The organism is Streptomyces sp. NBC_00726 (genome assembly GCF_045161735.1).
GTDB lineage: Bacteria > Actinomycetota > Actinomycetes > Streptomycetales > Streptomycetaceae > Streptomyces.
Map to the genome: position 1 here is coordinate 4,444,034 of NZ_CP108983.1, position 57,671 is coordinate 4,501,704.

Below are 57,671 nucleotides of genomic sequence, written 5' to 3' on the forward strand. Positions count from 1 at the left end.
GCCGGGCCGCCGTGCCCGGTGCGCCCCGGCGCCTGGCCGCCGACGCCGCCTCCGCCAGCCGGTCCGCGACCGCCGGGTCGGGGCCCGCCGTCAGCCGGGCGAGGTGGTGGGCCCGTTCCACCGGGTCGTCGGCCGCATCGGCCAGCGCGCGGTGCGCGTCCATCCGCAGTGCGTACGGGGCCCGCGCCTCCAGCACCATCGGCGTGAGCGGATCGGCGAACCGCAGCGCGCCCCGGTCCGGCGGCGCCAGCAGCCCGTGCCGTACGCAGGTGTCGACGTCCGCCGCGGCCTGCCGGCAGCCCGCCCGGCGCAGCAGCTCCACCGTCGGCCGGGCCGCCGCGCTCGCCGTCAGCAGCAGCTGCCGGGCCCGCGCCGGCAGCGCCTCCACCCGGTCAAGCACGGGCCGGCTCAGCGATCCGGGGACCGGCAGCGGCTCCCAGGAGTCGGGGAGCGGCGCCCCGGCGGCGGCCGATTCGTGCAGCCCGGCGGCGAGTTCCAGGGCGGTACGGGGATTGCCGGACGCGGCCTCGTGGAGGCGGGCGACCAGCTGCCGGGGCCAGGCCGGTCCGCCGTGCAGTCCGTGCGCGTCGAGCACGTCCGCGATCTCGCGCACCGTCAGGGCCGGCAGCGGCAGCGTCCGTACCGGCTGCGGGCACAGCTCGCGCGCGGCCGAGGCGTCCGGGCCGGTGTGCGGCGCGGTGCGCAGGGTGGCGAGCACGGCGTGGTGCGGACCGGTGCGGCGGGCCAGGAACAGCAGCACCCGGGCCGTCGGCTCGTCCAGCCACTGCACGTCGTCCACGACCAGCAGCAGCGGGCCCGCGGTGGCGAGCGCGGCGAGCACCTTGCGTACCGCGACCCGCAGGACCAGCGCGTCCCGGCCGCCCGTGGGGTCGGCGCCGGCGGGCGGCGTCCCGCGCAGCAGGGCGCCTTCGAGCACGGACCGCTCATGGGCGGCCAACGGGGCCAGGGCCTCGTCGCCGGCCGGGCCCAGCAGGTCGATCAGCCCGAGGAACGGGCTGTCCCGGTCGGCCGGGGACGGGGAGCAGCGCAGGACCCGGTGGCCGCGCGCCGCGAAGCCGTCCGCGATCCGTACCGCCGCCGTGCTCCTGCCGATGCCCGCCGGGCCGGTGAGCAGGACGGAGCCGCCGCCCTCCAGCTGGGCGCGGGCCGCCTCGCGCAGCGCGGCGCGGGTGCCGCCGGGGGAGGCGGAACGGTCGTGTCCGGTGCGGGTCATCGGGGCCCCTTCGCGCGCAGCCTTGTACCCTCGCCGCCCGTGCGACGGGGCCCGCCCATGACCAGGCCCGAATGTAGATCCGGCCGGGGGAGAGGTCAACGGGGCCTCGGTGCACATGTGTTGACCGGCCACGGCGCGTGCGGCGCGCGCCGTGGCCGGTGTCCTACGTCAGAGGCTCAGCAGGCGCCCCCGTCGGTCCACACCGCCCAGGAGCCCGGGGCCCCCGGCTCCGCACCGGTGGAGTACCACTGCGAGGTGTAGGTGTGGCCGTTGTACGAGACCTGGTCGCCCGGGGTGTACGGGGTGGTGGCGCTCCAGGCCGGCAGGTTGCCGCAGCCCTCGGGCGGGGTGCCGTCGCCGTTGACGGTCCAGGTGAAGGCGGCGGTGCCGGTGGCACCCGCGGTGTTCTTCGCGGTGACGGTCACCGACGAGGTGCCCGCGGTGGTCGGGGTGCCGGAGATGCGGCCGGTCGAGGAGTTGACCGACAGGCCGGCGGGCAGGCCGCTCGCGCTGTAGGTGAGCGTCGAGCCGTCCGGGTTGCTCGCCTGGATCTGGAGCGAGACGGCGGTGCCCACGGCGGTCGTCTGGTTGCCGGGGTTGGTCACCGAGGGCGAGCCGGGCTGGCTGCCGCAGTTGCCGGGGACCGGGTCGGCGCCGGTGACGCTGACCGCCGCCCAGGCGGCGTCGATGGTGTTGTACTCGGTGCAGTGGGCGCCGTAGAGGTCGGCCGCCGCCTTCAGCGAGTCGATGCGCGCCTGGTGGTAGTTCTCACGGCTGTTGGCGTACGTGGCCAGCGCCTTGAACCAGATCTTGCCGGCCTTGTCGTTGCCGATGCCGGTGACCGTGGAGTTGTTGCAGGTCGGGCTGTTGCCGTAGCCGTGGTTGCCGCTGCCGACGGCGGCCAGGAAGAACCAGTGGTTGAGCGGGCCCATCGAGTAGTGCGGGTCCAGGCTGCCGTTGTTGCTGTTCCAGCAGTCGGGCGAGGCGCCGTCCAGCGAGGGCTGGTTCATCCAGCGCAGCGGCTGGTTGTTGCCGCTGATGTTGATCAGCTCGCCCATGGTGTAGTCGGGCTGGTCGACGGGGTTGTTGGCGTAGAACTCCACCAGCGTGCCGAAGATGTCGCTGGTGCCCTCGTTCATCCCGCCGGTCTCACCGGTCTCGTCCCAGCCGGTGAGCGCGCCGCTCACGCCGTGCGACATCTCGTGCCCGGCGACGTCGAGCTCGACCAGCGGGCGCTGGTTGCCCTGGCCGTCGCCGTACGTCATCTGGCTGCCGTCCCAGAAGGCGTTCACGTACGCGTTGCCGTAGTGGGTCCGCGAGGGCACGCCCCGGCCGTCGCCGAAGATGCCGCTGCGGCCGTGGGCCGTCTTGAAGTAGTCGTACGTCATGGCCGCCCCGTAGTGCGCGTCCGCGCCGGCCGACGCCGGGTCGCTGGGGGAGCCGTTGCCGAAGGTGCCGGTGGAGCTGGTGAACAGCGAACCGGTGCCGCTGGTGGCGTGGTTGAGGTTGGTCGTGTAGCCGTTGCCGTGCGAGGGGTCCTGGAGGCTGTACCCGCTGCCGGACTGGGTGGCGTCCAGCGACACCTGACCGCTGTAGATCGAACGGCCGGTGACCGCGGTGGCGGCGGCGGAGGGCGCGGGCGCGGTGGCGCCGGTGGCCTCGGTGGTACGGGACCGGGCGGCCGCGCCCTCGGGCGCGAAGGTGCTCACCTCGTCCCGGGTGCGCAGGACCTTGCCGGAGTGCGCGTCGACCAGGACGTGCAGCCGGCTGGGCGTCTGGTCGGGGCGGACCCCGCTGACCACGGTCTCCCAGACCAGGGCGGACGCGGTGCCGTCCAGCTGCACGGCGAGGTGCGGCTTCGAGACCGTGTCGGCCGAGCCCCGGAACGCCTTCTCCGACAGCTTCGCGGCGCGCGACGCGGTGAGCCCGGGGTCGGTGGACAGCGTGGGCGCGGTCTCGGCGGCGCTGGTCAGCGACTCATAGCTGCCGTCGCTCTTGAGGTGGACGACGACGTCGCCGCCGTACGCCGGCAGGCCCTTGTACGTGCGGTCGAAGCGCACGGACGCGGAGCCGTCGCGGTCGACGACCAGATTCCGGACCGTGAAGGCGTCCGAACCGCCGCGGTGCGCGGCGCGGCCGTGCGCCGACAGGGCCTTCTTCGCGTCGGCCTCGACATCGCGCCGGACCGCGGCCGTCGGATTCGTCGTGTACGGGGCCGGGGCGAAGGCATGGGGCCCGGCGGTGGGAGCGGGGGCGGGCGGCGCCGGGGAGGCCGACGCGGCGGGGAGGGCGATGGCGGAGGCACACGCACAGGCCAGAGTGGCCGTCAGAAGCCTCGTGGCTCTTCGTATGTACATAGGAACGGGGGTGTCCTTTCACCTCGTACAGGCGGAATCCGGCCACCGTCCCGTGGGGTGGTGAGGGCGGTGCCGACGCACGAGTGTGGGGAGCCGCCCGACGGGGCTGCCAGGCACCCGGCGAATGCCGAGGGGTTTCCCTATGCGGGGTTCCGGACCCTGGTTCGGCCGGATTGGTCTGGACCGAACTGGGCGACGCTCTTGTCAATGTCGTCACATATGTGCAGGATCCTTCACGCGATCTCCAGAAGCCTCGGGAACTCCGCAGGTTTCGGGAGTCGGGCGGATCGTGGCAGGACCCACTCACTGGACCGAGGAGTCACATGTTCCGGAAGCGTAGTGTGATAGGCGCAACGGCCCTGGCGATGGCCGCAGTAGGCGCGATGCTGACCGCGGCACCCACCGCCCAGGCAGCGCCGACGAACTGCACGGTCAGCCCCGGCGGCAGCCAGATATCCAGCTTGTGCACCTCGGGTACCGGGCACCATCGCGTCCACGCGGTGCTCAGGGCGCTCGACCCGCGCCTTCCGCAGCGGATCGTTCTGGGCAACTGGGCACCGGTCGGCCAGAAGTCCGTCGCCGCCAACCCGTGGGGCTCGGGCTACATTCAGTCGATCTGGACGGACACTGTCGACTGGTGACCGTACGTACGCCCGGGGGGCGGTCGCCGGTGCGCCCGGCGACCGCCCCCCGGGCGTTCAACGCTGCTAGCGGCGGGAGGAGAGACCCCGGTCGACGGCGGTGATCAGCTCGCCGTCCTCGGTGTCCCCGTCCAGCGACCAGAACATCGCGCCGCCGAGCCGGTGGTCGCGGATGTACGCGGCCTTGGTGCGCAGCACCCGGGGGTCGTCGTACGTCCACAGAGTGCTGCCGTCGAACAGCCAGGCGCTGCCGTCGCGCGCGTTCCGGTGCACCTTGTACGTACCGGATTCGGCCAGTTCCTTGAGGGCCTTGTAGTCCTCGTAACCGGCCGCCCAGGTCGCCGGGGCGGGGCCCGCCGCCGGCTGGCCGAGGCCGTCGCCGCCGCCGGTCACGCCCGTCCAGCCCTGGCCGTAGAAGGGCATGCCCATCACCAGCTTGTGCGCCGGCGCGCCCCGCTTCAGCCAGTCCCGCACGGTCCGGTCGACGCTGTAGTCGTTCTTCGCGTACAGCGCGGACTGCTGGGCGGTACTCGCCTCGCCGGAGACGTGGAAGTCGTAGCCCTGGAGGTTCACGAAGTCGAAGTCCCGCATGATGCGCGGCACGTCGAAGCCGGCGTCGATCTTCTCGGGGGACGCCGGGACGAACGCCGAGAGGTCGTAGTGCTTGGGCTTCGCGCCGTGGTGCCGGCCCTTCTCGGCCCGGGCGGTCTTCTTCGCGTACGCGTCGAGCTGGGTGCGGAACTCGTGGACCAGGGCGGTGAAGTTCCGCTTGTCCTCCGGGCGGTACACGGTGTCGGTGTCACCGGCGGATCCCGGCCATTCCCAGTCGATGTCGATGCCGTCGAACAGCCCGGCCGCCGCGCCCTCGCCGCCGCGCGTCCCGTCCACCGGCAGATTGCCCTTGATGTACAGGTCGATGCAGGAGGAGACGAGCGCCTTGCGCGACTTGGCGGTGCGGGCCGCGTCGGAGAAGTGCGTGGACCAGCTCCAGCCGCCGAGCGAGATCATCACCTTGAGGCCGGGGTGCTCGGCCTTGAGCTCCCGCAGCTGGTTGAAGTTGCCCGCCAGCTTCTGGTCGTCGGTGTCGGCGACCCCGTCCACCGAGCCGGCCGCGTCGAGCGGACGGACGTAGTCCGCCCAGGCGTCGGCCTCGCCGGGCACATTGCCGGTGAAGCATTTGCCGTCCGCGCTGACGTTGCCGAACGAGTAGTTGATGTGGGTGAGTTTGGCGGCGGTGCCGCTCGTCTCCAGGTCCTTGACCTGGAAGTCGCGCCCGTAGACGCCCCATTGGGTGAAGTAGCCGACGCGCTTGTAGTCGGGCGCGGAGCCGTGGTGGCCGTGGCCGCCGCCGTGACCACCGTGCCCGGACGAGGCGTTGGCGGCGGGGGAGAAGGAGGCCGCGAGCGTGACAGCGCAGGCGGCGATGGCGAGTGAAGACAGGGTTCTTCGACGCATGAGGCCAGAAGTTATTGGTCTGGACCAAACGGGGTCAAGGGTTTGGCAAAGGCGGCTTAAAGGGGTTCGGGTCCATGTCTGGCGGGCCGTGCGCGATCCATGCGCGGGCCTGCCCAATGTCATCACTTCGAGTGAAACTCTGGCCTGCGCTTGCGGTCCGGAACCCACGGTTGCGACGCTGTCGCAGTCCGTCAACCTCTTGGGGAGTGGCCTGTGGCTTTCGGCGAGCAGCCCGCCTATCTGCGCGTGGCGAGCGATCTGAGAGAGAAGATCGTCAACGGTGTGCTGCCGCCGCACACGCGGCTGCCGTCGCAGGCGCGCATCCGCGAGGAGTACGGGGTCTCGGACACCGTCGCGCTGGAGGCGCGCAAGGTCCTGATGGCGGAGGGCCTGGTCGAGGGCCGGTCCGGCTCGGGGACGTATGTGCGCGAGCGGCCGGTGCCCCGCATGATCGAGCGCTCCGGCTTCCGGCCCGAGGCGGGCGCGGGCCCGTTCCGCCAGGAGCAGGCGGCGGACGGGGTGCGCGGGACCTGGGAGTCGCGCAGCGAGCAGGAGGGCGCGAGCCCCGAGATCGCCGCCCGGCTCGGGATCGAACCGGACGACCGCGTCATGCGCACGCATTACGTGTTCCGGGCGGCGGGTGAGCCCGTGATGCTCTCCACCTCCTGGGAGCCCCTGGCCATCACGGGGCGTACGCCGGTGATGCTGCCGGAGGAGGGCCCGCTGGGCGGCTGCGGGGTGGTCGAGCGGATGGCCGCCATCGACGTGGTCGTGGACAACGTGGCCGAGCAGGTGGGCGCGCGCCCGGGGCTTGCGGAGGAGCTCCTGGCGCTGGGCGGGGTCCCCGGCCATGTGGTGATGGTCGTCGAGCGGACCTTCTACGCCTCGGGGCGGCCCGTCGAGACCGCCGACGTGGTGGTGCCGGCCGACCGCTACCGGGTGGGGTACCGGCTTCCGGTGCGGTGAGCCCCGGGCGGTGGCCCCCGGTGTGCCGCCGGGTGGGCCGCCGCCCCCGTGATGGTCATGTCCCGTTCCCGCTGCACGCCCTGGGGGCGCACTCACGTGAGTGCGCCCCCAGGGCGTTGGTCCGTTCCTGGCCGGATCGGTACCTCTTTGTGTAAAGACGTATCCGTTGAGTGAAGGTCAGGCGTAGGGTCAGGCATATGCGTACCGGGGTTTCCTGGAGTTCCTTAGAAGCGTGCACATCGTTCAGGGGAGGGGCGCGATGCTCGGGAGAAACACGATGGGTGACAGCGGTGCCGTGCTTCCCTGGCTGGTGATACGGCAGGACGACAACGGCAACCGCTACCGCGTGGGCAGATACGCCACGCAGGGCGAGGCCCAGCGAGCGGCGGACAAGTTGCAGGACCGGGGGCACAAGCAGCTGTACTGGGTGGAACGGGTCGGGCAGGCCGCGCAGTCGTAGGGGATGGGTGCGGCGTACGGCGCGCTAGCGCGCCGTACGCCGGTACAAGGGGGTGAGGGCGGCGCACTGTGCCGCCGTCGCGAGGCCCATGGCCAGGCAGATGCCCGGCAGCCCCCACCCCGACATGCCGTACGCCAGCGCGAGCTGGACGGCGACCCCGCAGGCGGTGACGCGGGCGAGGGCCGGACTCGCGCCGCTGCCCTCGAAGACGCCGCCGAGCGCGATGAAGCAGGCCAGCAACAGCAGATACGGCCCCGCGCAGCGCAGATAGAGCGCCCCGGCCCCGGCCACCGCCCCCTCGCTGCCGAAGGCCCGCATGATCCAGGGCGCGCCCGCGAGCAGCGCGGCCGCGGCCGTGACGCCGAGCACCGCGGCCACCAGCAGCGCCTGCCGCCCGATGGCCCGCCGCGCGTCGCGCCCGGCGCCGAGCAGATGGGCGGTGCGGATGGCGGCAGCCTGGCGCACCGCGTAGAAGGCCATCGTCGCCACGTACATCGCCTTCGTCGCGATCCCGTACGCGGCGACCTCGGCCACGCCGATCCGGGCGACGACGGCGACGAGCGCGAGCGCCCCCGCCATCCGCGCGGTGAAGTCGGCCGACATGGGCAGCCCCGTGGCGGCGGTCCCACGCACGTCGGCCACCAGACCCCCGCGCACCCGCCCCGCGCCGGCCGCACCGGCGCGCCGCAGCACGCCGTTGCGGCGCAGCGCCACCAGGCCGCAGCCGAGCGCGGCGGTCCGGCCCAGCACCGTGGCGACCGCCGCGCCGCGCACCCCCAGCCCGAACCCCAGGATGAGCAGCGGGTCCAGACCGAGGATCAGGCCGTTCGCGAGGATCGCGAGCCGCATCGGGGTGCGGGTGTCGCCCGCGCCCTTCAGGATGCCGTCGACCACATTGGTCGCGAAGAACACCGCGATGCCCGGCAGCGCGATCGCGAAGTAGCCGGTGGCCAGGGCCGCCGCCGCGTCACCGTCGCCGTTCCCGAGGACGAGCCGGGCCAGCGGCGCGCGGCAGAGATGGCCGCCCACCGCGACCACCGGGGTGACCAGGGCCCACAGCGCCCAGCCGCCGCGCACCGCCGAGCGCAGCGCCGCCGGATCGCCCGCGCCCCTGGCCCGTGCGACGAGCACCGTCGTACCCGAGCCGGCCACCAGGATGACGCCGAGCAGCAGGTTCTCGACATTGGTGGCGGCGGCCACCGCGGCGACCGCCGCCCCGCCCAGCCGGGCCACCCAGACCATGTTGATGATCCCGGCCGTGACCCCCGCCAGGAGCTCGAAGTAGACCGGATACGCGAGTACCACCAGCGTGCGCCGGTGCTCCGCCGCTTCCATGGCCGCCCCCTCTTTCCGCTGTACATCGATTCGAGGTACAGCGGAAAGAGCTACCATGAGGACGCCGGACGGGCAAGCGCCTGACGGGCAGGCGGATGACGGACGCGGTAAGGAGCTCGGCGCGTGCTGGAGCTGTCGATTCTGGGATTCCTCGCCGAGGAGTCCTTGCACGGATACGAGCTGAAGGCCCGCATCCAGGCCCTGGGCGGCCACATCCGCACGGTGAGCGACGGGGCGCTCTATCCGGCCATTTCCCGGCTGGTGAAGGCGGGCCTGGTCGACCAGCGCACCGAGCCCGGCACGGGAGCCGCGCCCCGCCGCGTCCTGTCCCTCACCGGGGCCGGGCGCGAGGAGCTGCACATCCGGCTCGGCCGCCCCGCGGACGCCGAAATCGCCGACGGCCAGCGCTTCTTCACGCTGCTCGCGTTTCTGCACCACCTCCCGGACCGTGCCGGACAGGCGGCCGTCCTGCGCCGGAGGCAGGCGTTCCTCGACGTCCCGGCGAGCTTCTTCTACCGGGACGGCGAGCCGGTGCGGGCCGAGGAGGCGGCCACGCTTTTCCGGCGGGGCATGCTGCGCATCGCCCGCGCCACGGGCACCGAGGAGAAGAAGTGGCTGGCCGAGGCGATCGGCGAACTGGCGGGCGGCGAGGCGGCGGTGCTGATCGACACGGTGGCGTGGGTGCTGATCGAGGAGGGCCGCATCCTGTGCGCCCGCCCGCGCGGCAAGGACGTCTTCTACATCCCGGGCGGCAAGCGGGAGGGCGCCGAGAGCGACCTGGACACGCTGGTGCGCGAGATCGAGGAGGAGCTGACGGTCCGTATCGACACGGAGTCCGTCGCGCACGTGGGAACGTACGAGGCCGGCGGACCCGGCCTGCCGGAGGGTGCGGTGGTCCGGATGGCCTGCTACACCGCCGGGTTCAGCGGTGAGCTGACGGCCAGCAGCGAGATCGAGGACGTGGCGTGGTTCTCGTACGCCGACCGCGACCGCGTACCCCCCGTCGACCAGCTGCTCTTCGACGACCTCAGGGCGTCGGGCGACCTGGCCTGAGCCGGCGCGCGGATCAGGACGCGGCGCGCGGATCATGGTGCGGCGCGTGGCGCCGCAGGGCGTGCGCCCCCGCTTCCCGGGCACTTGTACGTGCGCGCCGCCGTACACCCGTACGCCCCGCATGCCGATCCCGGCGGTATTTGGTCATGATTATCGGGTATGTGCTGTTTGCCCCGTGCGGACAGGGCGTCACCGTTGCCGGCTCTGGGAGTGATCGGCGTGACCGATACCGAAGGCGATCGAGCCGAGTGGAGCTTTCCGGCTGTCCCCGGCGCCGTGCGCACCGCCCGGCACGCCGTCCACGACACCCTGCGCGGCTGGGGGCTCGACGCCGCCGTCGGTGACGAGGCGATGCTGCTGGTCAGCGAGCTGGTCACCAACTCCTTGCGCTACACACCCGGCCCCATCGGGGTGCGGCTGCTGCGCCCCCGCCCGGACGGGGACCACTCCGCCGCCCGGCCCGGTCTCCTCGTGGAAGTCTCCGATCCGCTCCCCGACCCACCCACCGAACGTACGGCGGGACCCGACGACGAGAACGGCCGGGGACTCCTGCTCGTGGCCTGTTCGGCCCGGCGCTGGGGGACCCGGCGGGGAAAGAGCGGCAAGACGGTGTGGTTCGAGCTGGCTCTGCCTGGTTAGGAGTGAGGTGGGACGCACAGCGATCACCGGAGGTCGGGGCCGAACCTGGCTGAAAGGGACTGAGACCGTGCTGTGATCGTGAACGCCGTGCCGGACGGGGCCGTAGTGCTGAATACTGCGGGCATGACCGGTCCGGTGTGTGAGCTGGAGGGGACGGTCGCGTGAGCGAAATACCTGGGACAGCGGGCGACGTCGTGTGGCAGAGCAGTCCGCCCGGCTCGATCTACGACTACATCAGAGTCGCCTCCTTCTCGATCGGGCCCGACGGGCTGATCGAGCAGTGGAGCCGCCGGGCCGCCGGTCTCTTCGGCGTGGCCGCCCACGAGGCCGTGGGCAGGGACCCGGTCGAGGCGTTCCTGCCGGGCGAGGTCCGCCGCGAGGGCCACCGCCGGGTCGGCGAGGTGCTCGACGGCAAGGAGTGGACGGGGCTCGTCCCCTTCCGGATGCCCGGCGAGGGCGGGGCGCACGGCCTCGCCGAGATCTATGTGATGCCCAGCGAGACGGCCACCGGCGAACGGGCGGCGGTCTGCATCGTCGTGGACGTCCGCGCCCTGCGCCGCATCGAGACGGACCTCGCCGCCTCGCAGGCGATTTTCGGCCAATCTCCCTTCGGCTTCGTCCTGTTCGGCACCGACCTCACCGTCGTCCGGGCCAACGAGCGCTTCGCCACCGTCTTCGGCGGCCGCGCCGACGACCACCGGGGCCGCACCGTCGGCGACTACCTCACCGGCGCCGATGCCGACCGCCTGACCGCAACGCTCGAACGGGTCCTGGAGACGGGCAACTCCGTCACCGACCTCCAGCTCGTCGGCACGGCCCCCGGCGACACCGAGCGCCGCCACTGGTCGATCAACCTCTACCGGGTGCACAGCGGATCGGGCCGCCCCATCGGCATCGCCGGACTCGCCACCGATGTGACCCGGCGTCACACCGCCGCCCGCGAGGCCGCCAGCGCCCGCCGCAACCTCGCCCTGCTCAACGAGGCCAGTGCCCGCATCGGCAACTCCCTGGACCTGGAGACCACCGCCCGCGAACTCCTCGACGTCGCCGTCCCGGTCTTCTGCGACCTGGCCTCCGTCGACCTCTACCAGGCCCTGCTCACCGGCGACGAGGCGGCGCCCGGCGGCTGGAGCCCGCTCGGCCGGGAAGCGGTCGGCGGCTCCGCCGAACTGCGCCGCGTCGCCTTCGCCAGCGCCGTGTCCGACGCCCTGCCGCACCCGGCCCCCGGCGCCTCCGACTCCGGCCCGCCGGGCGCCGCCGCCGCACCCCCCGCCCTCGGCTCCGTCCACCGCTACCCCTTCGGCTCGCCCGGCGCCGTCGCACTGCGCACCGGCCGCGTCGAGGACGTGCCGGGCGACGACCGGGGCTTCGTGCAGTCCACGCTGGCCGTGCCGATGGTCGCCCACGACACCGTGGTGGGCCTCGTCCGCTTCTCCCGTACGAAGGGCAGCGAGCCGTTCGACGCCCGGGACCGGACCCTCGCGACCGAGCTGGCCGCCCGCGCCGCCGTCTGCATCGACAACGCCCGCCTCTACCGCCGCGAACACGAACGCGCCCTGATCCTCCAGCGCAGCCTGCTGCCCCCCGGCGACCCGGAGGCCGCCGGGCTCGACATCGCCTGTCGCTACCTCCCGGGCAATACCGCCAACGAGGTCGGCGGCGACTGGTTCGACGTGATCGAGCTGCCCGGACACCGCACCGCGCTCGTCGTCGGCGATGTGATGGGGCGCGGTCTGCGCGCCGCCGTGGCCATGGGCGAACTGCGCACCGCCGTGCGCACCCTGGCCCTCCTGGACCTGGAACCCGCCGAGGTGCTGTCCGCGCTGGACGAGGTCGCCCGGGGCCTCGGCGCCCCCGGCGCCGCCTCCGCCTCCGGTGGCGGGGGCGCCCAGTGGCCCGCCCGCGCCGCGCACAAGTCCCGTGAGGCGGACCTCTCCGAGGTGTATCTGGCGACCTGCGTCTACGCGGTCTACGACCCGGTCACCCGGCGCTGCACCTTCGCCAACGCGGGCCATCTGCCGCCCGTCGTGGTCGAGCCCGGCGAGGCCGCGCAGCTCCTCGACGTACCGCCGGGGATGCCGCTGGGCGTCGGCGGCGAACCGTTCGAGGAGGTCGAGGTCGAGCTGAAGGAGGGCGCGCTCCTCGCCCTCTACACCGACGGCCTGGTCGAATCGCGCGACCATCCGCTGGACGAGGGCCTGGCCGCCCTCCGCAAGGCCCTGGCCGAACCGGCCCAGCCGCTGGAGGACGTCTGCGACCGGGTCCTCGGCTCGCTGCACACCCGGCACGGCGAGGACGACATCGCGCTCCTGATGGCCCGCATCCAGGGCCTGCCCACCGAGGCCGTCGGCGACTGGCGGCTGCCCCGCGAGCCCCGCTCGGTCGGCCGCGCCCGCGAGCTGGCCCGGGGCCAGCTGACCAGCTGGGGCCTCGACGACCTGGTCGACACCACGGAGCTGCTGGTCAGCGAGCTGGTCACCAACGCCCTGCGCTACGGCGAGGGCGAGATCCGGCTCCGCCTGCTGCGCGACCGCACCCTGGTCTGCGAGGTGTGGGACGCCGGTCTCGTCCAGCCGAGGCGCCGGCGCGCCCGGGACACGGACGAGGGCGGCCGGGGCCTCCAGCTGGTGGGGCTGCTCAGCGCGGCCTGGGGGGCGCGGCGGACGCCGCGCGGCAAGACCGTCTGGTTCGAACTGCCGCTGCCCGACGGGCGGCCGCCCGCCGAGCGCTCGGTGGAGGAGCTGCTCAGCATGTTCTGAGCGGCGGCCGGGGCGCGGCTCACTTCGTGGTCTTCAGCGCGGCCAGCCGGGCCTCCACCTCCGCGCTGTCGCCCAGCGCGTCCAGGTCCTCGAACTGCGCGTCCAGCGAGGAGGCCGCCAGCTCCTGCTTGCCCAGGGCCCGCGCCTCCTCGCGCCGCACCTTGTCCTCGAACCGGCCCAGCTCGCTGGTCGGGTCCAGGACGTCGATGTTCTTCACCGCGTCCATCATCCGGTTCTGCGCCTGGGCCGACTTGGCGCGCGCCACCAGCTCGTCCCGCTTGGCCTTCAGCTCCGAGAGCTTCGCCTTCATCTGGTCCAGGCCCGTCTTGAGCTTGCCGACCACCTCGGTCTGCGCCGCGATGACCGGCTCGGCGGTCCTGGCCTCCTTCTCCGACTGGAGCTGCCGGCCCAGCGCGACCTTGGCCAGATTGTCGAACTTGTCCGCCTCGGGGCCCGAACCGCCCGCCCGCAGCTCATCCGCCTCGCGGCTCGCGGCGAGCGCCTTGCCGCCCCACTCCCGCGCCGCCGCCACGTCCTCCACATGGTCCTGCTCCATGAGGCGCAGATTGCCGATGGTGGCGGCCACCGCCTGCTCGGCCTCGGCGATGTTGGCGGTGTAGTCGCGGATCAGCTGATCCAGCATCTTCTGCGGATCCTCGGCCTGATCGAGCAGCGCGTTGATGTTGGCCTTCGCCAGCTGGGTGACACGCCCGAGAATGGTCTGCTTGCTCATGGGGGCCTCTCTTGTGGGGTTGTGCGGTTGGTGGGGTTACGCGTACGGGGTACGGGGAAGCTCCCCGACTCAGAAGCGGCCGCCGCCGCCCCGGCGGCCCCGCGTCCCGCCGCCGCCGAAGCTGCCGGGCCCGCCGCCTCCGAAGCCCCCGCCGCCTCCGCCTCTGCCGAATCCGCCCCGGCCGCCGCCCCCGCCCATCAGGCCGCCGAGGATGATTCCGCCCAGCACCGCGCCGCCCATGCCCCCGCCGCCTCCGCCCGCCATGGAGCCGGGGCCGCCGCGCCCGCCGTAGCCGCGTACGTCCTGCTCGGCCAGGCCCCGCGCCTCGTCGGCCAGCGCGTCCGCGTGGTTCGCCTCGGTCAGGGCGGCCTGCGGGTCGCCGCTGTCCGCCAGCGCGGCGGCCTGCTCCAGGCGGCGCTGCGCCTCCGCGAGCCGGGTCCGGGCGGTGCTGCCGACCGCGCCCCGGTGCGTCGTGACGAAATCCGCGGCGGCGGCGACCGAGGAGCGCGCGGTGAGCAGCGCCCCGTCGAGGAGCGAGCGCGCCCGGGTGTCGCCCTGCTCCCGTTCCCGGGCGCCGGCCAGTGCCTCGTCCAGCGCCCGGTCCGCCTCCTCCACCCGGCGGAGCGCGTCGATCGGGTCGTACCGGCCGCCCTGTTCCCCGCGTACGTCGGCGGCCACCGCCCGGGCGCGGGCGATCCGGCCGCTCAGGTCGGCGGTGGACGCCCCCCGCGCCGTGCCGTCGAGCAGCCCGCCCGCGTCCGCGAGGTCGGTGTCCAGCTCGGTGAGCGCGGCGGTCAGCCGGTCCGCCGCCGCGTCCAGCTCGCGGGCCCGCCGCTCCACGCCGTCGACCAGGGTGCCCGCCTGGTCGAGCGCGCCTTCGGCGGCCCGGACGTAGACGGCCGCCGCCGCGTGGTCGCCGCCGTCCACCGCCTGCCGGGCGCTGTCGAGGGAGGAGGCCGCGAAGGCGAGCCGGTCCTTCGCCTGGCCGGCGTCACCGGCCACGGGGGCCGACGCCTGGTCCGCGTATCGTTCGCGCATCGAGGCGAGCGCGGAATCGGCGGCCGGGACGCGCCCGGTCAGCTCGTCGAGCGCGGTCCCGGCGGCGGCCACGGCTTGCGGCGCCCCGCGCTCCAGCTCGCGCAGCCGGTCGAAGTCCTCGGAGACGGCGTCGAGGCAGCCGTCGGCGTCGGCGCAGCGGCTGATGATCTCGTCCAGCATCCGCCGGCGCGTCCCGTCGTCCTCCGGGAACGCGTCGTCCAGCTGCTGGCGCAGCCGGAACGCGGTGGTCAGCTCGCCCTTGGCGTACGCCACCGCCTCGGCGAACGGCGCGGCGGCCTCTTCCCCGAACTGGGCGGTGGCGAAACCCAGTTCCTCCTCGCTCGTGCGGACCGCGTCGTCGGTGGCGACGAGCGTCTCCTTGGCCTTCGCGTCGAGCTCCGGCAGCGGGGTGGGCACCGGGACGCCGCCGCCCCAGCCGGTTGTGCCGGGCGTCGTCCGGGTGGTGGCGCGCCGCTTGCGCCGCAGGAACGCGTACGCGGCGACGGCCGCGACCGCGCAGAGCAGGACGACCGGGAGCAGCAGGTCGCCGGTGCTGGTGCCGCCCGATCCCGAGCCCGGGTCGGAGGGGCCGGGGGTGATCGCCGGGGAGGGCACGGGCTCGCCGGACAGGACGGCGGTGCAGCCGTCGGCGGCGCCGATCGCGGCGCCCGCCCAGTCGTTCTCCTTCAGCGCCGGCTCGATCGCGGTGTTCGCCACATCCCGGAGCTGGGTGTCGGTGAGGGGGGCGTCCTGGTCGACGGAGTAGGCGTACTGCCGGGCGTGGGTGGCGACGGCCAGCAGGACGTCGTCGCGGCCGAGGCCGTTGCGGTCGGCGGTCGCGTCGGCCCAGTCCTGCGCGGAGCGCCCGGAGAAGTCGCGTACGTACACCACGAAGAGCTGGAGGCGGTGTTCGGCGTAGAGCCGGTCGAGGGCCGTGACCACCTGGGGGCGGCGTTCGCCGAGGGCGCCCACCTTGTCGGTGATCTGCCCGTCGCGGGACAGCGTGACCGGGTCGTCGGCGCGGGCGGCCGGTGCGGGGGCCAGGGCCAGCCAGCACACCGTCAGGAGCACGGCGAGCAGGGCCCGGCCCGGTATGAGAATCCGGGTTCGGCTCACAGGCGGCGTCACGTTTGTGAGGCTATGTCCCTCTCCGGGCGGCCGCGACACGAGGTGCCCGCGCGGAGCGGGACCCGGTGGCCGCCGGAGAACAGCAGGCTGTCTTGCAAGGTTGCCTGTCATTCTCGTACGGTGAACGCATGACGCACGTACCCGGCGCGGGCGCCGGTCCCACGGCCGAAGAGGTGGCCGATCAGCTGGCCTCCGTGGTCGGCCGGCTGCTGCGGCGGCTGCGGTCCTCCTCGTCGGAGTCGCTGCTGACGCCGACCCAGCGCTCGGTGCTGGCCCGGCTGGACGACGCCGGCGCCGCGACCACCGCGGACCTGGCCCGCGCCGAATGCGTACGCCCGCAGTCCATGCGGCTGACCCTGGGCGCGCTGGAGGCGCAGGGGCTGGTCGGGCGCGCGCCGGACCCGGCCGACGGGCGGAAGTCCGTCATGACGGTCACGGACGCCGGGCGCGCGACGCTCGCCCGGGTCCGGGCCGCCAAGCGGAACTGGCTGGCCGAGGCCGTCGCCGCCGAGCTGGACGGGCACGAGCGGCGGACGGTCGCCGAGGCCGTGGCCCTCATCGAACGCCTGGTCGGCTCGTAACGGCTCGTCGCTCACCCCGCTGAACCGCCGCCCCGCGCCGCGCGCATCCCGCGGGCGCTCATCCGCACCACCCCCAAGGAGCACCCCCATGACCGCCACCGTCCTCGACCCCCACACCGCCCTGATCGTGGTCGACCTCCAGAAGGGCATCACCGGACTGCCCACCGCCCACCCCTCCGCCGGTGTCGTCGAGAACGCCGCGACCCTCGCCGACGCCTTCCGGGCCAAGGGTCTGCCCGTGGTCCTCGTCCGCGTCACCGGCGGCGCCCCCGGCCGCAACGAGGGCCCGGCCCGGTCCGGGACCCCGGCCGCCGACTGGGCCGAGATCGTGCCCGAGATGGGCCCGCGCGAGGGCGACATCATCGTCACCAAGCAGCAGTGGGGCGCCTTCTACGGCACCGATCTCGACCTTCAGCTGCGCCGCCGGGGCGTCACCCAGGTCGTGCTGGCCGGCATCGCGACCAGCATCGGCGTCGAGTCCACCGCCCGCTCCGCGCACGAGCACGGCTACCACGTCACCCTCGCCACGGACGCGATGACCGACATGAGCGGCGAGGCCCACGACAACAGCGTGCGGCGGATCTTCCCGCGCCTCGGCGAGACCGGCACCACCGACGAGATCGTCAAGCTCCTCGGCTGACCGGACCCGCACCGGACGGAGCGCCGCGGCCCACCCGGGCCGCGGCGCTCCGCCGTACGGGTGGGCTTCGGGGCGTACCCGCCGTGTCGGCACGGCGTTCCCGCGCGAGGGCGTTTTCAGTGGAGGGGCGGAACCAGTGTGATCAACTGCAAATGCCACCAAAAACGCTCAATCAGGCCCTTCCCGGTGCGGCCGGGCCGTCCCCGGAGGTATCAGCCATGTCCCACGTCAGCGAACCGCGCGGCACGGCCCGGAAGAGGCGCATCCCCGCCCTTCTCACCGCAGGCGTCCTCACCCTCCCCGCGCTGGCCGGATGCAGCTCGGGCGGCGAGGACACCGCGGCCGTGGCCGCCGTACCGCAGGACGTGGCCCGCGCCGCCCGCGCCCAGGTCGCCGACGGAGGCAAGGCCACCTGGGCGATCGACGCGCTCCCCACCACCTTCAACGCCTTCCAGGCGGACGCCGACAGCGCTACCACCCGGATCACCGGCGCCCTGCTGCCGACCCTCTTCCCGCTCGACGCCCAGGGCCGGCCGCAGCTCAACCCGGACTACCTCGAATCCGCGAAGGTGACCGAGACCGAGCCCCGCCAGGTCGTCGTCTACCGCCTCAACCAGCAGGCCGTCTGGAGCGACGGCCGGGAGATCGGCGCCCCGGACTTCGTCGCCCAGTGGCGCGCGCTCAGCGGCAAGGACTCCGCGTTCTGGACCGCCCGCAACGCCGGCTACGAACGCATCGAGAAGATCGAGCGCGGCCACGACGACCTGGAGGTCAAGGTCACCTTCGCCAAGCCGTACGCGGACTGGCGCTCGCTGTTCTCGCCGCTCTACCCGAAGCAGATGACCGGCTCCCCGGACGCCTTCAACGACGGCGCCCGCACCACCCTCAAGGCGACGGCCGGGCCGTTCCGGCTGCGCGAGGTGGACAAGAAGACCGGCTCCGTCACACTGACCCGCGACCCGCGCTGGTGGGGCGGCCGCGCCAAGCTGGACTCCCTGGTCTTCAAGGCCGTCAAGCCCGAGGACCGCACCGACGCGCTGGCCGAGGGCGCCGTCGACATCGCCGACATCGACTCCACCACCGCCCACCGCATCGCCCAGGCGGCCCGCGAGGGCGCGGCCGGCGCACCGCCCGCCCACGGCCCCGGCGCCGCGCAGCGCCCGGCGGACGCCCTGCGCTCCTGGGCCGTGGCGCACGGCACCGACGCGAAGGCGGCCGCGAAGGAGCAGAAGGCGCGGGACGACAAGGCCGAGGCCGCCGACGCGTACGCCGCCGAGCAGAGCGGGCTGCGCGCCTACACGGTCCGCAAGTCCCTGGAGCCCGCCTACACCCAGCTCGCGCTGAACGGCGAGACCGGGCCGCTCGCCGACGACCGGGTGCGCCGGGCCGTGGCCCGCGCCCTGGACCGCCAGGAGCTGGCCGACACCGTGCTCAAGCCGCTCGGGCTGCCCGCCCGGCCGCTCGGCAGCCACCTCGCCGTCGCCGGGCAGCCCGTCTACCGGGACGGCAGCGCCGCGCTCGGCAAGCAGGACACCGAGCGGGCGCAGGCGCTGCTCGCCGACGCCGGCTGGACGCGCGAGGGCGCGCTGAGCCGGAGCGACGGCACCAAGGCCGGCAGCGAGGGCGAGAAGAAGGACGCCGGCAAGGAGGAGAAGGCGGAGAAGGGCACCGAGAAGGAGGACGCCGAGAAGAAGGGGAGCGCCGGCAAGGACGCGGACGACGGCAAGGGAAACCGGGCCGCGGGCGCAACCACGGCCGACGACAAGCCGGGCGGCACCGCCGTCCACGCCGCCGACGACAAGCCGGGCGGCACCGCCGTCCACGCCGCCGACGACAAGCCCGGCGGCACCGCCGTCCACGTCCTCGCCCCCGCCCAGGACCGCCGGCCCGGCGGCGCCGCCGGGGCCTACGCGCCCGCGGGGACCGCCGCGCCCGCCGCGGCGGCCGACACCGCGCGCGGCCCGCTCGGCAAGAACGGCAAGCCGCTGAGCCTGCGCTTCGTCCTGCCGTCCGGGCCCGGCTCGGCCGGTCTGCGCAGCGTCGGCGAGAAGATCGCCGCGATGCTCGACACGATCGGCATCCGCACCGTGATCACCAAGGTCTCCGACGACAGCTACTTCCGCGACCACGTGGCCTCCGGCGACTACGACATGGCCCTGTACTCCTGGCCCGCCACCGCCTACCCGGCCACCGACGACCGCCCGATCTACGCCAAGCCGCTGCCCGCGTCGGACGGTTCGCTGCTGGTGGAGCAGAACTACACCCGGGTCGGCACGGACCACATCGACCAGCTCTTCGACCAGGCGGCGTCGGAGCTGGACGAGAAGGCGGCCCGGGACCTGATGCGCCAGGCGGACGCCCGGATCTGGGCCGCCGCAGGATCGATTCCGCTCTTCCAGCGCCCCCAGCTCGTCGCCACCGGCAAGCAGCTCGTGAACGTCGGTGCCTTCGGCCTCGGCGTACCGCACTACCAGGACATCGGCTACAAGGCCCCGCAGGCGGGAGCCCCGGCCGGGCGGCAGAAGTAGGGCGGAACTTGCCGGGGAAGCCGCATCAGCGGCCGCCCCGTACCATGGGAGTAGCCGTGGCGCGTCCGCCCGGCGGGCGTACGAGGACTCAAGACCGACCCAGGCGCCTGAATCCCCGATCCGAGAGAAGCGCAAGCCACACCATGCCCACGCGCCACGACATCCGTAACGTAGCCATCGTCGCCCACGTCGACCACGGCAAGACGACCATCGTCGATGCCATGCTCAAGCAGGCCGGCTCCTTCGCCGCGCACGCCGCCGAGTCGCTCGACGACCGCATGATGGACTCGAACGACCTGGAGCGTGAGAAGGGCATCACGATCCTGGCCAAGAACACGGCCGTGAAGTACCACCCCAAGGATGGCGGCGACGTCATCACCATCAACATCATCGACACCCCCGGCCACGCCGACTTCGGCGGCGAGGTCGAGCGCGGCCTGTCGATGGTGGACGCGGTCGTGCTTCTGGTCGACGCCTCCGAGGGCCCGCTCCCGCAGACCCGCTTCGTGCTGCGCAAGGCGCTCCAGCAGCGCCTGCCCGTCATCCTGTGCATCAACAAGACGGACCGCCCCGACTCCCGGATCGACGAGGTCGTCAACGAGACCTACGACCTCTTCCTCGACCTGGACGCGGACGAGGAGCAGATCGAGTTCCCGATCGTCTACGCGTGCGGCCGTGACGGCATCGCCTCGCTGACCAAGCCGGAGGACGGCACCGTCCCGGCCGACTCCACCAGCCTGGAGCCGTTCTTCTCCGCGATCCTGGAGCACGTCCCGGCCCCGACGTACGAGGAGGGCGCGCCGCTCCAGGCCCACGTCACCAACCTCGACGCCGACAACTTCCTCGGCCGCATCGCGCTCCTCCGCGTCGAGGAGGGCGAGCTGCGCAAGGGCCAGACCGTCGCCTGGATCAAGCGCGACGGCTCGATCCAGAACGTGCGCATCACCGAGCTGATGATGACCGAGGCGCTCACCCGCAAGCCCGCCGAGGTGGCCGGCCCCGGTGACATCTGCGCCGTCGCCGGTATCCCGGAGATCATGATCGGTGAGACGCTCGCCGACCCGGAGAACCCGGTCGCGCTGCCCCTGATCACGGTGGACGAGCCCGCGATCTCCATGACCATCGGCACCAACACCTCGCCGCTGGTCGGCCGGGGCGGCACCGGCAAGGGCGCGGACGCCAAGGCCGCGGTCAAGGACCGCAAGGTCACCGCCCGCCAGGTCAAGGACCGCCTGGACCGCGAGCTGATCGGTAACGTCTCGCTGCGCGTCCTGGACACCGAGCGCCCCGACGCCTGGGAGGTGCAGGGCCGCGGTGAGCTGGCGCTGGCCATCCTGGTCGAGCAGATGCGCCGCGAGGGCTTCGAGATGACCATCGGCAAGCCCCAGGTGGTCACCAAGGACGTCGACGGCAAGACCCACGAGCCGGTCGAGCGCATGACGATCGACGTGCCCGAGGAGCACATGGGCGCCGTCACACAGCTCATGGGCATCCGCAAGGGCCGCATGGACAACATGTCGAACCACGGCTCCGGCTGGGTCCGCATGGAGTTCGTCGTCCCGTCCCGCGGCCTCATCGGCTTCCGTACGGAGTTCCTGACGAACACCCGCGGTACGGGTATCGCGCACTCCATCCACGAGGGCCACGAGCCGTGGTTCGGCACCCTGACGACCCGTAACAACGGCTCGCTGGTCGCCGACCGCGCCGGTGCCGTCACCGCCTTCGCGATGACCAACCTCCAGGAGCGCGGCGTGCTGTTCACCGACCCCGGCACCGAGGTGTACGAGGGCATGATCGTCGGCGAGAACTCGCGCGCCGACGACATGGACGTGAACATCACCAAGGAGAAGAAGCTCACGAACATGCGGTCCTCGTCGGCCGACTCCTTCGAGGCGATCGTCCCGCCGCGCAAGCTCTCGCTGGAGCAGTCCCTGGAGTTCTGCCGCGACGACGAGTGCGTCGAGGTGACCCCGGAGGCCGTCCGCATCCGCAAGGTCGTCCTCGACCAGAAGGAGCGCAACCGCAGCGCGTCGCGCGCCAAGCACGGCTGAGCCGGCGCCGGTAGGCGATTTCCGGCCGACGATCCGTCAGCTCCAGGCATTGCCGTAGCCCAGGGCCCTCACAGACACTGTGGGGGCCCTCGGTCGTGGTCAACCGGATTTCGGCTTGCCTGACCAGCATGTGAGACAAAAACGTCCGATTATCGGAGGTTGCTCTCCGAAACATGTGTTAACAGTCCGTTTCGGGGGTGTCTGTCTGGGATCGCTTTGTCCGGATTTTGGTCCGCGCAAGGGTCGGATGTTGTCAAACCGAGACCCTTTAAGTGTGGTTTACGGCCCTGTCGTACTTAATAGTTGGCTCCATTGAGCTCGGGTCAATGGGTCACGCACCGTGGGGAGTGCGCCGACTCACGAGCACACTAAGGGCACTGAAACGATCACCGTCAGGGGTGTCGGTGTATCAACCCAGTGCCCTTCTTGTAGTCAAAAGTGGACTCATGAGGAGGAAACCCATGCGTGGTGCCAAGAGCGCCAAGTGGGTCGCGGGAGCGGCCATCATCGCCCTGGCTGCGACTGCCTGCGGTGGCGGCGACGACGATGCCGACAAGGGCAGCAAGACCGCCAAGGGCGCGGTGAACCCGGACGGCATCTTCTCCGTCGAGGTCGGTGAGCCGCAGAACCCGCTGCAGCCGGCCAACACGATGGAGTCGAACGGCAGCATCGTCACCGACGCGATCTTCTCGCAGCTGGTGGACTACGACGCCTCCGGCAAGCTTGAGATGATCAACGCCGAGTCCGTCGACACCAAGGACTCCAAGCTCTGGACGGTCAAGCTCAAGAAGGACTGGAAGTTCCACGACGGCACCCCCGTCACGGCCGAGTCCTACATCAAGGCCTGGAACTGGGCCGCCAACATCAAGAACAACCAGACCAACGCGTCCTGGTTCGGCGACATCAAGGGCTACGCGGACGTTCACCCGTCCGACGCGAAGGCCAAGCCGAAGTCGGACACCATGTCCGGTCTGAAGAAGGTGGACGACTACACGTTCACCATCGAGCTCAACGCCCCGCTGCCGTACTTCTCGTACAAGCTCGGCTACACGGTCTTCTCGCCGCTGCCCGAGTCCTTCTACGCGGACCCGAAGGCCGCCGGTGAGAAGCCGGTCGGCAACGGCGCGTACAAGTTCGTCAGCTGGGACCACAAGAAGCAGATCAAGGTCGTCCGCAACGACGACTACAAGGGTCTCGACAAGGCGAAGAACGGCGGTGTGATCTTCAAGAACTACACCACCCTCGAAACCGCCTACGAGGACCTGAAGTCCGGCAACGTCGACGTGCTGCGCCAGATCGGCCCGAAGGACCTCCCGGTCTACCGGTCCGACCTCGGTGACCGCGCCGTGGACAAGGCGTACTCCGCCATCCAGACGATCGCCGTCGCCTTCTACACCGACCAGTGGAAGAACATCGACCCGAAGGTCCTCCAGGGCCTGTCGATGGGCATCGACCGCGACACGATCACCAAGACCGTGCTCCAGGGCACCCGCGAGCCCGCCACCGGCTGGGTCGCCAAGGGTGTGCTCGGCTACCAGCCGAACGCCACCGGCGACGTCACCAAGTACGACCCCGCCCAGGCCAAGAAGCTCATCAAGGAAGGCGGCGGCGTTCCGGGCAACAAGATCTCGATCCAGTTCAACGCCGACGGCGGCCACAAGGAATGGGTCGAGGCGGTCTGCAACAGCATCACGCAGTCGACCGGTGTGAAGTGCACCACCGACTCGAAGGCCGACTTCCAGGCCGACACCAACGCGCGTGACGCCAAGCAGGTCAAGTCCCTGTACCGGTCCGGCTGGGTGCTCGACTACCCGGTGAACGCCAACTTCATCTCGGACCTGTTCCGTACCGGCGCCGCGGGCAACCAGGGCGACTTCTCGAACAAGGGCCTGGACGAGGAGATCAAGAAGGCCGACTCCGCCGCCTCGCTCGAGGACTCCGTCGCCGCGTACCAGAAGATCGAGAAGGAGCTGGTGAACTACATGCCCTCCATCCCGCTCTGGTACTACAAGGTCAACGCCGGCTACTCGGAGAAGGTCCAGAACGTCGACTACGCCCAGGACGGCGACCCGATCCTGACGCAGATCGAAGTCAAGAAGTAACCACACCGACGTAGTCCGCGCGCACGCGCGGGACCAATACAGAAGGACGGTCCCGCGCCTGCCGCACGCAGTGGCCGGGGGGCCCTTCCACGCATCCGACCCACCCTCAGGGGAAGTCGGTGCGGGGGAGGGCCCGTCGGCTGCCGCCGCCTATTACATGGAGGCATGATGGGGCGCTATGTCGCACGACGACTGCTCCAGATGATCCCGGTCTTTCTCGGGACAACGCTGCTGATCTTCCTGATGGTCTACACGCTGCCCGGCGACCCCGTGCGCGGGCTCTTCGGGGACAAGGGGGCCGACCCGGCCACTCTGGAAGCGATGCGGCACAAGCTCGGACTGGACCAGCCGATTCTGGTGCAGTACTGGGATTACATGAAGGGCATGGTCTTTCATGGGGACTTCGGCACCCAGATAGCCAGCGGGCGCCCCGTCACCGACGTGCTCGGCGACGCCTTCCCGGTCACCCTGCGACTTGCGGGCATGGCGTTCGTCATCGAGATCATCCTCGGCATCGGCCTGGGCATGGTCGCGGGTCTGCGCGCCGGCCGGCTGGCCGACAACGTGGTCCTCATCCTGACGCTGCTGATCATCTCGATCCCCGTCTTCGTGCTGGCGCACATCGTGAAGTCCGTCTTCGCCGACCAGCTGGGGGTCATCTCCCCCAACGTCTCGAACGAGGCGACCTGGAGCGAGCTACTGGCCCCGGCCATCGTGCTCGGCTCGCTCTCCCTCGCGTACGTGGCCCGGCTGACCCGTACGACGATGGCCGAGAACCTGCGGTCCGACTACTTGCGTACGGCCGTCGCCAAGGGACTTCCCAGGCGCCGCATCATCGGTGTGCACCTCATGCGCAACTCGATGATCCCCGTCATCACCTTCCTGGGCACCGACCTGGGCGCCCTGATGGGCGGTGCGGTCGTCACCGAGTCCGTCTTCAACGTCAAGGGCATCGGCGGCACCATCGTCGAGTCGATCACCCGGCGTGAAGGCACCACCCTGGTGGGCCTCGTCACCATCCTGGTGCTCGTCTACCTGTTCATGACCCTGATCGTCGACCTGCTGTACGCGGTCCTGGACCCGAGGATCCGTTATGCCTGACGTGACCAAGACCGCACCCGCGCCCGAGGACGTCCACGGCCCCGTCACGGACCCGACCTCCGTCGTCAAGGCCGCCAAGGCGCGCAGCCTGTGGGGCGACGCCTGGGCCGACCTGCGTCGCAACCCGTACTTCCTGGTGTCGTCCGTCCTCATCGTCATCCTCCTGGTGATAGCCGTCTTCCCCGGCCTGTTCACCGGGGCCTCGGCGACCCACGCGGACCTCGGGAAGCACTTCCTGAAGAAGCCGGAGCTGAGCAAGATCGGCTCGGAGGGCTGGCTCGGATACGACGGGCAGGGCCGCAGCGTCTACGCCCGCGTCATCTACGGCACCCGCGCCTCGATCACCGTCGGCGTCTGCGTCACCGTGCTGGTGACCCTGTTCGGCGGCCTCATCGGCATGCTGTCCGGGTTCTTCGGCGGCTGGGTCGACGCGATCCTCTCCGGCTTCACCAACATCTTCCTGGGCCTGCCCTTCCTGCTCGGCGCGATGGTCGTGCTCCAGTCCTTCAGCGAGCGCAAGGTGTGGGTCGTCGTGCTCGCCCTGGCGTTCCTCGGCTGGACGCAGATCGCCCGTGTCATGCGTGGCGCGGTGATCACCGCCAAGGCGGCCGACTACGTACAGGCGGCGCGGGCGCTCGGTGCGAGCACCACCCGGATCATGTTCCGGCACATCCTGCCGAACGTGATGGCGCCGGTGATCGTCGTCGCCACCATCTCGCTGGGTGTGTACATCTCGGCCGAGGCGACCCTGTCGTACCTGGGCCTCGGTCTCGCCGACCCGACCATCTCGTGGGGCATCGACATCTCGACGGGTTCGAACCAGATCCGGGTGGCCCAGCACATCCTGATCTACCCGTCGATCATGCTCAGCATCACCGTTCTGGCGTTCATCATGCTCGGCGAAGCCGTCCGCAACGCCCTCGATCCGAAGTCGCGATAGGAGGGCGAACGTGACCACCATCGACAAGACCGCCGAAGTCCCGTCCGCACGCCGGGGTGACGACCACGTCGGCCCCCTGCTCGAAGTCCGTGACCTGCACGTGGAGTTCCACACCCGCGACGGTGTGGCCAAGGCGGTCAACGGGGTCAACTACAGCGTGGACGCCGGCGAGACCCTCGCCGTCCTCGGCGAGTCCGGTTCCGGCAAGTCCGTGACGGCCCAGGCCATCATGGGCATCCTCGACATGCCGCCCGGGAAGATCCCCCAGGGCGAGATCCTCTTCCGCGGCCAGGACATGCTCAAGATGTCCAACGAGGAGCGCCGGAAGATCCGCGGCCAGAAGATCGCCATGATCTTCCAGGACGCGCTGTCCTCGCTGAACCCGGTCCTCACCGTCGGCTACCAGCTCGGCGAGATGTTCCGGGTCCACCAGGGCCTGTCCAAGAAGGAAGCCCGCGCCAAGGCCATCGATCTGATGGACCAGGTGAAGATCCCGGCCGCCGCGGCCCGGGTCTCGGACTACCCGCACCAGTTCTCCGGCGGTATGCGCCAGCGCATCATGATCGCGATGGCGCTCGCCCTGGAGCCGGACCTGATCATCGCGGACGAGCCGACCACCGCGCTCGACGTGACCGTCCAGGCCCAGGTGATGGACCTCCTCGCGGAGCTCCAGCGCGAGTACAACATGGGCCTGATCCTGATCACCCACGACCTGGGTGTCGTCGCGGACGTCGCCGACAAGATCGCCGTGATGTACGCGGGCCGGATCGTCGAGACCGCCCCGGTGCACGAGATCTACAAGCGCCCCGCCCACCCGTACACCAAGGGTCTGCTGGCCTCGATCCCGCGCCTGGACCAGAAGGGCCAGGAGCTCTTCGCGATCAAGGGCCTGCCGCCCAACCTGCTGCACGTGCCGTCGGGCTGCGCCTTCAACCCGCGCTGCACCATGGCCCAGGACATCTGCCGTTCGGACATCCCGGCCCTCCGGCCGGTGACCGAGCAGGACGGCACCGAGCTGGCCGGCCGCCGCAGCGCCTGTCACTTCTGGAAGGAGACGATCCATGGCTGACATCTCGAAGGAGTCCGTGGACGCCACCCCCAACGTCTCCGACGTGGAGACCGTCGACGCGGCGACCGAGGCGGAGGCCGTAGCCGCCATCGACGCGCCCGTGTCGCAGGGGGAGCCGATCCTCCAGGTGCGCAACCTCGTCAAGCACTTCCCGCTGACGCAGGGCATCCTGTTCCAGAAGCAGGTCGGCGCGGTCAAGGCCGTCGACGGCATCTCGTTCGACCTGTACGCGGGCGAGACGCTGGGCATCGTCGGCGAGTCCGGCTGCGGCAAGTCCACCGTCGCCAAGCTGCTGATGTCGCTGGAGCGGGCCACCGCCGGCGAGGTCTTCTACAAGGGCCAGGACATCACCAAGCTGTCCGGCCGCGCGCTGAAGGCCGTCCGCCGCAACATCCAGATGGTGTTCCAGGACCCGTACACCTCGCTCAACCCCCGTATGACGGTGGGCGACATCATCGGCGAGACGTACGAGATCCACCCCGAGGTGGCCCCCAAGGGCGACCGGCGGCGCAGGGTCCAGGAACTGCTGGACGTCGTCGGCCTCAACCCGGAGTACATCAACCGGTACCCGCACCAGTTCTCCGGCGGTCAGCGCCAGCGCATCGGCATCGCCCGCGGCCTCGCGCTCAACCCGGAGATCATCATCTGCGACGAGCCGGTCTCCGCGCTCGACGTGTCGGTGCAGGCGCAGGTCGTCAACCTGATGGAGAAGCTCCAGGACGAGTTCAACCTGTCCTACCTCTTCATCGCGCACGACCTGTCGATCGTCCGGCACATCTCGGACCGGGTCGGCGTCATGTACCTCGGCAAGATGGCCGAGATCGGTACGGACGTCCAGATCTACGACCACCCGACGCACCCCTACACCCAGGCGCTGCTGTCGGCCGTCCCGGTCCCCGACCCGGAGGCCCGCGAGGGCCGCGAGCGGATCATCCTCTCCGGTGACGTCCCCTCGCCGGCCAACCCGCCCTCGGGCTGCCGCTTCCGTACCCGTTGCTGGAAGGCCCAGGACAAGTGCGCCACCGAGGTGCCGCTCCTCGCGGTCCCCGAGCGCTTCAAGACCTCGAAGACGCCGGCCGCCCACGAGTCGGCCTGCCACTTCGCGGAGGAGAAGGACGTGGTGCACGCGGGCTCCTGACACCGCGCGCGCAGCAAAAGGCGCCCCGGAACCGATCGGTTCCGGGGCGCCTTCCCGTGTTCCGGGAACCGGGCTCGCAGGGTGCTCGGGTCAATGGACCGATGCGGGCTCGGTTCCCCCGGCCGGAGCCGTACGGCGGGCGGGGACCGGTCGGGTCCCGCGCCGGGCGTACGGCCCCGGGGCCGAGGCGAGGGGTGTCAGCCTCGCGCCTCGCGGTCTTCGGACCCGCCGGCCTTGTCGAGGCTCTTGGCGGGCTTCGCGTCCCCCGTGCCGAGGCTCTTGGCGGGCTTGGCGCCCTCCGTGCGGGCCTTCGGGACGGCGGCCACCGACTGGGAGTCCTCCGGGTAGTGGCAGGCCGTCAGGTGGCCCTCACGGCTGCCGGAGATCTGCACCAGCGGGGGCGCCTCGCTCGCGCACTTGTCCGTCGCCTTCCAGCAGCGGGTACGGAAGCGGCAGCCCGAGGGCGGGTTGACGGGGGACGGGACGTCACCGGTGAGCCGGATGCGCTCACGGGCCGGCGTGTCGTCCGCGGTCGCCTCGGGCACGGCGGAGAGCAGCGCCCGGGTGTAGGGGTGGCGCGGATTCCCGTACAGGTCGTCGCGGTCCGCGATCTCCACGATCCGGCCGAGGTACATCACGGCCACGCGCTGCGAGAAGTGCCGTACGACCGCCAGGTCGTGGGCGATGAACAGGAAGGCGATCCCCAGCTCCTTCTGGAGCTTCTGCAACAGGTTGACCACCTGCGCCTGGATCGACACGTCGAGCGCCGACACCGGCTCGTCCGCCACGATCAGCTTCGGCTCCAGGGCCAGCGCGCGGGCCACCCCGATGCGCTGGCGCTGACCGCCGGAGAACTCATGCGGGAAGCGGTTGTAGTGCTCCGGGTTGAGCCCGACCGTCTCCAGCAGCTCCCGGACCCGGGCCTCGCGGCCGCCGGGCGGCTCGATGCCGTTGACCTCCATCGGCGCCGACACGATCTTGCCGACCGTCTGGCGCGGGTTCAGCGAGGCGTACGGGTCCTGGAAGATCATCTGGATCTCGGAGCGGACCGGCGCCAGCTGCTTGCGGCCGGCGTGCGTGATGTCCTGCCCGCGATAGGTGATCCGGCCCGCGGTCGGCTCCAGCAGCCGGGTGACCAGCCGGCCCGTGGTCGACTTGCCGCAGCCGGACTCACCGACCAGGCCCAGGCTCTCGCCCTCGGCGACGGTGAAGTCCAGTCCGTCCACGGCCTGGACGGCCCCCACGGTCCGCCGGATCGGGAAGCCGCCCTTGATCGGGAAGTGCTTGGTGAGTCCGGAGACGTCCAGGAGGGGATCGGTGCTGCTCATGGTGGGAAAGTCCCGTCTCTTGTACGTCAGTTGGCCCGGGTGCCGGCGAAGTCGGTGAAGAACTCCGCGCGCTGCTCCGGGGTCAGGTGGCAGGCCGCCCCGCGCCCGGACACCAGGTCCAGCGGAGGCTGCTGGGATGAGCAGCGGTCGCCGTCGACCCGCTCGGTGAACGAGCACCGCGGGTGGAAGCGGCAGCCGGTCGGCGGGTTGAGGAGGCTCGGCGGGGTGCCCGGGATCGGTGAGAGCGGCACGTCCACCGGGCCTTCGAGGGTGGGCATCGAGCCCAGCAGGCCCCAGGTGTACGGGTGCTGGGGCGTGCGCAGCACCTCCTTCTTCGTACCCCGCTCCACACAGCGCCCGCCGTACATCACGAGGACGTCGTCCGCGATGTCGGCGATGACGCCGAGGTCGTGGGTGATGAAGATGATCGAGGTGCCGAACTCCTGCTGGAGGTCCTTGAGCAGGTCCATGATCTGGGCCTGCACGGTGACGTCGAGCGCGGTCGTCGGCTCGTCCGCGATCAGCAGCGCGGGGTCGCAGACCAGCGACATGGCGATCATCGCGCGCTGGCGCATACCGCCGGAGAACTGGTGCGGGTAGTCGTCCACGCGCAGGTTCGGCTGCGGGATGCCCACCTTGGTGAGCATGTCGATCGCCCGCGCCCGGGCCTCCTTCTTGGAGGCGCCGGTGTGCTTGCGGAACGTCTCGCCGATCTGCCGGCCGATGGTGTGGTAAGGCGACAGCGAGGCCAGGGCGTCCTGGAAGACCATGGCCATCTTGTTGCCACGCAGCCGCTCCAGCTCCCGCTCGGAGGCGGCCAGCAGGTCCTGCCCGTCGAGCAGGATCTCGCCCTCGATCTCGGTGTGCTCCGGGTGGTGCAGTCCGAGGATGGCCAGGTTGGTGACGGACTTGCCGGAGCCGGACTCGCCGACGATGCCGAGGGTTTTGCCGCGCTCCAGGTCGAAGGAGAGCCCGTCGACGGCCTTGACCATGCCGTCTTCGCTGGAGAAGTGCACGCGCAGATCGCGTACGGAGAGGAAGGGGGTGCTCATGGGGTTCTCTCCCTAGGCGAGGCGGACGCGTGGATCGATGAGGGCGTAGACGGCGTCCACGATGATGTTGAAGAGGACGATCGCCGCCGCCGCGACCAGGACGACGCCGAGGATCATCGGCAGGTCGTTGTCGTAGACCGCCTTGATCGACAGGGCCCCGATGCCGTGCAGACCGAAGGTCTTCTCGGTGATGATCGCGCCGCCGAGCAGCAGGCCGAGGTCGAGTCCGAAGATGGTGACGATCGGGCCCATCGCGCCGCGCCAGGCGAACCGGAAGAACACGGTGCGCCGGGACAGGCCCTTGGCGCGGGCGGTGCGGACGTAGTCCTCGCTCATCGTCTCCACGAGCTGGGAGCGGGTCATACGCGTGTAGTTGGCGGTGAAGATCAGCGCCAGCACCATCCAGGGCAGCAGCAGTCCGGAGAACCAGCCGGCCGGGTCCTGGGTGAACTCGACGTCCTTGGGACGGCTGAGGATGTGCCACTGGTCGCTGAGGTAGTACATGGCGACCACGCCGACGATGTAGATCTGCATCGAGGAGCCGATCAGGGACGCCGAGGAGGCGACCTTGTCCAGCGACTTGCCCTGCTTCACCGCGGCCAGCATGCCGGTGCCCACACCGAAGAGCACGAAGACGACCGCGCTGCCGACGGAGAGGGAGAACGTCGTGGGGAGGCGGTCCATGATGGTGGCGAGGACCGGTTCGCGGTTGCGGAACGAGTAGCCCAGGCACGGTGCCGGGCAGTGCCCGAACGAGCTGTAGTCGCGCCCGACGAACACACCCTCCAGCCAGTGCCAGTACTGCACGGGCAGCGGGTCGGCGATGCCGAGGTTCTGCTTGACCAGCGCCAGCGTCTCCGGCGTGCAGATCTTGCCGCAGGCCGCGCGCGCGGGGTCGCGGGGCGCGACGTAGAAGAGGACGAAGGTGATGGCACTGATGATCAGCAGGATGACCAGTGCGCCGATTGCCCGGCGGATGAGGAAGCGGAACATGGCGATGGATTTCCCTGACAGACGCCGACGAGGGGGAGTGGAGCGGGCGGGGCGCCGCAGGGGCGCCCCGCCTCAGGGGGTGTCGGCTCAGGACTTCACGAAGAGCTTGTAGAAGATGGCCGAGGAGTACTGCGGGTGGAACATGGCGCCGCCGACCTTGGAGCCGTACAGGTAGAAGCGGCGCTGGAACGTCTCGGGGATGATCGGCGCCTCCTCCGTCATGATCCGCTTGTCGAGCGCGGCCCATGCCTTGCCGGCCTCGGCCGGGTCGGCGATGGTGACGTTCTTCTTGATGGCCTCGTTGACCCAGTCGACGTTCAGCTGCGAGATGTTGTTCGCGCCGTCCGCGATGGTGCCGCCGTCGAACAGCGGCTGCATCAGGGTGTAGCCGGTCGGCCAGTCCGGGGCCCAGCCGAACCACATCACGTCGAACTTGTTGTCGATCTTCTGGATGCCGTCGTAGTAGCTGGTGGACTCCAGCGGCTTGAGGACGACCTCGAAGCCGGCCGCCTTGAGGGCGTTCTCGATGACGACCTTGGTCTTGTCGTAGGTGTTGCTCTGCGGGAAGGCGTAGACGATCTTCTGACCCTCCTTGCCCGCCTCCTTCAGCAGCGCCTTGGCCTTCTCCGGGTCGCCCTGCGGCTTCTTCAGCTTGCCGTAGACGTCGTCCTTGGCGTAGCCCATGATGTCGGGGCTCAGGATGGACGTGGCGTAGTCACCGGCCGACGGACCACCGTAGATCTTGCGGATCTGCTCCAGCGGCCACGCGTGGATCAGGGCCTGGCGCACCTTCAGGTCGGTGATGCGCTTGGTGTTGATCGCGTAGTAGTAGACGCCGGTGAGCAGACCGTTGAAGGTGCGCTTCTTCAGCTCCGGGTCGGTGAGGACCTTCTGGATGCGCTCGGCCGGGACGCCGCTGTACGCCATGACGGCGTACTGGTCGTCGCCGGAGTCGGCGATCATGCGGTCGGTGGCCTGGAGCGACTCGGGGCCGAACTCGTAGACGATGCTGTCCGGGTACGCGTTGCGGATCGCGTCGGTGTTCGGGTCCCAGTGCTCGTTGCGGACCAGGGTCATCGACTTGTCGACGGAGTGCGCCTTGATCCGGTACGGGCCGCAGGAGACCGGGTCCTTGTCGTACTTCTCCTTGCTGTCGCCCTTGACCGGGACGGCGCCGTAGGAGCTCATCGCCAGGGTGAAGTTGAAGTCCGGGCGGGCCTCGGCGAGCTTGAAGGTGATGCTCTTCGCGGCCTTGTCGATCACGACCGAGTCCAGGTGCTTGCCGCTGAACGGGCCCTTGTACTTGCCGCGGAAGTCGGTGGTGCCGGTGAGCGCCTGCTGGGCGTAGCCGGCGCCCTCGGTGGTGAAGCTGGCGAAGCCGCGCTCGATGCCGTGGCGCACGTCCTCGACGGTGAGGTCCTTGCCGTCCTCCCACTTGAGGCCGTCCTTGAGCGTGAACGCCCAGGTCTTGCCGCCGTCCGTGGTGGTGCCGGCGTCGGTGGCGAGGTCGCCGACGAGCTTCATCGAGCCGTCGGAGGCGATCTTGTAGCCGGTCAGGCAGCGGATGAAGAGGTCACCGACCGCGGAGTTCCACGAGAAGTAGATGCGCTGCGGGTCCAGGTGCGAGAAGTCGTCGGGCGCGATGCCGCGGATCGTCCCGCCCTTCTTGGCACCGGGGATCTCCGGAGCGGCGCCCGTGGAGTCCTCCTTGGTGCCGACGACCACCGAGCCGGTGTACTTGTCGGTGCCGCCGTGGCCCTTGCTCTTGCTGCCGTCCTTGCCGGTGTTGGAGCTGCCGCTGCTGCATGCGGTGAGCACCATCGAGCCGCCGGCCGCGACCGACGTGGCGATGACGAAGTTTCTGCGGGAGAGAGACATGGCTTCCTGCTCTGGTCGAGTGGAGAAACGATGGATCCGGGTGGGCCCCGTCGCCCGTCCGGAGTACGGCGGGTTCAGCGCTTGGTCTTGGGGTCCAGCGCGTCGCGCACGGAGTCGCCGAGGAGGTTGAAGGCGATCACGAAGATCACCATCGACGCGCCGGGGAAGAGCATGAACGTGATGTCGCTCTGGTAGACGTCCGAGCCGCGCTGGATCATCACGCCCCAGTCCGGGGTCGGTGACGTCAGCCCGACGCCGAGGAAGGCGAGGCCCGCCTCCGCCGTCACATAGGCGGGCAGCGCGAGCGTGGCCTGGATCAGGATCGGCGTCCAGAGGTTGGGCAGCAGTTCCTTGAAGATGATCCGCGCCGGGGACGCGCCGGTGACCTTGGCGGCCTCCACGAACTCGCGTTCGCGCAGGGCCAGCACCTCACCGCGCAGCAGACGGGCGATGGAGGCCCAGCCGAAGGCGGTCATGACCGAGATGAGGGTGACCACGGTCAGCCAGACCGGAGTGTTCTCCTCCGGGTCGACCAGGATCGAGAGCAGTACGGGCCAGAAGGCGATGAAGAAGAGCGTGGAGGGGAAGGCCAGCAGGATGTCGATGACCCGGCCGACCAGGTAGTCCGTCTTGCCCCCGAGGTAGCCCGCGGTGATGCCGATCGCGATGCCGATCACGGTGACGAGCAGCGTGGTGGCGGCGGCGATGAGCAGGGAGTTGCGGATGCCGTAGAGCAGGAAGGTGAAGACGTCGCGGCCGAGACCGGGCTCGATGCCGAACCAGAAGTCGCCGCTGATGCCGCCGTTGGGGAGGACCGGGGAGCCGAAGTCGTCCAGCAGGCTGGTGTCGTTCTGCCCGTACGTCGTGTACGGGTCCTTTCCGTACAGCTTCGCGATCAGCGGGGCGGCAATGCCCACCACGAAGAAGAAAATGACCACATAGGCGGAAATCACGCCGGTGCGGTCCCGCTTGAAGCGGCGCCAGGCGAGCTTTCCGGGTGACCGGCCGTCACCGCTCTTGCCGGCGGAGGATTCCGGCGGCGGGGCCGCCGTCACGTCCGCCGCCTCAAGGGTGGCTGCTGCGTTCGAGGTTGGAATCGTCATGGTGCTCCTGGCCCGGAGGGTCGAAGGACTCCGCAGGGCACACCCACGGGCTACCCGGACTTTTTCAACGCAATTCACGCAGGGTCAATGAATGTCGAGCCGCCTTGGTCTGCTCTTTGGCACCTTGACCTATTCATGACCTTAACATGGCGAGTCCTTTGCCTTCCATTTACTCGTTCCAAGGCATATTGGCCTGCAATTCCATGCAATCCGGGCATTGAGTTCGATATCCGGGCGGCGCTGTCTCGGAATTCGTACATCCGCATGTGGTGCTATGCGGCCGATGCCGGTTCGTTGCTCCGTCGTTATCGCTTCGCCGCTCGTCAGAGGGGGTGGGGCCGCCCGTCGAGGTGTCGTGTCCGCGTCCGGAATCCGGTGTCCGGGCGCGTCCGCCGGGGCCCGGACGGGCGCCACGCTGCCCGAATGGGGGGAGTAGATATGCGTACACCCCGTTCTGAGGTGATATTTGACCTCACGTAAGACGGAGCACAATGAGGAGGCACTCCATGCGCGGAGCCACACACGTCAAGTGGGCCGCATGTGCGGCGGCCGTCGCCCTGGCGGCGACGGCCTGCGGCGGGGGCGACAGCGGTGGCGGTGGAGGTGGCGCCGACGGGATCGTCAGCTCGTCCTGGGGTGACCCGCAGAACCCGCTGGAGCCGGCCAACACCAACGAGGTGCAGGGCGGCAAGGTTCTCGACATGATCTTCCGGGGTCTGAAGAGGTACGACCCGAAGACCGGCGAGGCCATCAACATGCTGGCCGACAAGATCGAGACCGAGGACAACCAGAACTTCACCGTCACGGTGAAGGACGGCTGGACCTTCAGCAACGGCGAGAAGATCACCGCCTCGTCCTTCGTGGACGCCTGGAACTACGGCGCGGTCCTGAAGAACAACCAGAAGAACGCCTACTTCTTCGGCTACATCGACGGCTACGACAAGGTCCACCCGGAGTCCGGGAAGGCCAGTGCCACCAAGCTGTCCGGCCTCAAGGTCGTGGACGACAAGACCTTCACGGTCAAGCTGTCGCAGAAGTTCTCGCTGTGGCCCGACACCCTCGGCTACCCGGCCTTCGCGCCGCTCCCCAAGACCTTCTTCACGGACCACGCGTCCTGGCTCAAGAAGCCCATCGGCAACGGCCCGTACACCATCGACAAGTACACCAAGGGCTCCTCGATGAGCCTGCGCAAGTGGGACGACTACCCCGGGGACGACAAGGCGCAGAACGGCGGTATCGACCTCAAGGTCTACACCGACAACAACACCGCCTACACCGACCTGACGGCCGGCAACCTCGACCTCGTGGACGACGTGCCCGCCTCGCAGCTCAAGAACGTCAAGTCGGACCTCGGTGACCGCTACATCAACACCCCGGCCGGCATCATCCAGACCCTCGCCTTCCCGTTCTACGACAAGAACTGGAACACCCCCGGCGCGATCAAGGTCCGCCAGGGCCTGTCGATGGCGATCAACCGCGCCCAGATCACCGACCAGATCTTCCAGAAGACCCGCACCCCCGCGTCCGACTGGACCTCCCCGGTCCTCGGCGAGGAAGGCGGCTTCAAGAAGGGGCTCTGCGGCAAGGAGTGCACGTACGACGCCGCCGAGGCCAAGAAGATGATCGAGGACGGCGGCGGCATCCCCGGCGGTCAGCTCAAGATCTCGTACAACGCGGACACCGGCTCCCACAAGGAATGGGTCGACGCCGTCTGCAACAGCATCAACAAGGTCATGGGTGACAACAAGGCGTGCGTGGGCGCCCCCGTCGGCACCTTCGCCGACTTCCGCAGCCAGGTCTCCCAGCAGAAGCTGCACGGCGCCTGGCGCGCGGGCTGGCAGATGGACTACCCGCTCATCCAGAACTTCCTCCAGCCCGTGTACTACACCAACGCCTCGTCCAACGACGGCAAGTGGAGCAACAAGCAGTTCGACGACCTCGTGGACAAGGCCAACGCCGAGTCAGACAAGGCCAAGGCCGTCTCCACCTTCCAGGACGCCGAGAAGGTGATGGTCCAGCAGATGCCCGTCATTCCGCTCTGGTACCAGAACGGCAGCGCCGGCTACTCGGAGAACGTCACCAACGTCTCGCTGAACCAGTTCAGCGTCCCGGTGTACGAGCAGATCAAGGTCAAGTAACGGACGAAGCCGGGTGACCCGTGCGGTGACGCACCGGCCGCCCGGCTTCCCCGTCCCCCGACTCCCGAGCCTCCGCCCCCGCGACCCCCGGAGCCCTTCATGGGACGTTATGTGATCCGGCGGCTGCTGCAGATGATCCCGGTCTTCTTCGGCACCACGCTGTTGATCTTCCTGATGGTGAACGTGATGGGTGACCCCATCGCGGGCCTCTGCGGCGACCGCCAGTGCGACCCGGCGACCGCCGCCCAACTCCGCGCGGAATTCGGCCTCGACAAGCCGGTGTGGCAGCAATACCTCACCTACATGGGCAACGTCTTCACCGGCGACTTCGGCACCGCGTTCAACGGGCAGGAGGTCACCGAGCTGATGGGCACCGCCTTCCCCATCACCATCCGCCTCACCCTCGTCGCGATCGTCTTCGAGATCGTCATCGGCATCAGCCTCGGCGTCGTCACCGGGCTGCGCCGCGGCCGGCCCGTCGACACCACCGTCCTCATCCTGACGCTGATCGTGATCTCCATCCCGACCTTCGTCACCGGTCTGCTGCTCCAGCTGCTCCTGGGCGTCGAGTGGGGTGTCATCAAACCGTCCGTCTCGCCCGAGGCCCCCCTGAACGAGCTGATCATCCCGGGCCTGGTGGTCGCCTCCGTCTCACTGGCGTACGTCACCCGGCTCACCCGGACCTCGATCGCCGAGAACACCCGCGCCGACTACGTCCGCACCGCGACCGCCAAGGGGCTGCCCCGGCGCCGCGTGGTCATCCGCCATCTGCTGCGCAACTCGCTGATCCCGGTCGTCACCTTCATCGGTACGGACGTGGGCGCCCTGATGGGCGGGGCGATCGTCACCGAGCGGATCTTCAACATCCACGGCGTCGGCTACCAGCTCTACCAGGGCATCCTCCGCCAGAACTCGCAGACCGTCGTCGGCTTCGTCACCGTCCTGGTGCTGGTCTTCCTGGCGGCCAACCTGATCGTCGACCTCCTCTACGCCGTACTCGACCCGAGGATCCGCTATGCCTGAGCAGACACCGGACGAGGCGATCTCGGCCGCCGGAGCCGGCGGGCCCACGGACCTCGCGCTCGCGGAGGGCGACAGCCTGGAGAAGACCCCCGGCGGCCCGGACGGCACCGGCCCGGACACCAAGGCGCAGAGCCTGTGGTCCGACGCCTGGCGCGACCTGCGCCGCAACCCGGTCTTCATCATCTCCGCGCTGATCATCCTGTTCCTGGTGGTCATCTCGATCTGGCCGCAGCTCATCGCCTCCGGCGACCCGCTCGACTGCGACCTCGGCAAGGCCCAGCAGAGCTCCCAGCCCGGCCACCCCTTCGGCTACGACGGACAGGGCTGCGACGTCTACACCCGCGTCGTCTACGGCGCCCGCAACTCCGTCACCGTCGGCATCTGCTCCACCCTCGGCGTCGCCCTGATCGGCAGCGTCCTCGGCGGCCTCGCGGGGTTCTTCGGCGGCTGGTGGGACGCGCTCCTGTCCCGGCTCACCGACATCTTCTTCGGCATCCCCGTCGTCCTCGGCGGCCTGGTCTTCCTCTCCGTGGTGACCAGCTCCACCGTCTGGCCGGTGATCGGCTTCATCGTGCTGCTCGGCTGGCCGCAGATCGCCCGCATCGCCCGCGGCTCCGTCATCACCGCCAAGCACAACGACTACGTGCAGGCGGCCCGGGCCCTCGGCGCCTCCAACAGCCGGATGATGCTGCGCCACATCGCGCCGAACGCCGTCGCCCCGGTCATCGTCGTGGCGACCATCGCGCTGGGTACGTACATCTCGCTGGAGGCGACCCTGTCGTTCCTCGGCGTCGGCCTGAAGCCGCCCGCCGTCTCCTGGGGCATCGACATCTCCGCCGCGTCCCAGTACATCCGCAACGCCCCGCACATGCTCCTCTGGCCCGCCGGCGCGCTGGCGGTGACGGTGCTGGCCTTCATCATGCTCGGCGACGCGGTGCGCGACGCCCTCGACCCCAAGCTGCGCTGAGGAGTCCGCTGCCATGTTGCTCGAAGTGCGCGATCTGCACGTGGAGTTCCACACCCGGGACGGGGTCGTGAAGGCCGTCAACGGGGTCAACTACTCGGTGGCCGAGGGCGAGACGCTGGCGGTGCTCGGCGAATCGGGCTCCGGCAAGTCGGTCACCGCGCAGGCGGTCATGGGCATCCTCGACATGCCCCCGGGAAAGATCCCGCAGGGCGAGATCCTGTTCAAGGACCGCGACCTGCTGACCATGAAGAAGGAGGAGCGCCGGAAGATCCGCGGCCAGGAGATGGCCATGATCTTCCAGGACGCGCTGTCCTCCCTCAACCCCGTCCTGACCGTCGGCGAGCAGCTCGGCGAGATGTACGTCGTGCACCGCGGGATGTCCCGCAAGGACGCGAGGGCCAAGGCCGTCGAGCTGATGGACCGGGTCCGCATCCCGGCCGCCAAGGAGCGCGTCGGCAACTATCCGCACCAGTTCTCCGGCGGTATGCGCCAGCGCATCATGATCGCGATGGCGCTCGCCCTGGAGCCCTCCCTGATCATCGCGGACGAGCCGACCACCGCCCTCGACGTCACCGTCCAGGCCCAGGTGATGGACCTCCTCGCGGAACTCCAGCGCGAACTGAACATGGGCCTGATCCTCATCACCCACGACCTCGGCGTGGTCGCAGACGTCGCCGACAAGATCGCCGTGATGTACGCGGGCCGCATCGTCGAGACCTCGCCCGTGCACGACATCTACAAGGCGCCCGCCCATCCGTACACCAAGGGCCTGCTGGCCTCCATCCCGCGCCTGGACCAGAAGGGCCAGGAGCTGTACGCGATCAAGGGCCTGCCGCCCAACCTGCTGCACATCCCGCCCGGCTGCGCCTTCAACCCGCGCTGCCCGATGGCCCAGGACGTCTGCCGCACCGACGTGCCGCCGCTGTACGACGTGGCCGAGCACCGACAGAGCGCCTGCCACTTCTGGAAGGAGACGCTCGATGCACGCTGACCACTCGGGGCGCAAGGAAGCGCGCGAGGAGGGCGAGACCGCGCGCACCCTGCTGTCCAAGTCGCGCCGGGAGAGCGCGTACGCGGGCGGCGAGCCGATCCTGGAAGTGCGCGACCTGGTCAAGCACTACCCGCTGACCCAGGGCATCCTCATCAAGAAGCAGGTCGGCGCGGTCAAGGCCGTCGACGGGGTCACCTTCGACCTCGGGGCCGGCGAGACGCTGGGCGTCGTGGGGGAGTCCGGCTGCGGCAAGTCGACGGTCGCCCGGCTGCTCGTGCACCTGGAGAAGCCGACGGCCGGCGCCATCCGCTACAAGGGCGAGGACATCACCAAGCTGTCCGGCCGCGCGCTGAAGGCCGTCCGCCGCAACATCCAGATGGTGTTCCAGGACCCGTACACCTCGCTCAACCCGCGCATGACGGTGGGCGACATCATCGGGGAGCCGTACGAGATCCACCCGGAGGTCGCCCCGAAGGGCAGCCGGCGCCGCAAGGTGCAGGAGCTGCTGGACGTCGTCGGGCTCAACCCGGAGTACATCAACCGCTATCCGCACCAGTTCTCCGGCGGTCAGCGCCAGCGCATCGGCATCGCCCGCGGCCTGGCGCTCAACCCGGAGATCATCGTCGCCGACGAACCCGTCTCCGCGCTCGACGTCTCCGTCCAGGCCCAGGTCGTCAACCTGCTGGACCGGCTCCAGGCCGAGTTCAACCTGAGCTACGTCTTCATCGCGCACGACCTCTCCATCGTGCGGCACATCTCGGACCGGGTCGGCGTGATGTATCTCGGCCGGTTCGTGGAGATCGGCACCGACGCGGAGATCTACGACCACCCCACGCACCCGTACACACAGGCGCTGCTCTCCGCCGTGCCGGTGCCGGACCCGGCGGCGCGCGAGTTCCGCGAGCGGATCATCCTGCACGGCGACGTGCCCTCGCCCGCCAATCCGCCCTCCGGCTGCCGCTTCCGTACGCGCTGCTGGAAGGCCCAGGAGCGGTGCGCGCTGGAGGTGCCGCTGCTGGCGGTCCCCGCGGCGTTCCAGGATGTGGACACCCCGGCCCGGCACGCCTCCGCCTGCCACTTCGCGGAGGAGAAGCGGGTGGTCCCGCCGGAAGGCACCCTCGACGCGGTGCCGGGGGAGGACGGCCAGGAGGAGGCGGCCGCACGGGCGGCGGAGACCGCGGAGCGGCCCGGCCCGGCGGACCGCGACGAGGGCCCGCCCCCGCCCTCCGGGAGCAGCCGGGCCGTCTGACGCGGCGTTAACACGCGGGCAACGTCCCCGATATACGGACGCGGCACCATCGACAACGTACGGCCGTGCGGGTGCCGTGGAACCGGCCGGCGGGGTGTGACGCCCCCCGGCCGGTCGCCGTACAGGCGGCTGCGCGGGCCCCCTTGTCCGGAGCGCGGACGCACGGAAGTATCGCCGGTGTGATACTCACCCGCGGAGCAAGAGTCACCGGAGCCGCTCTGTCCGCCGTACTGGCGGTGATCGTCGCGTGCTGGCTGATACGGGACGTCGACGCGCTGGGATTCGGCCAAGTGTGGCGGTACTGGTCCGGGCTGTACGACGCCCGGCTGCCGACCGTCCCCACCACCTCGGGCACGGACCTCGTGCTGTTCGTGGTGTACGTGGCCGTCGCCGTGGCCGCGCTCCGCGCCGCGTCCGCCGCGTCCGCGCTCGTCGCCGCCGGGGTGGTCACCGTCACCGTGCGGCTCCCCGGGCTCTGGACCATCGACAACCGCCGGATGGCCGCCGCGTACTCCGACGACCTGCGCTCCCGGGCCCTGATCTGCGCGTTCGTCGCCATCGCCGCGGCCGTCGCGATGATCATCACCGCCGGGGCGGGCCGCCGGCCGCCCGCCGACTCCTACGAGCGGACCCCGGCCGGTCCGGGCCCCGGCGCGGGCGTGTCGGCCTTCCTGGCGCTGTGCGGCGGCGGGGCCGTGCTGATCGCCTGGGAGATCCGCCAGGTCGCCCGGGACCCCGGGTTCTTCCCCGACTGGTACGTGGGCGGTGACCGGATCGCGCAGTATCTGACCGGTCCGCCGCCGGGCTGGGGCACCGTGATGCTCGCCCTGTTCTGCGGGTTCGCCGGGATCAGCGCCGTGGCCCGGGCCCCGCACGCCCGCCCGTTCGGCCTGGTGGCCGCGGCGGTGCTGCTGCCCGGCGGGGTGTTCGGGGTGGTCCGGATCGTGCACTACGACATGCTGGACCGCTTCGGCGACCTGTCGACCGAGTTCCAGCTCAGCCTGCTCAGCTCGTTCTTCCAGGTGCTCGCCGCCCTGGCCGCGCTCATCGCCCTCGCCGTGCCGGGCCCGGTCCGCGCCCCGGGCCAGGACCCCTGGACCGGCACCGGACCGGGCTGGGGCCCCACACCGGCCACGCCCCCGCACCTCGGACAGCGGCCCGGCTACGGCCACCCGCAGGGCGGCGGCGGCTTCGGCCCGCCCCCGCCGCCCTCGCAGCCGCCGCCCGGCTGGTAGCCGGGACCGCCCCCTCAGAGCCCCAGCGACCGCTTCAGGAAGTCCACCTGGAGCAGCAGCAGATTCTCGGCCACGTTCTCCTGCGGGGTCATATGGGTCACCCCGCTGAGCGGCAGCACCTCGTGCGGCCGGCCCGCGGCCAGCAGCGCCGAGGACAGCCGCAGGCTGTGCGCGACGACCACGTTGTCGTCCGCGAGCCCGTGGATGATCATCATGGGCCGTACCTGCTCGGCCGCGTGCGACAGCCCCTCGTCGGTGATCAGCGAGTTGTACGCGTACACCTCCGGGCTCCGCGCCGGGTCGCCCAGGTAGCGCTCGGAGTAGTGGGTGTCGTAGAGCCGCTGGTCGGTCACCGGGGCGCCGACCACCGCCGCGTGGAAGACGTCCGGCCGCCGCAGCGCGGCCAGCCCGGCCAGGAAGCCGCCGAACGACCAGCCCCGGATGGCCACCCGGTCCAGATCCAGCGGGAAGCGGTCCGCGAGCGCGTGCAGGGCGTCCACCTGGTCGTCCAGGCTGAGGGTCAGATTGTCCTTGACCGCCTTCTCCCAGGCCGGCGAGCGACCGGGCGTGCCGCGCCCGTCCGCGACGATCACCGCGAAGCCCTGGTCCGCGAACCACTGCGAGGTGAGATGCGGGTTGTGGGCGGCCGCGACCCGCCGGCCGTGCGGTCCGCCGTACGGGTCCATGAGGACCGGAAGCGGACCGTCCGACTCCGAGTACCCGGTGGGGAGCAACACGGCGCACGGAATCCGCCGTGCGCCCCCTTCGGTGAACACCGGCCGCGCGGTCAGCACGGGGCGCTCCGCACGGTTCTCCACGACGGCGACCTCCTTGCCGTCCCGCAGCACCCGCGCCGTCGACCCGGGCCGCTCCGGCACCGCCGAGACCAGCACCGTCACCCGGCCCGACCGGACCGCCGTATGCACCCCGACGCCCTCGGAGACCCGCTCCACACCCAGCTCGTTGACCCGGTACACATGGGTCTCGCCGGTCTCCGGCTCGTCCGCCGTCTCGCCCGCCGACGCCGACACCAGGACATCGGAGTCCCCGATGTCCAGCACCGACTGGATGTGCAGCCGGCCCCGGGTCAGCGTCCGGTCGCCGACCGCGAGCCGCCGCGCCCCGCCCTCGTCCGTGATCCGCACGAGCCGCCCGTCCGGCGCCCACGCGGGCACCCCGGAGAACAGCTCCAGCCAGACCGGGTCCTCGTCCGCGTGCACGGTCCGGGTCGCCCCGGTCTCCGGGTCCACCGCCAGATACAGCTGGCTCCGCTGGTCCCGGGCCTGGACGAGAAGGAGCGGAGCCCCGTACGAGGACCAGTGCACCCGCGCCAGATACGGGAACCGCTCTCGGTCCCACACCACTTCGGTGCGCTTGCCGGCCAGGTCCACGACCTGGAGCCCCACCTCCGCGTTGGGCGTGCCCGCCGCCGGGTACGCGACCTCGGCAGGCTTGCGCTCCGGGTGCGCGGGGTCCGCGATCCACCACCGCTGGATGGGGCTGTCGTCCACCCGGGCCACGAGCAGCCGGTCCGAGTCCGGCGACCACCAGAAGCCCTGGAAGCGGTGCATCTCCTCGGCCGCGATGAACTCCGCGAGCCCGTACGTGACATGGCCGTCCTCCGGCTCCGCGAGCGCCCGGTCCGCCGCGCCGTCCACCCCGACCACGCGCAGGGCACCCTTGGACACATAGGCGACGTGTCGCCCGTCCGGGGAGGGGCGCGGATCGATCACCGGGCCGGGAACGGGCAGTGCGCGCGCCGTGCCCGCGCCCAGATCGGCGACGTACACCTTCCCCGAGAGCGCGAACGCGGCCAACTCGGCGGCCCCGTCCAGCGCGTAGCCCACGATCCCCGAGGAGCCCTCGCGGCTGCGCTCCCGCCGGGCGCGCTCCTGCGCCGACAGACGCTCCGGTGAACCGCCCAGCAGCGCCTGCGGATCGGCGACCAGGCGTTCTCGCGGTCCGGAGCCCTCGTCCAGGTCCAGCGCCCAGAGCTGCCCCGAGCGGTCCGTACCCGAAGCCGAGCGCAGGTAGACCACGCGTCCACCGTCGGGTGACACCGTGAACGCACGGGGTGCCCCGAGGGTGAATCTCATGGTCCGGGCCTGCTGGAGCGGAAACGTGATCTCTGACGAAGTCATGCGCCGAACCTATCGACCCGCGCCCGTCCGTGCGCCCCTCGTGCTGCTGTGCCCCGAACAATGCGTTGCCACGGATAGTTATGATCCGTAGCGCTCGGTGGGTATGAACCTGCTGGCTCCATGCGTGCTGCCCGTCCCGACCGTACAGATGGAGGTGAACCGCCGTGGCGCTCTCGATTTCGGCGGTGGTGCTGCTGGCGATCATCGTCTTCCTGCTGATCCGGAAGTCCGGACTGAAGGGAGGACATGCGGTCGTCTGCGCGCTGCTCGGTTTCTATCTCGCCAGTTCGTCCATCGCACCCACCATCTCGGAGCTGACCACGAATGTGGCGGGCATGATCGGCGGCATCAAGTTCTGACCCGGTCACCCGTCGGCGGGCGCTCGTGCCGCCGGCTCGTAGGGTGGTCCCCATGACGGACCTTCCCGCCCGGCGGCTGCTCCTGGTGCACGCGCACCCGGACGACGAGTCGATCAACAACGGCGCCACCATGGCCAGGTACGCGGCCGAGGGCGCCCTGGTCACGCTGGTGACCTGCACGCTCGGCGAGGAGGGCGAGATCATCCCGCCCTCGCTCGCCCGGCTCGCCGCCGACCGCGACGACGCCCTGGGCCCGTACCGCGGCGGCGAACTCGCGGCGGCCATGAAGGAGCTGGGCGTCACCGACCACCGCTTCCTCGGCGGGCCCGGCCGCTACCGGGACTCCGGGATGATGGGCGCCGAGCAGAACAGCCGCCCCGGCGCCTTCTGGTCCGCCGATGTGGACGAGGCCGCCGGACACCTCGCCGCCGTCATCCGCGAGGTGCGCCCCCAGGTCCTGGTGACGTACGACCCCGACGGGGGCTACGGGCACCCCGACCACATCCAGGCCCACCGCGTCGCCACCCGCGCCGCGGAGCTGGCCGCCGACGCCGCGCACCGGCCCGGTTCCGGCGCCCCGCACACCGTCGCGAAGGTCTACTGGAACCGGGTGCCGCGCCCGGTCGCCGAGGAGGGCTTCGCCGCGCTGCGCGCCCAGGCCCCGGACGCGTTCCCGGGGATCGCCGCGATCGGCGACGTACCGGGTGTGGTGGACGACGACCGGATCACCACCGTGATCGACGGCGCCGGATACGAGGCCGCGAAGACCGCCGCGATGCGGGCGCACGCCACCCAGATCGCCGTCCAGGGGCCCTGGTTCGCCCTGTCGAACGATCTCGGGCAGCCCGTCTTCACCACGGAGTACTACGAGTTGGTCAGCGGCACGCCGGGCGCCCCGGCGGGCGAACGCGAACGCGATCTCTTCGCGGGTGTGCCGGGGGCGGACCGATGAGCGACAGCAGGGCGCGGGCCGGCGGCGACCGGACGAGCGCACAGAAGCGGGACATTCCGGCCAGTGGTCTGGCCGCACCCCTCAACCCCGCCCGGATCGCCGCCCTGTTCGGGCTCGCGGTCCTCGGCGCCGTCGTGGGCATCGCCGGAACGCTCGTCCAGGCCGCCTGGTTCCCCGGCGGCCTGCTCATCGCGCTGGCGGCGGCGGCCGGCCTCTTCCATGGCGGGCGCACGCTGACGGGCACCCAGCCCGGGGCTGTGGCGCCGGCGGCGGGGTGGCTGATTTCGATCGTCTTTCTGCTCAGCGGGCGGCCCGAAGGGGACTATGTCTTCGGTGACGCGCTCGGCCTCGGGCTCTTCATGCTGGGCGGAATGGGCATCGCTGTGATCTGCGCCACCATGCCGCGATCATCCGGGCAGCGGTCCGAAAGCGGCCGACCTGCCAAGTAATGTGCTCCGTCCGGTCCCGTAACGCCTTGTGCCCGCCCGGCGGGTGCGCGGTCGTTTCCCCCGGTCGCGGGGTGTGTACCGGCGGCGGCCAGTATGGTGGTTCGCGCGCCCGGGCTGTGGCACGGGGGAAGTACGGGCGGCGGAGCCAATCGGGAGAACCTGCTTTGAGTCGTGAAACTGACAGTTCGTCCTCCGGGCCCCAGGGCCGCGGAGGAGCCGCGTACCCCTCGGGTACGCCGCCGTACGGATCCCGCCAGTATCCGTCGACGCACCCGTCGCAGGACGCCCCGGAAGGGTCCCGGGAACCCGACGGCGCGGGCCTGCCCGACGAGCCGAAGACCGAGACGACGCTGACGACGCGCATCCGGATCAACATCCCGGGCTCGCGCCCCATCCCGCCTGTTGTCATGCGTACGCCCATGAGTGACGCCGAGAGCGAGGGCGAGCGCACCGGCTCGACCCCGCGTCCGGGCGCCTCCGCGCCGGGCGGCGCACCGCAGACGCCCCACGCACCGGCCGCGGAGTCCGGCGACGACGCGGGTCCGGCGGAGCCGGAGAAGCCGGCCAAGGAGAAGAGCGGCGGCAGCGACTGGTTCGCCCCGCGCAAGCCCCCGGCAGCCGCGAAGCCGCCGACGAGCGACGGCCCCGGCGACACGGATGGGGCGGGCTTCCCGGGGGTGGGTGGCGCGGGTGCGTCGGGTGCTCCCGGTGGGCTTGGTGCTTCCGGCGGGCCTGGCGGTGCTGGTGGGCCGGGCGGGCCTGGTGTTACGGGTGGGCCCGGTGCCCCCAACAGCCCCGCTGGTCCGGGCGCACCCGGACCCGGCGGGCCCGGCCGTGTCTCCCCGCCCTCCGGCCCCCGTACCGACCTGCCGTACTTCTCGGACGGGCCGCAGCGCGACTTCCCGGAGGGGCCCGGCGAGGGCCCCGGCGGCCCGCGTGCCACCCCCGACCTCGGCGTGCGTACGCCCGGCCCGGCCGGCCCCACCACGGGCCCGGCGGCCGGAAGTTCGCCGCTCACCCCGAACCTCGACGGCCCCGGTCCCTTCCCGCCGGGCCCCGGCCCGTTCCCTCCGGGCCCCGGTCCGCTGAACACGGGCGGCCCAGGGCAGGGCGGTGTGCCGCCGCGCATGTCCGACGACACCGCGATCCTCACCCCGCAGTTCGCCCCGCCCCCGGGCGGCCCCGGCGGCAACGTCTCGGGTGACACGCTGAACAGCGGCATCCCCGTCGTGCCCGGCGGCCGGAGCATCCCGGGCGACCCGATGGGCACCGGGCCGGGTGGACCGGGTGGCCCCGGGGGCCCCGGAAGCGCGGCGCCGAAGCCGGCCGCCGCGGCCCGGCCCGCGCCGAAGCCCGCGCCCGCCAAGAAGGGCCGCTCGAAGCTGGTCCTGCTCGGCGCGGCGGTCGTCTGCCTGCTCGGTGTCGCGTACGGCGCCGGACTCCTGATGAACCACTCCGACGTGCCCAAGGGCACCACCGTCCTCGGCGTCGACATCGGCGGCGGCACCAAGGAGGACGGCGTCGAGAAGCTGGACGCCGCGCTCGCCAAGCGCGCCGCGACCCCGCTCAAGCTGACCGTGGACGGCAAGGAGACGCAGCTCGCCCCGGACAAGGCCGGGCTTTCCCTGGACAGCCAGGCCACCGTGCGCGCCGCGGCCGGCAGCGACTACAACCCGGTCTCCGTCATCGGCTCGCTGTTCGGCGGCGAGCGGACCGTCGAGCCGGTCTTCCCGGTGGACGAGGAGAAGCTGGGCGTCGCGCTCCAGGACCTGGCCGGCGGCTCCGGCACCGTGAAGGACGGGACCATCAGGTTCGAGCCCGGCAAGGCCGTCGCCGTACCGGGCAAGTCCGGCAAGACGATCGACGTCAACAAGTCGATGGGCTCCGTCCGGGACGCCTACCGCGCCCAGGTCGAGACCGGCAGCGCCAGGACCGTCGAACTGCCCGTGGTCACCAAGGAACCCACCATCACCCAGGCCGAACTGGACCGGGCGATGAAGGAGTTCGCGGAGCCCGCGATGTCCGGCCTGGTCACCATCAGGGCCGGCGGCAAGCAGATCCCGTTCGGCCCGGCGAAGTCGCTGCCGCAGATCCTGTCGATGAAGGCGGTCGACGGGAAGCTGGTCGACGTCTACGACAAGGAAGCGATCGACCGGCTCTGCGCCGGTGTCTTCGACGGCATCATGATCACCAAGGGTGACGGCAAGAAGCACCAGCTCAGCGCGGACGACGTGGCCTACGCGATGAAGGGCGCGCTGCTGGGGAAGACCCCCGCCGAGCGCACGGTCACCATCGACCTCGACGGCAACGGCTGACCCGCCCGCACCACGGCCCACCCGCCCCCGACCGGACCCCGGCCGGGGGCGGCGGCGTAAACAGGCGGAACCGGACCCCGGCCGGCGCGGCGGCTTCCCCGCAGCAGACCCCCGTACACCCGCTTGCCCCCGTACACCCGCTCCCGTACGCCCGTCATCCCCGGCACATGACATCTGTCATCCCGGATGCACGACCGCTGACCCTGCCGCGCACACCCCCCGGTCCGTCAGGCTGGACGCATGACAACGACAGCCACCGGAGCGACCGCGACGAGGACAGCGGTGGTCAGCTTCGACCAGGTCAGCAAGGTCTACGGGGACGTACGCGCCGTCGACGGGCTCACCTTGGACCTGCATCCCGGCGAGACCGTGGCGCTCCTCGGCCCCAACGGCGCCGGCAAGTCCTCCACCCTCGACCTCCTCCTCGGCCTGCGCACCGCCGACTCCGGCACGGTCAGCCTCTTCGGCACCACCCCGCAGGAGGCCATCAAGGCCGGCCGGGTCGGCGCCATGCTCCAGAGCGGCGGCCTGATGGAGGACGTCACCGTCGAGGAACTGGTCCGGCTCGCCTGCGATCTGCACCCGCGCCCGCACCCGGTCGGCGACGTGCTGGCCCGGGCGGGCGTCGCGTCGATCGCCGGCCGGATGGTCAACAAGCTCTCCGGCGGCCAGGAGCAGCGCGTACGGTTCGCGCTCGCCACCGCCGGCGCCAACGACCTCATCGTCCTGGACGAGCCGACGACCGGCATGGACGTCACCGCCCGCCAGGCGTTCTGGGCCACCATGCGCGAGCAGGCCGAGCAGGGCCGTACCGTCCTGTTCGCCACGCACTACCTGGAAGAGGCCGACGCGATCGCCGACCGCGTCCTGGTCCTGCACAAGGGCCGCCTCCTCGCCGACGGCACCGCCGCCGAGATCAAGGCGAAGGCCGGGGCCCGCCGGATCTCCTTCGAGCTGGAGGGCGCGATCGACCAGGACGCCCTGCGCGCCCTGCCGTTCCTCGCCTCGCTCGACGTCAACGGCCGCCGGGTGCGCATCCAGTCCCACAACGCCGACGCGACCGTCCACGCGGTCTACGGCCTCGGCCTCTACCCGCGTGAACTGGAAGTCGCCGGACTCGGCCTGGAACAGGCATTCGTCGCCATCACCGAGGCCGAGGAGGCCAAGACCCCATGCTGAATCTTTTTTCCGGGGCCCTGATCCGGCTCGAAGTCACCCGCACCCTGCGGAACAAGAAGTTCATGTTCTTCTCGGTCATCTACCCGTCGGTGATCTACCTGCTGATCTCCGGTACCCAGAACGACACCGACAAGATCCCGCACACCGATCTGACCCTCCAGTCCTTCTTCATGGTCTCCATGGCCTCCTTCGGCGCGCTGACCGCCGTCCTCATGGGCAACAGCGAGCGCATCGCCAAGGAGCGCGAGAAGGGCTGGGTGCGCCAGCTGCGGCTGACCGCGCTGCCCGGCCGGGGCTACGTCCTGGCGAAGATCGCCAGCGCCGCCATGGTCACCCTGCCATGCATCGTCGTGGTCTTCCTCGTCGCCGCCTCGGTCAAACACGTCCGCTTCGACGCCTGGCAGTGGTTCGCGCTGACCGGCGTCATCTGGGCCGGCTCCCTGGTCTTCGCCGCGCTCGGCGTCGCCATCGGCTACCTCGCCAGCGGGGACGCGGTCCGCCCGATCACGATGATCATCTACTTCGGGCTCTCCATCCTCGGCGGCCTCTGGATGCCCACCGCGACCTTCCCGCAGTGGCTCCAGAACATCTCCGAGTGGCTTCCCACACACGCGTACGCTGCACTCGGCCAGGCCGTCGAAATGGGCGGCGCGCCGCACGCCAAGGACGTCGCCGTCCTCTGTGTCTACTTCCTGCTCTTCGCGGGCGGCGCGGCCTGGCTCTACCGGAAGGACACCTTGAAGGCGTGAACGACGACGAGACGTCGGTGGGGCTCGGGCGGCCGCCAACGACCGCCCGGCAGGCCGGGGCCAAGCTGCTGTGGATCGGGATCTGGCTCGCCTTCATGAGCGCGCCGGTCAAGGACCTCGCCGACGGCAACCACACCCCGTGGGCGACCGCGCTCGGCGTCCTCGGGCTGCTGGTCTTCGTCGGCGCCTATCTGGTGCTGGTCTTCCGGCACACGTCGAAGGCGCTCGACCCCTTCCGGGTGCGGGCGTCGATCGCCTTCCTCGGGGCGGTCGCGGTGCTGATGTCGCTGACCCTCGGCAGGCCCTGGCTGGTCCTGTTCGTGTACGTGTCGGTCTCGGTCGGCGCCACGCTGCCGCTGCGGACCGCGCGCTGGCTGATCCCGGCCGTCACCGCCGTCCTGGTGGCCATCGGCCTGACCTACGAGAGCCCCCGCGAGACCATCACGGCCCTGGTCTTCCCGGCGCTGCTCGGCGGCTTCGCGATGACCGGTATCCGGCAGATGATCCGCACCACGATCGAGCTGCGCCAGGCCCGGGCCACCGTCGCGCAGCTCGCCGCCAACGAGGAGCGGCTGCGGCTCGCCCGCGACCTGCACGACCTGCTCGGCCACTCCCTCTCGCTGATCACCCTCAAGAGCGAGCTGGCCGGCCGGATGCTCCCCGACCGGCCCGAGCTGGCGGCCGCCCAGGTCGCGGACATCGAACAGGTCAGCCGCCAGGCCCTGGTGGACGTACGCAGCGCCGTCACCGGATACCGCAGGCCGACGCTCCCCGGCGAACTGGCCGGGGCCCGCACCGCGCTGGCCGCCGCCGGAGTCGACGCCGACATCCCGGCCGACGTCCCCGAGGGGCTGCCCGAGGAGGCGGAGGAGGTGCTGGCCTGGGGGCTGCGGGAGGCGGTCACCAATGTCGTACGCCACAGTGGTGCGCGCCGCTGCACGGTGACCCTGACGCCCCGCCAGACGCTGGACGGCCGGGTGCTCGAACTCACCGTCGCCGACGACGGCCGGGGCGGCACCGGAACCACGCCCGGCAACGGCCTCACCGGCCTCACCGAACGCCTGGCCTCCGTGGACGGCACCCTCACCACCCGGGCCACCCAGCCCCGTTCGGGCAAAGGCTTCACCATGGTCCTCAGCGTTCCGTTCGAATCCGGCCTAGGATCCGCGGAATGAGCATGATCAGACTTCTCCTCGCGGAGGACCAGTCCATGGTGCGCGAGGCCCTGGCGGCGCTCCTCGGCCTGGAACCGGACATCGAGGTGGTCGCGCAGGTCGCCCGCGGCGACGAGGTCCTGGCGGCGGCCCGGGAACACTCCGTCGACGTGGCCCTCCTGGACATCGAGATGCCCGGCATGACCGGGATCGAGGCGACGGCCCTGCTCCGCGAGGCCCTGCCGGACGTGAAGGTCGTCGTCGTCACGACGTTCGGCCGGCCCGGCTATCTGCGCCGCGCCATGGAGTCCGGCGCCGACGCCTTCCTCGTCAAGGACGCCCCCGCGTCCCAGCTCGCGGAAGCGGTACGCAAGGTGCTCGCCGGCGAACGCGTCATCGACCCCGGCCTGGCCGCCGCCGCCCTCGCCGACGGCGCGAACCCCCTCACCGACCGCGAACGCGAGGTGCTGCGCACCGCCGCGGACGGCTCGACCAACGCGGAGATCGCCGCCTCCCTCCACCTCTCCCAGGGCACCGTCCGCAACTACCTCTCCACGGCCATCCAGAAACTCGCCGCCCGCAACCGGGCCGAAGCGGTCCGCATGGCGAGGGAGAAGGGCTGGCTCTAGACGGGGCACCGGCGTGGCCGAGGGCGGCGTCACCGGCCCGGGGACACCAGCCCCGCCTCGTACGCGATGATGACCAGCTGCACCCGGTCCCGCGCCCCCAACTTGGCGAGCAGCCGGGTGAGATACGTCTTCGCCGTGGCGACGCTGATGACCAGGCGCTCCGCGATCTCCGCGTTCGAGAGCCCGCCGCCGACCAGGACCAGCACCTCCCGCTCCCGGCCGGTGATCGCGGTCAGCGGTGCCGGAGCCGGGGCGGAGGGCGAGGGCCGGGCCGCGAACTCCTTGATCAGCCGCCGGGTGACGCCCGGCGCGATCAGGGCGTCCCCGGAGGCCACCACCCGGACCGCCGCCAGGATGTCGTCCAGCGCCATGTCCTTGACCAGGAACCCGGCCGCGCCGGCGCGCAGCGCCCCGTACACGTAATCGTCGTCGTCAAACGTCGTCAGGACCACCACATGCGTCTCGCCGCCCTGCGCGGTGATGCGCTCGGTGGCCTCGATGCCGTCCATGCCGGGCATCCGGATGTCCATCACCACGACATCGGGGGCCAGCCGCGCGACCAGCCGAACCGCCTCCTCTCCCGTCCCCGCCTCGCCGGCCACCTCGATATCCGGGGTGTCCGCCATGACCATGCGCAACGCGGCCCGCACCAACGGCTGATCGTCCGCGAGCACGACGCGGACCGGGGGAGGGGCGGGCGCCCCGCCGTCCTCCGCACCGGCCACGCCCCGGGCGGCGTCGAGGGGCGCGCCGACGGGGGCTCCGGGCTGCCGGCCGCCGCTCATAGCGCCGCTCCCCGTGCCGGTATCGGCTCCGGCTCCGGCGGCACGGGTATCGCCTCCCGCGCGGGCTCCCGCCCGGGCACCGGCAGACAAGCAGTCACCCGGAAGCCCCCGCCCGGGCCCGGGCCGGCGGTGAACTCGCCGTGCAGCAGGGCCACCCGCTCCCGCATCCCGGCCAGGCCGAACCCGGGGGCCGCGCCGCGCCCCGCGCCACGACCGGCGCCACGATCAGGGCCCCGCCCCCGGTCCGTGACCTCGACGGTCAGCTCCTCCTCGCCGTACTCGACACGGACCCGGCAGGCGTCGGTCTCCGCATGGCGTACCACGTTGGTGACCGACTCCTGGACTATTCGGAACGCCGACAGCTCCAACTCGGGCGGCAGCGGACGCCGTTCCCCCCGCCAGTCCACCTCGACCCGGACCCCGGCGGCGGTCGTGGTCCGGGCCAGGCGGTCGATGTCGGGCAGGCCCTCGGTGGGGCGGAGGGGGGCGTTCTCGCGTTCCGCCGTGTCCTGACCGGGCCAGGTCTCGCGGAGCGCGCCCAGCATTCGGCGCAGCCCGGACAGCGTCTCCCGGCCCGCCGTCTCCACCGCGCTCATCGCCTCGCGGGCGGCCTCCGGCTGGGTGTGCACAACCCTGGCCGCGGCGCCCGCCTGGAGGGCGATGATGCCGACGCTGTGGGCCACCATGTCGTGCATCTCGCGGGCGATGCGCAGCCGTTCGGCGACGAGGGCCCGGTCCGTGGCGCGGGCCGTCAGGTCCGCGTCGTGCCTGCGGCTCTCGTACACGAAGCGGCCCATCAGCCATGCGACGACCGCCACCAGGGCGACGGCCAGCTCCGCCGACGTTCCGGCGGGCCACCCGGAGAGCGCCCGGCCGCCGACGAACGCAACCAGGACGGTCACCGACATGACGAGGGCGAGGACGCCCGTGCGCAAGGGGCGGGCGGCGGCCGTGAAGTACAGGGCGAGATCGACGGCCAGGAACTGCGCCAGGGGTATCTCCGCGACCCCGAGCGGCATCGTGGCGAGCGCGGAGGCGGCGAGCAGCACCGCCATGGCGCCCAGCGGCCGCCGGGTGAGCCACAGGCAGCCGGCCACGAGCAGTGCGGTGGACAGCAGATGGGTCAGCAGACCGTCCCAGCGGTAGAAGAGGACCCCGGGCAGGATCGACGCCTGCTGCTCGCCGGGCAGTCGCACCCGCATCAGCAGGGTCAGCACCATGCCCGCGAACCAGGCAGCCGCCACCCACGCACCGGGTGGGACGCGCTTGAGTAGGGGCAGCACGGGTGAGCTGGACATGTGCAGAGCGTAACCAGCCCCGAACCCCCGCACATCGGCCCACGGTTGTACACCCACGGGTGCAGACGGCCGCGCCCGGATGTCAGCGACGGCCCGACGACACCGCCCGGTCGCGGCCCGCAGGGTGGGGTCCGTGATCGAAGTCAACGGACTGACCAAGCGATACGGCGGCGCCACCGCCGTGGACGACCTGACCTTCACCGTCCGGCCGGGCGAGGTGACCGGCTTCCTCGGGCCCAACGGGGCGGGGAAGACCACCACCCTGCGCATGCTCCTCGGCCTGGTCGAGCCGACCGCCGGAACGGCCACCGTCCGGGGCCGCCCCTTCCGCGACCACCCACGCGGACTGCGCCACGTCGGCGCCCTGCTCGACGCGGGCGACGTCCACGGCGGCCGGACCGCCCGCGCCCACCTCGCCGTGCTGGCCCGGAGCAACGGCATCCCCCGCGCCCGGGCCGACGTGATCCTCGAAGAGGTCGGCCTCGCGGCAGCGGCCCGCCGGCGCGTCGGCGGCTTCTCGCTCGGGATGCGCCAGCGCCTCGGCATCGCCACGGCCCTGCTCGGCGATCCGCCCGTCCTGCTCTTCGACGAACCCCTCAACGGCCTGGATCCGGAAGGCGTGCTGTGGGTGCGCGGACTCTTCCGCCGGCTCGCCGCCGAAGGCCGCACCGTCTTCGTCTCCAGCCACCTGATGACCGAGATGGAGCACACCGCCGACCGGCTCGTCGTCATCGGGCGCGGCGCGCTCATCGCGGCCGAGAGCCTGACCGCGTTCGCCGCCCGCTCCACCCGCCGCACTGTCACCGTACGCACCCCGGACGCGGCGGACCTGTCGCCGCTGCTCACCGCCGAGGGCGCCGCGGTGACCGGGGACGGCGAACGGCTCACCGTGACCGGGCTCCCCGCCGAGCGCATCGGCGAACTCGCCCTGCGCCACCGGGTCCTGCTCCACGAACTGACCACCCTCGGCGCCTCGCTGGAGGAGGCGTTCATGGAACTCACCGCGGACAGCGTCCAGTACCCGGCAGGAGCCCCCCGATGACCACGGCGACCGCCACCCCCGTCACGTGCGACGAGACCCGCGCGCGTTTCACCGACCTGATCGCCGCCGAGTGGCTGAAGACGTGGTCGCTGCGCTCGACGCCCTGGCTGTACGTGATCGGCGCGCTGGCCGTCGTCGCGTTCAACGCCGGTACGGCCTACGACCACTACAAGTACTGGTACCAGTACGACAAGGGCAGCCAGGAGTTCTTCGTCAGCCACCGGCTGGCGCTGGTCGACGCCTTCACCGACAACTCCGCCCTGGTGCTGGTCCTGGCGCTGGCCGCGATCGGAGCCGTGTCGGTCACCGGCGAGTACGGGACCGGGCTGATCCGCACGACGTTCACCGCCGTACCCGCCCGGCGCTCGGTGATGGCCGCCAAGGTTCTCGTGCTCGCCGCCGTCACCACGGTCTTCGGCGTGCTCGTCGCCGCCGCTTCCTTCGCCTCGACCCGGGCGATCCTGTCCGGACGCGGCGCCTCCGTGGACCTCGGCGACCCCGGAACGCTCCAGGTCCTCGCCGCCTCCGCGCTGCTCGCCCCGGTCGCCGCGCTCGCGGGCCTCGCGCTCGGCACGGTGATCCGGCACACGGGGACGTCGACCGTGGCGTGCGTGGTGGTGCTGCTCCTGCTCCCGATGGTCCTCAGCGACCGCCGTCACCTGACGGCGGTGCTCCGGCACACCCTGCCGTTCAGCGCCTGGGACCGGCTGGCGGGCGGCGCCCTTCCGCAACCCCCGGCCGAGCTCTACCCGTGGTCGGAGGCGGGCGCCTGGAGCGTCTACGCCCTGTGGGCGCTGGTCGCGGGGGCCGTGGCGGTGTGCGCGGTGCACCGCCGCGATCAGTGAGGGCGGCGAGCGTACGTGTTACGCCCCGGGCGCGCCGAAGTAGTGCCCCTGGTCCAGGTCCTCGATGAGCCCGGGCCCGGCCGGCTGCCAGCCGAAGCGTTCGCGGGTCAGCGTGCCGGCGGCGGGTGAGTCGAGACTCACCATGCCGGCCAGCCGGCCGAAGTGGCCGGGCGCGTCCTCGGGGGCGACGGAGGCCGTGGGGACGCCGAGGTGGCGGCCGATGGTCTCGGCGACGGACCGCAGCACGACGCCCTCCTCGGCCGCCGCGTGCAGCGTGGAGCCGGCGGGGGCCTGCTCCAGGGCCAGCCGGAACAGGTGCGCGGCGTCCTCTCGGTGGGCGGCCGGCCAGCGCTGGGAGCCGTCACCGACGTAGCCGGAGACGCCCTTGGCGCGGGCGGTGGCGACGAGGGAGGCCACGAAGCCCCGGTCCCCGTCGCCGTGGACCGTCGGGGGCAGCCGGACGACGGACGAGCGGACGTCGCGGGAGGCGAGGGCGATCGTCGCCCGCGCGTTGTCCTGGCGGCCGCCCGGGCCCCCGGCGGGCGCGTCCGGGTCGGCGCTCTGCCCGTCCTCCTCGGTCGCCACCCGGCCGGGGGCGAGACCGAGGAGCCCGGACGCGATGACGAAGGGCTTGCCGGAGCCGGCGAGCGCGTACCCGAAGGCGTCGATGGCCTTCCGGTCCGCGTCGGTGGCGCCCTGGAAGTCCCCGGAGAACGCGATGTCGTGCTTGAACGCGAGGTGGAGCACCCCGTCCGCGCCGGCGGCGGCCTCGCGCAGCACGTCCAGGTCGTCCAGCGATCCGCGCCGCACCTCGGCCCCGGCGGCGGCCAGCGCCTCGGCCGATGCATCCGAACGGGCGAGCCCGACGACCTGGTGACCTGCCCCGATGAGCTCGGGGACGACCGCGGAACCGATCCAGCCGGAAGCGCCGGTGATGAATACACGCATGAGGAGACCTCCTGGAACAGGCCGACGATCCGGGCGGCGGGAACGCTGCCGGACCCCGATGTCAGCGACTGACATCAGCCTACTCCTGATGTCAGTGACTGTCATCCCATAGACTCGCCGCATGGGTCGATGGGAGCCGAACGCACGCGGCAGGCTGGAGCAGGCCGCCATGGAGCTCTACGCCGAGCGGGGTTACGAGCAGACGACCGTGACCGAGATCGCCAAGCGGGCCGGGCTCACGGAACGCACGTTCTTCCGGCACTACGCGGACAAGCGTGAAGTGCTGTTCGCGGGCTCCGCCCTGCTCCAGGAGCGCATGGTGAGCGGCCTCGCCGGGGCGCCCCCGACCGCGCCCCCGATCGACGCCGTGGCGGCGGCGCTCCAGGCGGCCGCGGCCGTGCTGGACGAGCGGCATACGCAGGCCATGCGGCGGCAGCGGATCATCGCGGCCAACACGGAGCTCCAGGAACGCGAGCTGGTCAAGCTCGCGTCGCTCGCCGCGGCGTTGAGGGACGCCCTGCGGGCGCGCGGCGTCAGCGAACCGGCGGCGAGCCTGGCGGCCGAGGCGGGCATCGCCGTCTTCAAGGTCGCGTTCGAGCGCTGGATCGACACCATCGGGGTGCGCGGCCTGGGTGCGTTCGTCCTGGAAGGGCTCGCCGGACTCGAATCCCTGCTGGCGGGCGGCCGCCCCTGACACGACGACGCCCGCCCCGTCGGAAGTGACGGAGCGGGCGTCCTCGCGGAGGACTCCGGCGAACGGAGTCCCGTATTTGTCACCGTTCTACGGGAACGACACCACCTGCGACGGGACGGTCTCCGTACCCGAGGTCGGTGCACCTGTGTCGTTGATGACGTGGTTGTACTGTCCCTGGCCGCCGAGTGAGACGACGATCAGGTCGTGGAATTTCACGCCCGTCTTGA

Annotated in this window: 48 protein-coding genes and 1 pseudogene (2 of these 49 running past the window's edge); 33 read left to right on the top strand and 16 right to left on the bottom strand. The window is 71.4% G+C overall.

Annotated elements, in window-relative coordinates; genetic code table 11:
* Positions 1–1,234, bottom strand: the 5' portion of a protein-coding gene (locus OG338_RS20030) for an AAA family ATPase (protein ID WP_405938634.1). Its footprint begins 1,610 nt before the window's first position; only the first 1,234 of its 2,844 coding nucleotides appear in the window; the start codon lies at positions 1,232–1,234; its stop codon lies off the left edge, out of view.
* A gap of 176 nt (positions 1,235–1,410) precedes the next feature.
* Positions 1,411–3,591: a M4 family metallopeptidase gene (locus tag OG338_RS20035; protein ID WP_405938635.1), complete on the bottom strand. Its 2,181-nt coding sequence runs from the start codon at positions 3,589–3,591 to the stop codon at positions 1,411–1,413.
* A gap of 341 nt (positions 3,592–3,932) precedes the next feature.
* Here OG338_RS20035 and OG338_RS20040 point away from each other — a divergent pair, with 341 nt between their 5' ends.
* Positions 3,933–4,232, top strand: a complete 300-nt coding sequence (locus OG338_RS20040; RefSeq protein WP_405938636.1) for a hypothetical protein — start codon at positions 3,933–3,935, stop codon at positions 4,230–4,232.
* A gap of 66 nt (positions 4,233–4,298) precedes the next feature.
* On the opposite strand, the gene OG338_RS20045 is transcribed toward OG338_RS20040, so the two are convergent.
* Entirely contained in the window at positions 4,299–5,687 is a 1,389-nt protein-coding gene (locus OG338_RS20045) for a glycoside hydrolase family 18 protein (protein ID WP_405938637.1), read from the bottom strand.
* Between the two features lie 213 nt (positions 5,688–5,900).
* Here OG338_RS20045 and OG338_RS20050 point away from each other — a divergent pair, with 213 nt between their 5' ends.
* Together OG338_RS20050 and OG338_RS20055 are read left to right on the top strand one after the other, a co-directional pair.
* Positions 5,901–6,653: a GntR family transcriptional regulator gene (locus tag OG338_RS20050; RefSeq protein WP_405938638.1), complete on the top strand. Its 753-nt coding sequence runs from the start codon at positions 5,901–5,903 to the stop codon at positions 6,651–6,653.
* Between the two features lie 259 nt (positions 6,654–6,912).
* Complete coding sequence (locus OG338_RS20055) at positions 6,913–7,113, top strand: SPOR domain-containing protein (RefSeq protein WP_405938639.1); 201 nt, start codon at positions 6,913–6,915, stop codon at positions 7,111–7,113.
* Positions 7,114–7,137: 24 nt separating this feature from the next.
* Here OG338_RS20055 and OG338_RS20060 read toward each other — a convergent pair whose 3' ends face one another.
* Positions 7,138–8,448, bottom strand: coding sequence for an MATE family efflux transporter (locus OG338_RS20060; protein WP_405938640.1), 1,311 nt, complete (start codon positions 8,446–8,448; stop codon positions 7,138–7,140).
* A 123-nt stretch (positions 8,449–8,571) separates the two neighbouring features.
* On the opposite strand from OG338_RS20060, the pseudogene OG338_RS20065 reads away from it, so the two are divergent.
* The 4 genes and pseudogenes from OG338_RS20065 to OG338_RS20080 all read left to right on the top strand — a co-directional run.
* A pseudogene (locus tag OG338_RS20065) lies at positions 8,572–8,796 on the top strand (PadR family transcriptional regulator); the annotation flags it as partial.
* A 309-nt stretch (positions 8,797–9,105) separates the two neighbouring features.
* A complete protein-coding gene (locus OG338_RS20070; protein WP_405940475.1) occupies positions 9,106–9,501 on the top strand; it encodes an NUDIX domain-containing protein in 396 nt (131 codons plus the stop codon).
* A gap of 210 nt (positions 9,502–9,711) precedes the next feature.
* A complete protein-coding gene (locus OG338_RS20075) occupies positions 9,712–10,140 on the top strand; it encodes an ATP-binding protein (protein ID WP_405940476.1) in 429 nt (142 codons plus the stop codon).
* Between the two features lie 194 nt (positions 10,141–10,334).
* The gene (locus OG338_RS20080; RefSeq protein ID WP_405940477.1) at positions 10,335–12,899 is read left to right on the top strand and encodes a SpoIIE family protein phosphatase; all 2,565 of its coding nucleotides are present in this window, start codon (positions 10,335–10,337) and stop codon (positions 12,897–12,899) included.
* Positions 12,900–12,918: 19 nt separating this feature from the next.
* Here the strand turns inward: OG338_RS20080 and OG338_RS20085 are convergent, their stop codons facing one another.
* Together OG338_RS20085 and OG338_RS20090 are read right to left on the bottom strand one after the other, a co-directional pair.
* Positions 12,919–13,632 carry a PspA/IM30 family protein gene (locus OG338_RS20085; protein ID WP_405938641.1) on the bottom strand — a complete coding sequence of 238 codons (714 nt, stop codon included), beginning with the start codon at positions 13,630–13,632 and terminating at the stop codon, positions 12,919–12,921.
* 69 nt (positions 13,633–13,701) lie between these two features.
* A complete protein-coding gene (locus tag OG338_RS20090; protein ID WP_405940478.1) occupies positions 13,702–15,786 on the bottom strand; it encodes a TPM domain-containing protein in 2,085 nt (694 codons plus the stop codon).
* Between the two features lie 140 nt (positions 15,787–15,926).
* Between OG338_RS20090 and OG338_RS20095 the strand changes: the two genes are divergently transcribed.
* From OG338_RS20095 to OG338_RS20135, 9 genes are all read left to right on the top strand, one after another.
* Entirely contained in the window at positions 15,927–16,379 is a 453-nt protein-coding gene (locus OG338_RS20095) for a MarR family winged helix-turn-helix transcriptional regulator (RefSeq protein ID WP_405938642.1), read from the top strand.
* An 88-nt stretch (positions 16,380–16,467) separates the two neighbouring features.
* Positions 16,468–17,019 carry an isochorismatase family protein gene (locus OG338_RS20100; RefSeq protein WP_405938643.1) on the top strand — a complete coding sequence of 184 codons (552 nt, stop codon included), beginning with the start codon at positions 16,468–16,470 and terminating at the stop codon, positions 17,017–17,019.
* A gap of 218 nt (positions 17,020–17,237) precedes the next feature.
* Entirely contained in the window at positions 17,238–19,547 is a 2,310-nt protein-coding gene (locus OG338_RS20105) for an ABC transporter family substrate-binding protein (RefSeq protein ID WP_405938644.1), read from the top strand.
* Between the two features lie 143 nt (positions 19,548–19,690).
* The gene (typA, locus tag OG338_RS20110) at positions 19,691–21,598 is read left to right on the top strand and encodes a translational GTPase TypA (RefSeq protein ID WP_405938645.1); all 1,908 of its coding nucleotides are present in this window, start codon (positions 19,691–19,693) and stop codon (positions 21,596–21,598) included.
* Positions 21,599–22,059: 461 nt separating this feature from the next.
* Positions 22,060–23,700, top strand: a complete 1,641-nt coding sequence (locus OG338_RS20115; RefSeq protein ID WP_405938646.1) for an ABC transporter substrate-binding protein — start codon at positions 22,060–22,062, stop codon at positions 23,698–23,700.
* Between the two features lie 168 nt (positions 23,701–23,868).
* Positions 23,869–24,801: an ABC transporter permease gene (locus OG338_RS20120; RefSeq protein WP_405938647.1), complete on the top strand. Its 933-nt coding sequence runs from the start codon at positions 23,869–23,871 to the stop codon at positions 24,799–24,801.
* Complete coding sequence (locus tag OG338_RS20125) at positions 24,794–25,741, top strand: ABC transporter permease (RefSeq protein WP_405938648.1); 948 nt, start codon at positions 24,794–24,796, stop codon at positions 25,739–25,741. The genes OG338_RS20120 and OG338_RS20125 overlap by 8 nt, the downstream gene beginning before the upstream one ends.
* Positions 25,742–25,751: 10 nt before the next feature.
* Positions 25,752–26,810 (top strand): ABC transporter ATP-binding protein, encoded by a 1,059-nt coding sequence (locus OG338_RS20130; RefSeq protein ID WP_405938649.1) that lies wholly within the window; start codon positions 25,752–25,754, stop codon positions 26,808–26,810.
* On the top strand, positions 26,803–27,948 hold the full coding sequence (locus OG338_RS20135) for an ABC transporter ATP-binding protein (RefSeq protein WP_405938650.1): 1,146 nt from the start codon (positions 26,803–26,805) through the stop codon (positions 27,946–27,948). Before OG338_RS20130 ends, OG338_RS20135 begins: the two co-directional genes overlap by 8 nt.
* Before the next feature lie 197 nt (positions 27,949–28,145).
* On the opposite strand, the gene OG338_RS20140 is transcribed toward OG338_RS20135, so the two are convergent.
* The 5 genes from OG338_RS20140 to OG338_RS20160 all read right to left on the bottom strand — a co-directional run bounded on the left by OG338_RS20140 (position 28,146) and on the right by OG338_RS20160 (position 34,302).
* Positions 28,146–29,276 carry an ABC transporter ATP-binding protein gene (locus tag OG338_RS20140; RefSeq protein WP_405938651.1) on the bottom strand — a complete coding sequence of 377 codons (1,131 nt, stop codon included), beginning with the start codon at positions 29,274–29,276 and terminating at the stop codon, positions 28,146–28,148.
* Positions 29,277–29,302: 26 nt separating this feature from the next.
* Positions 29,303–30,328 carry an ABC transporter ATP-binding protein gene (locus OG338_RS20145; RefSeq protein ID WP_405938652.1) on the bottom strand — a complete coding sequence of 342 codons (1,026 nt, stop codon included), beginning with the start codon at positions 30,326–30,328 and terminating at the stop codon, positions 29,303–29,305.
* 12 nt (positions 30,329–30,340) lie between these two features.
* On the bottom strand, positions 30,341–31,321 hold the full coding sequence (locus OG338_RS20150) for an ABC transporter permease (protein WP_405938653.1): 981 nt from the start codon (positions 31,319–31,321) through the stop codon (positions 30,341–30,343).
* Between the two features lie 87 nt (positions 31,322–31,408).
* Positions 31,409–33,199, bottom strand: a complete 1,791-nt coding sequence (locus tag OG338_RS20155) for an ABC transporter substrate-binding protein (protein ID WP_405938654.1) — start codon at positions 33,197–33,199, stop codon at positions 31,409–31,411.
* A gap of 74 nt (positions 33,200–33,273) precedes the next feature.
* Positions 33,274–34,302 (bottom strand): ABC transporter permease, encoded by a 1,029-nt coding sequence (locus tag OG338_RS20160; RefSeq protein WP_405938655.1) that lies wholly within the window; start codon positions 34,300–34,302, stop codon positions 33,274–33,276.
* A 506-nt stretch (positions 34,303–34,808) separates the two neighbouring features.
* Here OG338_RS20160 and OG338_RS20165 point away from each other — a divergent pair.
* The 6 genes from OG338_RS20165 (at position 34,809) to OG338_RS20190 (ending at position 41,905) form a co-directional block, all read left to right on the top strand.
* Complete coding sequence (locus OG338_RS20165; RefSeq protein ID WP_405938656.1) at positions 34,809–36,440, top strand: ABC transporter substrate-binding protein; 1,632 nt, start codon at positions 34,809–34,811, stop codon at positions 36,438–36,440.
* A 99-nt stretch (positions 36,441–36,539) separates the two neighbouring features.
* On the top strand, positions 36,540–37,463 hold the full coding sequence (locus OG338_RS20170; protein ID WP_405938657.1) for an ABC transporter permease: 924 nt from the start codon (positions 36,540–36,542) through the stop codon (positions 37,461–37,463).
* Complete coding sequence (locus OG338_RS20175; RefSeq protein ID WP_405938658.1) at positions 37,456–38,430, top strand: ABC transporter permease; 975 nt, start codon at positions 37,456–37,458, stop codon at positions 38,428–38,430. The genes OG338_RS20170 and OG338_RS20175 overlap by 8 nt, the downstream gene beginning before the upstream one ends.
* Positions 38,431–38,443: 13 nt before the next feature.
* The gene (locus OG338_RS20180; protein ID WP_405938659.1) at positions 38,444–39,421 is read left to right on the top strand and encodes an ABC transporter ATP-binding protein; all 978 of its coding nucleotides are present in this window, start codon (positions 38,444–38,446) and stop codon (positions 39,419–39,421) included.
* Positions 39,411–40,670 (top strand): ABC transporter ATP-binding protein, encoded by a 1,260-nt coding sequence (locus tag OG338_RS20185; RefSeq protein ID WP_405938660.1) that lies wholly within the window; start codon positions 39,411–39,413, stop codon positions 40,668–40,670. The genes OG338_RS20180 and OG338_RS20185 overlap by 11 nt, the downstream gene beginning before the upstream one ends.
* Positions 40,671–40,849: 179 nt before the next feature.
* Positions 40,850–41,905, top strand: a complete 1,056-nt coding sequence (locus OG338_RS20190; protein ID WP_405938661.1) for a hypothetical protein — start codon at positions 40,850–40,852, stop codon at positions 41,903–41,905.
* Positions 41,906–41,919: 14 nt separating this feature from the next.
* On the opposite strand, the gene OG338_RS20195 is transcribed toward OG338_RS20190, so the two are convergent.
* Positions 41,920–44,001: an alpha/beta fold hydrolase gene (locus OG338_RS20195; protein WP_405940479.1), complete on the bottom strand. Its 2,082-nt coding sequence runs from the start codon at positions 43,999–44,001 to the stop codon at positions 41,920–41,922.
* A 209-nt stretch (positions 44,002–44,210) separates the two neighbouring features.
* Between OG338_RS20195 and OG338_RS20200 the strand changes: the two genes are divergently transcribed.
* The 8 genes from OG338_RS20200 (at position 44,211) to OG338_RS20235 (ending at position 51,832) form a co-directional block, all read left to right on the top strand.
* Positions 44,211–44,405 carry a hypothetical protein gene (locus OG338_RS20200; RefSeq protein WP_018100847.1) on the top strand — a complete coding sequence of 65 codons (195 nt, stop codon included), beginning with the start codon at positions 44,211–44,213 and terminating at the stop codon, positions 44,403–44,405.
* Positions 44,406–44,457: 52 nt separating this feature from the next.
* Positions 44,458–45,357: an N-acetyl-1-D-myo-inositol-2-amino-2-deoxy-alpha-D-glucopyranoside deacetylase gene (mshB, locus tag OG338_RS20205; RefSeq protein ID WP_405938662.1), complete on the top strand. Its 900-nt coding sequence runs from the start codon at positions 44,458–44,460 to the stop codon at positions 45,355–45,357.
* Complete coding sequence (locus OG338_RS20210; protein ID WP_405938663.1) at positions 45,354–45,806, top strand: DUF6113 family protein; 453 nt, start codon at positions 45,354–45,356, stop codon at positions 45,804–45,806. Before mshB ends, OG338_RS20210 begins: the two co-directional genes overlap by 4 nt.
* A 419-nt stretch (positions 45,807–46,225) precedes the next feature.
* Entirely contained in the window at positions 46,226–48,121 is a 1,896-nt protein-coding gene (locus tag OG338_RS20215) for a hypothetical protein (protein WP_405938664.1), read from the top strand.
* A gap of 240 nt (positions 48,122–48,361) precedes the next feature.
* A complete protein-coding gene (locus OG338_RS20220; RefSeq protein ID WP_405938665.1) occupies positions 48,362–49,300 on the top strand; it encodes an ABC transporter ATP-binding protein in 939 nt (312 codons plus the stop codon).
* Positions 49,294–50,049: an ABC transporter permease gene (locus tag OG338_RS20225; RefSeq protein ID WP_405938666.1), complete on the top strand. Its 756-nt coding sequence runs from the start codon at positions 49,294–49,296 to the stop codon at positions 50,047–50,049. Before OG338_RS20220 ends, OG338_RS20225 begins: the two co-directional genes overlap by 7 nt.
* Positions 50,046–51,224: a sensor histidine kinase gene (locus OG338_RS20230; protein ID WP_405938667.1), complete on the top strand. Its 1,179-nt coding sequence runs from the start codon at positions 50,046–50,048 to the stop codon at positions 51,222–51,224. Before OG338_RS20225 ends, OG338_RS20230 begins: the two co-directional genes overlap by 4 nt.
* Positions 51,221–51,832, top strand: coding sequence for a response regulator transcription factor (locus OG338_RS20235; protein ID WP_405938668.1), 612 nt, complete (start codon positions 51,221–51,223; stop codon positions 51,830–51,832). The genes OG338_RS20230 and OG338_RS20235 overlap by 4 nt, the downstream gene beginning before the upstream one ends.
* Positions 51,833–51,861: 29 nt before the next feature.
* Here OG338_RS20235 and OG338_RS20240 read toward each other — a convergent pair whose 3' ends face one another.
* Both OG338_RS20240 and OG338_RS20245 read right to left on the bottom strand, forming a co-directional pair.
* The gene (locus OG338_RS20240) at positions 51,862–52,617 is read right to left on the bottom strand and encodes a response regulator (RefSeq protein WP_405938669.1); all 756 of its coding nucleotides are present in this window, start codon (positions 52,615–52,617) and stop codon (positions 51,862–51,864) included.
* Positions 52,614–53,915, bottom strand: a complete 1,302-nt coding sequence (locus tag OG338_RS20245; protein ID WP_405938670.1) for a sensor histidine kinase — start codon at positions 53,913–53,915, stop codon at positions 52,614–52,616. Before OG338_RS20245 ends, OG338_RS20240 begins: the two co-directional genes overlap by 4 nt.
* A gap of 133 nt (positions 53,916–54,048) precedes the next feature.
* Between OG338_RS20245 and OG338_RS20250 the strand changes: the two genes are divergently transcribed.
* Both OG338_RS20250 and OG338_RS20255 read left to right on the top strand, forming a co-directional pair.
* Entirely contained in the window at positions 54,049–54,957 is a 909-nt protein-coding gene (locus OG338_RS20250) for an ABC transporter ATP-binding protein (RefSeq protein WP_405938671.1), read from the top strand.
* Positions 54,954–55,802, top strand: a complete 849-nt coding sequence (locus tag OG338_RS20255; protein WP_405938672.1) for an ABC transporter permease subunit — start codon at positions 54,954–54,956, stop codon at positions 55,800–55,802. The genes OG338_RS20250 and OG338_RS20255 overlap by 4 nt, the downstream gene beginning before the upstream one ends.
* Before the next feature lie 18 nt (positions 55,803–55,820).
* Here OG338_RS20255 and OG338_RS20260 read toward each other — a convergent pair whose 3' ends face one another.
* Positions 55,821–56,750, bottom strand: a complete 930-nt coding sequence (locus OG338_RS20260) for an SDR family oxidoreductase (protein ID WP_405938673.1) — start codon at positions 56,748–56,750, stop codon at positions 55,821–55,823.
* A gap of 169 nt (positions 56,751–56,919) precedes the next feature.
* Here OG338_RS20260 and OG338_RS20265 point away from each other — a divergent pair, with 169 nt between their 5' ends.
* Entirely contained in the window at positions 56,920–57,444 is a 525-nt protein-coding gene (locus tag OG338_RS20265; RefSeq protein WP_405940480.1) for a helix-turn-helix domain-containing protein, read from the top strand.
* An 87-nt stretch (positions 57,445–57,531) separates the two neighbouring features.
* Here the strand turns inward: OG338_RS20265 and OG338_RS20270 are convergent, their stop codons facing one another.
* Positions 57,532–57,671, bottom strand: partial view of a coagulation factor 5/8 type domain-containing protein gene (locus OG338_RS20270; protein WP_405938674.1) — the 3' end only. It continues 1,672 nt past the right edge of the window; only the last 140 of its 1,812 coding nucleotides appear in the window; its start codon lies beyond the right edge, outside the window — the gene reads right to left on this strand; the stop codon is at positions 57,532–57,534.

Bases quoted from the DNA above. Each gene is read 5' to 3' on its own strand.
- typA (WP_405938645.1), top strand. From the start codon at position 19,691: ATGCCCACGCGCCACGACATCCGTAACGTAGCCATCGTCGCCCACGTC.
- mshB (WP_405938662.1), top strand. From the start codon at position 44,458: ATGACGGACCTTCCCGCCCGGCGGCTGCTCCTGGTGCACGCGCACCCG.
- OG338_RS20115 (WP_405938646.1), top strand. From the start codon at position 22,060: ATGCGTGGTGCCAAGAGCGCCAAGTGGGTCGCGGGAGCGGCCATCATC.
- OG338_RS20170 (WP_405938657.1), top strand. From the start codon at position 36,540: ATGGGACGTTATGTGATCCGGCGGCTGCTGCAGATGATCCCGGTCTTC.
- OG338_RS20125 (WP_405938648.1), top strand. From the start codon at position 24,794: ATGCCTGACGTGACCAAGACCGCACCCGCGCCCGAGGACGTCCACGGC.
- OG338_RS20185 (WP_405938660.1), top strand. From the start codon at position 39,411: ATGCACGCTGACCACTCGGGGCGCAAGGAAGCGCGCGAGGAGGGCGAG.
- OG338_RS20260 (WP_405938673.1), bottom strand. From the start codon at position 56,750: ATGCGTGTATTCATCACCGGCGCTTCCGGCTGGATCGGTTCCGCGGTC.
- OG338_RS20265 (WP_405940480.1), top strand. From the start codon at position 56,920: ATGGAGCTCTACGCCGAGCGGGGTTACGAGCAGACGACCGTGACCGAG.
- OG338_RS20095 (WP_405938642.1), top strand. From the start codon at position 15,927: ATGACGCACGTACCCGGCGCGGGCGCCGGTCCCACGGCCGAAGAGGTG.
- OG338_RS20175 (WP_405938658.1), top strand. From the start codon at position 37,456: ATGCCTGAGCAGACACCGGACGAGGCGATCTCGGCCGCCGGAGCCGGC.
- OG338_RS20235 (WP_405938668.1), top strand. From the start codon at position 51,221: ATGAGCATGATCAGACTTCTCCTCGCGGAGGACCAGTCCATGGTGCGC.
- OG338_RS20105 (WP_405938644.1), top strand. From the start codon at position 17,238: ATGTCCCACGTCAGCGAACCGCGCGGCACGGCCCGGAAGAGGCGCATC.
- OG338_RS20120 (WP_405938647.1), top strand. From the start codon at position 23,869: ATGGGGCGCTATGTCGCACGACGACTGCTCCAGATGATCCCGGTCTTT.
- OG338_RS20085 (WP_405938641.1), bottom strand. From the start codon at position 13,632: ATGAGCAAGCAGACCATTCTCGGGCGTGTCACCCAGCTGGCGAAGGCC.
- OG338_RS20180 (WP_405938659.1), top strand. From the start codon at position 38,444: ATGTTGCTCGAAGTGCGCGATCTGCACGTGGAGTTCCACACCCGGGAC.
- OG338_RS20225 (WP_405938666.1), top strand. From the start codon at position 49,294: ATGCTGAATCTTTTTTCCGGGGCCCTGATCCGGCTCGAAGTCACCCGC.
- OG338_RS20035 (WP_405938635.1), bottom strand. From the start codon at position 3,591: ATGTACATACGAAGAGCCACGAGGCTTCTGACGGCCACTCTGGCCTGT.
- OG338_RS20140 (WP_405938651.1), bottom strand. From the start codon at position 29,276: ATGAGCAGCACCGATCCCCTCCTGGACGTCTCCGGACTCACCAAGCAC.
- OG338_RS20195 (WP_405940479.1), bottom strand. From the start codon at position 44,001: ATGAGATTCACCCTCGGGGCACCCCGTGCGTTCACGGTGTCACCCGAC.
- OG338_RS20165 (WP_405938656.1), top strand. From the start codon at position 34,809: ATGCGCGGAGCCACACACGTCAAGTGGGCCGCATGTGCGGCGGCCGTC.
- OG338_RS20210 (WP_405938663.1), top strand. From the start codon at position 45,354: ATGAGCGACAGCAGGGCGCGGGCCGGCGGCGACCGGACGAGCGCACAG.
- OG338_RS20240 (WP_405938669.1), bottom strand. From the start codon at position 52,617: ATGAGCGGCGGCCGGCAGCCCGGAGCCCCCGTCGGCGCGCCCCTCGAC.
- OG338_RS20160 (WP_405938655.1), bottom strand. From the start codon at position 34,302: ATGACGATTCCAACCTCGAACGCAGCAGCCACCCTTGAGGCGGCGGAC.
- OG338_RS20155 (WP_405938654.1), bottom strand. From the start codon at position 33,199: ATGTCTCTCTCCCGCAGAAACTTCGTCATCGCCACGTCGGTCGCGGCC.
- OG338_RS20220 (WP_405938665.1), top strand. From the start codon at position 48,362: ATGACAACGACAGCCACCGGAGCGACCGCGACGAGGACAGCGGTGGTC.
- OG338_RS20255 (WP_405938672.1), top strand. From the start codon at position 54,954: ATGACCACGGCGACCGCCACCCCCGTCACGTGCGACGAGACCCGCGCG.
- OG338_RS20100 (WP_405938643.1), top strand. From the start codon at position 16,468: ATGACCGCCACCGTCCTCGACCCCCACACCGCCCTGATCGTGGTCGAC.
- OG338_RS20150 (WP_405938653.1), bottom strand. From the start codon at position 31,321: ATGTTCCGCTTCCTCATCCGCCGGGCAATCGGCGCACTGGTCATCCTG.
- OG338_RS20060 (WP_405938640.1), bottom strand. From the start codon at position 8,448: ATGGAAGCGGCGGAGCACCGGCGCACGCTGGTGGTACTCGCGTATCCG.
- OG338_RS20145 (WP_405938652.1), bottom strand. From the start codon at position 30,328: ATGAGCACCCCCTTCCTCTCCGTACGCGATCTGCGCGTGCACTTCTCC.
- OG338_RS20045 (WP_405938637.1), bottom strand. From the start codon at position 5,687: ATGCGTCGAAGAACCCTGTCTTCACTCGCCATCGCCGCCTGCGCTGTC.
- OG338_RS20135 (WP_405938650.1), top strand. From the start codon at position 26,803: ATGGCTGACATCTCGAAGGAGTCCGTGGACGCCACCCCCAACGTCTCC.
- OG338_RS20055 (WP_405938639.1), top strand. From the start codon at position 6,913: ATGCTCGGGAGAAACACGATGGGTGACAGCGGTGCCGTGCTTCCCTGG.
- OG338_RS20215 (WP_405938664.1), top strand. From the start codon at position 46,226: ATGAGTGACGCCGAGAGCGAGGGCGAGCGCACCGGCTCGACCCCGCGT.
- OG338_RS20245 (WP_405938670.1), bottom strand. From the start codon at position 53,915: ATGTCCAGCTCACCCGTGCTGCCCCTACTCAAGCGCGTCCCACCCGGT.